The sequence below is a fragment of the Algibacter agarivorans genome (assembly GCF_039543245.1).
In the GTDB taxonomy this organism is placed as follows: Bacteria; Bacteroidota; Bacteroidia; order Flavobacteriales; family Flavobacteriaceae; genus Algibacter_G; species Algibacter_G agarivorans.
The window spans coordinates 1-57,671 of the sequence record NZ_BAABJJ010000038.1; the positions used below are offsets into that span (position 1 = coordinate 1).

At 32.9% G+C, this 57,671-nt stretch carries 40 protein-coding genes and 2 tRNA genes (1 of these 42 running past the window's edge); 39 read left to right on the plus strand and 3 right to left on the minus strand.

The window, feature by feature from the left end; genetic code table 11:
- Window positions 1-335 precede the first annotated feature (335 nt).
- The 7 genes from ABD935_RS13390 to ABD935_RS13420 all read left to right on the plus strand — a co-directional run bounded on the left by ABD935_RS13390 (window position 336) and on the right by ABD935_RS13420 (window position 7,329).
- Window positions 336-1,778, plus strand: a complete 1,443-nt coding sequence (locus tag ABD935_RS13390; protein WP_345192744.1) for a site-specific integrase — start codon at window positions 336-338, stop codon at window positions 1,776-1,778.
- 32 nt (window positions 1,779-1,810) lie between these two features.
- On the plus strand, window positions 1,811-3,532 hold the full coding sequence (locus ABD935_RS13395; RefSeq protein WP_345192746.1) for a type I restriction-modification system subunit M: 1,722 nt from the start codon (window positions 1,811-1,813) through the stop codon (window positions 3,530-3,532).
- A complete protein-coding gene (locus ABD935_RS13400) occupies window positions 3,526-3,879 on the plus strand; it encodes a hypothetical protein (protein ID WP_345192748.1) in 354 nt (117 codons plus the stop codon). Before ABD935_RS13395 ends, ABD935_RS13400 begins: the two co-directional genes overlap by 7 nt.
- A gap of 194 nt (window positions 3,880-4,073) precedes the next feature.
- The gene (locus tag ABD935_RS13405; RefSeq protein WP_345192750.1) at window positions 4,074-5,348 is read left to right on the plus strand and encodes a restriction endonuclease subunit S; all 1,275 of its coding nucleotides are present in this window, start codon (window positions 4,074-4,076) and stop codon (window positions 5,346-5,348) included.
- Window positions 5,349-5,736: 388 nt separating this feature from the next.
- The gene (locus ABD935_RS13410) at window positions 5,737-6,414 is read left to right on the plus strand and encodes a hypothetical protein (protein ID WP_345192752.1); all 678 of its coding nucleotides are present in this window, start codon (window positions 5,737-5,739) and stop codon (window positions 6,412-6,414) included.
- Complete coding sequence (locus tag ABD935_RS13415) at window positions 6,383-6,523, plus strand: hypothetical protein (protein ID WP_345192754.1); 141 nt, start codon at window positions 6,383-6,385, stop codon at window positions 6,521-6,523. Before ABD935_RS13410 ends, ABD935_RS13415 begins: the two co-directional genes overlap by 32 nt.
- 191 nt (window positions 6,524-6,714) lie before the next feature.
- Window positions 6,715-7,329 (plus strand): recombinase family protein, encoded by a 615-nt coding sequence (locus ABD935_RS13420; RefSeq protein ID WP_345192756.1) that lies wholly within the window; start codon window positions 6,715-6,717, stop codon window positions 7,327-7,329.
- A gap of 201 nt (window positions 7,330-7,530) precedes the next feature.
- Here the strand turns inward: ABD935_RS13420 and ABD935_RS13425 are convergent, their stop codons facing one another.
- The gene (locus ABD935_RS13425; RefSeq protein WP_345192758.1) at window positions 7,531-8,061 is read right to left on the minus strand and encodes a hypothetical protein; all 531 of its coding nucleotides are present in this window, start codon (window positions 8,059-8,061) and stop codon (window positions 7,531-7,533) included.
- A gap of 873 nt (window positions 8,062-8,934) precedes the next feature.
- Window positions 8,935-9,007, minus strand: a tRNA-Phe gene (locus ABD935_RS13430).
- 183 nt (window positions 9,008-9,190) lie between these two features.
- On the opposite strand from ABD935_RS13430, the gene ABD935_RS13435 reads away from it, so the two are divergent.
- The 32 genes from ABD935_RS13435 (at window position 9,191) to ABD935_RS13585 (ending at window position 57,445) form a co-directional block, all read left to right on the plus strand.
- Window positions 9,191-9,922, plus strand: a complete 732-nt coding sequence (locus ABD935_RS13435; RefSeq protein ID WP_345192760.1) for a type III pantothenate kinase — start codon at window positions 9,191-9,193, stop codon at window positions 9,920-9,922.
- Window positions 9,919-11,223, plus strand: coding sequence for a BamG family beta-barrel-assembly machinery protein (gene bamG, locus ABD935_RS13440; protein WP_345192762.1), 1,305 nt, complete (start codon window positions 9,919-9,921; stop codon window positions 11,221-11,223). The genes ABD935_RS13435 and bamG overlap by 4 nt, the downstream gene beginning before the upstream one ends.
- An 18-nt stretch (window positions 11,224-11,241) precedes the next feature.
- A complete protein-coding gene (locus ABD935_RS13445; protein WP_345192765.1) occupies window positions 11,242-12,624 on the plus strand; it encodes a tetratricopeptide repeat protein in 1,383 nt (460 codons plus the stop codon).
- Window positions 12,624-13,178 carry an LPS export ABC transporter periplasmic protein LptC gene (lptC, locus tag ABD935_RS13450; RefSeq protein WP_345192768.1) on the plus strand — a complete coding sequence of 185 codons (555 nt, stop codon included), beginning with the start codon at window positions 12,624-12,626 and terminating at the stop codon, window positions 13,176-13,178. The genes ABD935_RS13445 and lptC overlap by 1 nt, the downstream gene beginning before the upstream one ends.
- A gap of 125 nt (window positions 13,179-13,303) precedes the next feature.
- A complete protein-coding gene (locus ABD935_RS13455; protein ID WP_345192770.1) occupies window positions 13,304-13,498 on the plus strand; it encodes a hypothetical protein in 195 nt (64 codons plus the stop codon).
- Window positions 13,499-14,788, plus strand: coding sequence for a hemolysin family protein (locus tag ABD935_RS13460; protein ID WP_345192772.1), 1,290 nt, complete (start codon window positions 13,499-13,501; stop codon window positions 14,786-14,788).
- Window positions 14,789-15,078: 290 nt separating this feature from the next.
- Window positions 15,079-17,208 carry a peptidylprolyl isomerase gene (locus ABD935_RS13465; RefSeq protein WP_345192774.1) on the plus strand — a complete coding sequence of 710 codons (2,130 nt, stop codon included), beginning with the start codon at window positions 15,079-15,081 and terminating at the stop codon, window positions 17,206-17,208.
- Window positions 17,209-17,353: 145 nt separating this feature from the next.
- Window positions 17,354-18,334, plus strand: a complete 981-nt coding sequence (trxB, locus tag ABD935_RS13470; protein ID WP_345192864.1) for a thioredoxin-disulfide reductase — start codon at window positions 17,354-17,356, stop codon at window positions 18,332-18,334.
- Window positions 18,335-18,508: 174 nt separating this feature from the next.
- Entirely contained in the window at window positions 18,509-18,745 is a 237-nt protein-coding gene (locus ABD935_RS13475) for a GIY-YIG nuclease family protein (protein WP_345192776.1), read from the plus strand.
- Between the two features lie 3 nt (window positions 18,746-18,748).
- Window positions 18,749-18,823 (plus strand) — tRNA-Pro (locus tag ABD935_RS13480).
- Between the two features lie 933 nt (window positions 18,824-19,756).
- Window positions 19,757-19,843 (plus strand): T9SS type A sorting domain-containing protein, encoded by an 87-nt coding sequence (locus ABD935_RS16655; RefSeq protein WP_425550222.1) that lies wholly within the window; start codon window positions 19,757-19,759, stop codon window positions 19,841-19,843.
- 76 nt (window positions 19,844-19,919) lie between these two features.
- Complete coding sequence (locus ABD935_RS13485; protein WP_345192778.1) at window positions 19,920-20,876, plus strand: sugar phosphate isomerase/epimerase family protein; 957 nt, start codon at window positions 19,920-19,922, stop codon at window positions 20,874-20,876.
- A gap of 100 nt (window positions 20,877-20,976) precedes the next feature.
- Complete coding sequence (locus ABD935_RS13490; protein WP_345192781.1) at window positions 20,977-23,286, plus strand: chondroitinase-B domain-containing protein; 2,310 nt, start codon at window positions 20,977-20,979, stop codon at window positions 23,284-23,286.
- A 13-nt stretch (window positions 23,287-23,299) separates the two neighbouring features.
- On the plus strand, window positions 23,300-25,531 hold the full coding sequence (locus ABD935_RS13495; RefSeq protein ID WP_345192783.1) for a heparinase II/III family protein: 2,232 nt from the start codon (window positions 23,300-23,302) through the stop codon (window positions 25,529-25,531).
- A 270-nt stretch (window positions 25,532-25,801) separates the two neighbouring features.
- Window positions 25,802-28,078, plus strand: coding sequence for an alginate lyase family protein (locus tag ABD935_RS13500; RefSeq protein WP_345192785.1), 2,277 nt, complete (start codon window positions 25,802-25,804; stop codon window positions 28,076-28,078).
- Between the two features lie 166 nt (window positions 28,079-28,244).
- Window positions 28,245-28,619 carry a cupin domain-containing protein gene (locus ABD935_RS13505; RefSeq protein WP_345192788.1) on the plus strand — a complete coding sequence of 125 codons (375 nt, stop codon included), beginning with the start codon at window positions 28,245-28,247 and terminating at the stop codon, window positions 28,617-28,619.
- A 406-nt stretch (window positions 28,620-29,025) separates the two neighbouring features.
- Window positions 29,026-32,109, plus strand: coding sequence for a SusC/RagA family TonB-linked outer membrane protein (locus ABD935_RS13510; RefSeq protein WP_345192791.1), 3,084 nt, complete (start codon window positions 29,026-29,028; stop codon window positions 32,107-32,109).
- A gap of 18 nt (window positions 32,110-32,127) precedes the next feature.
- Window positions 32,128-33,603: a RagB/SusD family nutrient uptake outer membrane protein gene (locus ABD935_RS13515; protein WP_345192793.1), complete on the plus strand. Its 1,476-nt coding sequence runs from the start codon at window positions 32,128-32,130 to the stop codon at window positions 33,601-33,603.
- A 22-nt stretch (window positions 33,604-33,625) separates the two neighbouring features.
- Window positions 33,626-34,573, plus strand: a complete 948-nt coding sequence (locus ABD935_RS13520; protein ID WP_345192795.1) for a PKD domain-containing protein — start codon at window positions 33,626-33,628, stop codon at window positions 34,571-34,573.
- A gap of 41 nt (window positions 34,574-34,614) precedes the next feature.
- On the plus strand, window positions 34,615-36,105 hold the full coding sequence (locus ABD935_RS13525; protein ID WP_345192798.1) for a hypothetical protein: 1,491 nt from the start codon (window positions 34,615-34,617) through the stop codon (window positions 36,103-36,105).
- Window positions 36,106-36,126: 21 nt separating this feature from the next.
- A complete protein-coding gene (locus ABD935_RS13530) occupies window positions 36,127-37,044 on the plus strand; it encodes a polysaccharide lyase family 7 protein (protein ID WP_345192800.1) in 918 nt (305 codons plus the stop codon).
- A 24-nt stretch (window positions 37,045-37,068) separates the two neighbouring features.
- Window positions 37,069-37,992 (plus strand): polysaccharide lyase family 7 protein, encoded by a 924-nt coding sequence (locus ABD935_RS13535; RefSeq protein ID WP_345192802.1) that lies wholly within the window; start codon window positions 37,069-37,071, stop codon window positions 37,990-37,992.
- Window positions 37,993-38,167: 175 nt separating this feature from the next.
- The gene (locus tag ABD935_RS13540; RefSeq protein ID WP_345192803.1) at window positions 38,168-38,872 is read left to right on the plus strand and encodes a FadR/GntR family transcriptional regulator; all 705 of its coding nucleotides are present in this window, start codon (window positions 38,168-38,170) and stop codon (window positions 38,870-38,872) included.
- A gap of 198 nt (window positions 38,873-39,070) precedes the next feature.
- Window positions 39,071-40,354 carry an MFS transporter gene (locus ABD935_RS13545; protein ID WP_345192805.1) on the plus strand — a complete coding sequence of 428 codons (1,284 nt, stop codon included), beginning with the start codon at window positions 39,071-39,073 and terminating at the stop codon, window positions 40,352-40,354.
- A gap of 43 nt (window positions 40,355-40,397) precedes the next feature.
- Window positions 40,398-41,162: an SDR family NAD(P)-dependent oxidoreductase gene (locus ABD935_RS13550; protein ID WP_345192807.1), complete on the plus strand. Its 765-nt coding sequence runs from the start codon at window positions 40,398-40,400 to the stop codon at window positions 41,160-41,162.
- Between the two features lie 347 nt (window positions 41,163-41,509).
- On the plus strand, window positions 41,510-43,189 hold the full coding sequence (locus ABD935_RS13555; RefSeq protein WP_345192810.1) for a glycoside hydrolase family protein: 1,680 nt from the start codon (window positions 41,510-41,512) through the stop codon (window positions 43,187-43,189).
- Window positions 43,190-43,248: 59 nt separating this feature from the next.
- The gene (locus tag ABD935_RS13560; RefSeq protein WP_345192813.1) at window positions 43,249-47,298 is read left to right on the plus strand and encodes a two-component regulator propeller domain-containing protein; all 4,050 of its coding nucleotides are present in this window, start codon (window positions 43,249-43,251) and stop codon (window positions 47,296-47,298) included.
- 395 nt (window positions 47,299-47,693) lie between these two features.
- On the plus strand, window positions 47,694-50,723 hold the full coding sequence (locus ABD935_RS13565) for a SusC/RagA family TonB-linked outer membrane protein (RefSeq protein WP_345192815.1): 3,030 nt from the start codon (window positions 47,694-47,696) through the stop codon (window positions 50,721-50,723).
- 36 nt (window positions 50,724-50,759) lie between these two features.
- Window positions 50,760-52,292, plus strand: coding sequence for a RagB/SusD family nutrient uptake outer membrane protein (locus tag ABD935_RS13570; protein WP_345192817.1), 1,533 nt, complete (start codon window positions 50,760-50,762; stop codon window positions 52,290-52,292).
- 338 nt (window positions 52,293-52,630) lie between these two features.
- A complete protein-coding gene (locus tag ABD935_RS13575) occupies window positions 52,631-53,815 on the plus strand; it encodes a glycoside hydrolase family 88 protein (protein ID WP_345192820.1) in 1,185 nt (394 codons plus the stop codon).
- A gap of 3 nt (window positions 53,816-53,818) precedes the next feature.
- Complete coding sequence (locus tag ABD935_RS13580) at window positions 53,819-56,245, plus strand: glycoside hydrolase family 2 protein (protein WP_345192822.1); 2,427 nt, start codon at window positions 53,819-53,821, stop codon at window positions 56,243-56,245.
- 33 nt (window positions 56,246-56,278) lie between these two features.
- A complete protein-coding gene (locus tag ABD935_RS13585) occupies window positions 56,279-57,445 on the plus strand; it encodes an alginate lyase family protein (protein WP_345192824.1) in 1,167 nt (388 codons plus the stop codon).
- A 158-nt stretch (window positions 57,446-57,603) separates the two neighbouring features.
- Here ABD935_RS13585 and ABD935_RS13590 read toward each other — a convergent pair whose 3' ends face one another.
- On the minus strand, window positions 57,604-57,671 hold the end of the coding sequence (locus ABD935_RS13590) for a GIN domain-containing protein (RefSeq protein WP_345192826.1). Its footprint extends 796 nt past the window's final position; 68 of the gene's 864 nt are visible here — the last part of the coding sequence; its start codon lies off the right edge, out of view; its stop codon occupies window positions 57,604-57,606.

A 57,671-nucleotide genomic window follows, 5' to 3' on the forward strand; every position in this document is an offset into this window, starting at 1 on the left:
GATTTCTTCCTGTTTAGGCTTACTACTATTTTTGCATAACCCTAAAATCCCACAACTTTTTGACTTGACCCGTTTAATGATTACAGGTTGTCCCTAATATTATCTCCTTAAAAAGCGAAAACCCCATAAACATTGCTGTTTAAGGGGTTTTTTCTGTGGTACCTCCAGAACTATAATATTACCACTTCATTTTATTTCAAATCTATTCAATGCCTTTCATAATCTACAGTAATTAAAGGTATTTACAAATTAGTACTTTTCATTTAATTTCATAAAATATCATTTGATAACATAAAAAAACGCTGTAAATTACGCTGTTGAATCTATTATGTTACATGAGAAATCCAAAAATAAGGTATTATTTAGAAGCTAAATATAGTGATATCAATCAGAGAACTCGTCAGGAGCTTATCATGGCTGAAATTAATTATGGTTATAGCGTAATAGATAAAAATGGAAATAAGCGAAATAAACCCTTCAGGATTACGCTAGAAGCTACTATTCAACCAAAGAATTTTGGTTTGTCAAAAGAAAACTACAAATTTGATGAGGAAGTATTTAAACGATTTTCAAAATCTAATGCAACTATAAAAACCAAAATGCATTTGATGGAAACTGCAATTAATAAATTAACAAATAATTATTTAGTTAGTGGTGAGGTTCCAACACCAGAAGATTTTAAAAAAGCTTTAAAAATCGAATTAGGGCAAATAAAAGTCGTAAATGAAGTACAGCAAACCATTTTGGATTTTGTGTATAGTAAAATTAAGTCTGATGAAGAAAATTTACAAATATCGCAAAAGAAGGGAATTAGTGAAGGTACAATAAAATGTTATAGAACTTTATCACACCATATTGAAAATTATCAAATTGCTACAGGTGATATATTAACTTTTGGGAATTTTGATGATTCAAAATATTGGATTTTTTGGAGAGTATTAAATGATATTTTTAAAGATAAAATCGAACTTAAAAACCCTAATCAGCCCAGAAAGCAACGCAAAAATAAAAATGGTTATACATCGAATGCACTTCAAAGATATCAAAAAAACCTTTTAGCGGTGTTGAGGCTAGCAAAAAAGAAATATTCAATAGCACTAGATTTAGATGATGAAACTTTAACATTGGAAGATTCTGAAAGCATGAAGGATTTTTATGTTGATGAAGTAGAGTTACAAAAGATTATAAATACGGATGTATCGTTTGATGTTAAAATGCAAAGAGCAAAAGAGTATTCAATAGTAAGCAGTTTGACCGGTTTGAGGTTTGGAAGTATGGAAGATATAATAAATAAAGATGTACAAATTTATAGTGATGATGGTTATGATTTTAAATATGTGCATAGTAAACATTTCAAAACAAATACGGAAGTTTGTATTCCATTATTAAAGCCAGTGATTGATATAATTAATAGTCATGGTGGGAAATTTCCAAGATTCACGAACAACCCAACAATTAATGAAGATTTAAAATCTTTGTTTAATTATGTGAAAATTAATGATTTGGTTACCCTAACCAGAGTAACGTTTAATGATGGAACAATAATTGAAAAAGTACCAAAATCAGAAGCCATTAGTACACATGATTTCAAGAGTAGTTTTTATTCTAATTTATATAAAAGGAAGTTGAAAGCTTCAATAATTGACAACATTACGCATCCTGATAGAGCACCAAAAAATCCAATGGCGAGAATTTATAATAAAACAGATATGCTGGATAAAGCAAAAATGTTTATTGATGAAATAAACAAAATCAATTCAGAGATATATAAGATGTAAACTTATATTTGTTGCAATTACAAAATGATACTATGACTTTAATAGATATACTTAAAGATTCCAATTATAAATTAACACAGTTTACAGCAGAGCAAATAACTGCTTTAGAAGACTCAATTTTCATAAAAGAAGTTCGAGGAAAGGAAACGCCTTATATTACTTGTTTGGTACGTAAAAAGGATATTAAACTAACACCAGAGGAAGCGGTTAGACAATTATATGTTCAGGTTTTAGCTGATGATTATGGTTATTCAACCGATAGAATGGAACTGGAATACTCGGTAAGTTTTGGGCGTGAAAAAAAACGTGCCGATATTGTAATATTCGACAAACAAAAGACCACATCTATTTACATGATGGTCGAATTAAAGAAGCCAAAATTAAAAGATGGTAAAGAACAGCTAAAATCTTATTGCAACGCTACAGGCGCACCTATTGGCGTGTGGAGTAATGGTGATAGTATAAGTTATTACAATCGTAAAGACCCTAATTATTTTGAAGATATACCAGATATTCCAAAAGCTACTGAGAAGCTTTCAGATATATTAACTGAGCGTTGGACAATTGATGATTTAGTTAAAAAAGATAAACTGGTAACAGAGCGTAAGTCGTTAAAAGATTTAATTCTGGAAATGGAAGATGAGGTTTTGGCAAACGCTGGTGTTGACGTGTTTGAAGAACTGTTTAAATTAATTTTCACTAAGCTTTTCGATGAAATGGAAAGTGGACGAAATAAATCCAGACATTTAGAATTCAGAAATTATGGCGATACCGAAACAGAGTTAAAAGCCAAAATTCAAGCGGTATTTGATAGAGCAAGAGGAAAGTGGGAAGGCGTGTTTACAGACGATTCAAAATTGATGTTAACGCCATCGCATTTATCGGTTTGTGTGTCATCGTTACAAAATGTAAAGTTGTTCAATTCTAATTTAGACGTTGTAGATGAAGCGTTTGAGTACCTCATCAATAAAAGCAGTAAAGGTGAGAAGGGGCAGTATTTTACACCACGTTATGCAATTGATATGTGTGTTAAAATGTTGAACCCGCAACAGCATGAAACGGTAATTGATACGGCTGCGGGAAGTTGTGGATTTCCAGTACACAGTATTTTTCATGTGTGGGAACAGATACTAAAAGAAAAAGGATTGCCAAAGAGCCATTTGTTTACTACAGAAGAAAAACCAGTTGAATGTATAGATTATGTGCAAAACAAAGTATTTGCAATAGATTTTGATGAAAAGGCGGTGCGTGTTGCCAGAACATTAAACTTAATTGCGGGTGATGGACAAACAAATGTATTGCACCTCAACACGCTAGATTGGGAGCGATGGGATGAGAAAACGGAAGATGAAGAATGGCAAGACACGTATTTTGAAGGATGGAAAAAACTTAAAAAATTAAGAAAGGATAAAAAGAGTAACAGAGATTTTGAGTTTGATGTGTTAATGGCAAACCCACCATTTGCGGGTGATATTAAAGAAAGTAGAATATTATCAAAATACGAATTAGGAAAAAAACCAAACGGTAAATATCAAACTAAAGTAGGACGGGATATATTATTTATAGAACGTAATTTAGATTTTTTAAAGTCTGGTGGACGTATGGCGGTGGTATTGCCTCAGGGGCGTTTTAATAACAGTTCAGATAAAGCAATTCGAGATTATATTGCTGAAAGATGCAGAATTTTAGGGGTTGTAGGTTTAGATGGGAATGTATTTAAACCACACACAGGAACAAAAACCAGTGTGTGCTAGTGCAAAAATGGGATGATAAGCTTTGCCCGAAAAAAGAAGATTACCCGATTTTCTTTGCTACAATGCAAGAGTCTAGTAAAGATAATAGTGGTGAAAAAATATTTGTAAAGAAAAATGATTTTCCTAAAGGGTCAAAAGCAACGGCATCTATTGAAGAAGTGGCAGAACCTATTGACCATTATGACGAAACAGCAAAAGATATAGATGAATATTTATTGGATAGCCACGGGCATTTAATAGTAAAACATGATTTATTCAATCACGATGGTTTAACTAAAGATGGTATTGCAGAAGCTTTTAATGAGTTTGCTAAAAAAGAAAAACTATCATTTGCGGGAAAGCTTTAAGCCCTTTTGATGAGGTAAAGTATAATACTTTATTAAAAGGGCTAGAAATAAGTATTTTGAATTTATCTGAAGTAATGACAGATAATGAAAATAGAAGAATTGATAGTGAGTATTTTAGAAAGCAGTTTCTGCAATTTTTTAAAAATGTACCTAATCTTAGACCATTAAGTTATTTCGTTAAAGAGGGGTATAGGGTGGTTTATGAAAACACGAAAATTATCGCCAAAAAAGAAGCTGAGAAAGAAGGGTTCCCTTATTTTTTACAGGCGACTGATTTAGATACGCCATTTATTAATACATCAAGTTTATTTCACGTAAATAATGGCGATTGGTTGAGGTATCCAAAAGGTAGAATAAAAAAGGGTGAAATTTTAATCGAAGTTAAAGGAAAGATTGATAAAGTTTCCATTGTTCCAGATGATTTTCCTCAAAAAACGTTAGTTTCTGGAAGTCTATTTAAACTTTCCGTTAATAATGAAATAAGTAAAAATGTTTTACTGTGTTATTTAATTTGTAGTTACGGTGTTGCTTTTAAGGATAGATTCAAAACTAATTTATTGATTTCTTATGTTAGCAAGCCAGATTTGTATAGAATTCCTGTTCCAAGCTTTTCTGATAGTTTTCAGCAAAAAGTAGATAAAATATTTAATGTAATATTTGAATCAAAAAAAATATCTTCTAAAATATATCAACAAGCAGAAAAAATATTACTTAAAGAAGTGGGTTTGGATACTTTTGAACCAAGTAAAGAAGCTGTTAATATTAAAAGTTTTAAAAATAGTTTTGGAGTTACAGGTAGGTTAGATGCAGAATATTATCAATTAAAATATGAAGATGTAATAACTAAGGTTATAGAGCAAAACCACGATAAACTAATTAATCTGGTATCAATCAAAAAATCTATGGAGCCCGGTTCTGCTAACTATTCTGATGCAGGTTTGCCATTTATGAGGGTTGCGGATTATGATAAATCTGGCTTAACAGAGCCTAATAAGAAAGTTTCATTCGATTTTGTGAGTGAGTATGCAGACAAAATAAAGAAACTCAAACCAAAAAAAGGAACAATTTTATTTTCAAAAGACGGTAGTGTAGGTACTGCCTATCATTTAAGAAAAGATTTTAATGGTATTACCTCTAGCGCAATTCTGCATTTAAGTATTAAAGACAAAACAAAAGTATTACCAGAATATTTAACATTAGCATTAAATTCTAAAGTGGTTAAGATGCAAGCGGAACGTGATGCTGGTGGTTCTATTATTTTGCATTGGCGAGTTGGTGAAATAGAAAATGTAGTTGTGCCAATCATAGATTATGATAAACAAATACAAATTGCAAAACTAGTTGAAGAAAGCTTTAAGCTAAAAAAACAAAGTGAGCATCTATTAGAGGTAGCCAAAACAGCCGTTGAGATTGCAATCGAACAAAACGAGAAAAAAGCCATGGAATATATAAACTCTAATACTAATTAGTACTTCACTTAGTTTATTTGCACGACACGTTTTTGTTCTGCGATTCCAAACATGATAAAAAGCACCGGGTTCTCTGGTGCTTTTGATTTATAGTTGATTTTATATTCAAAATACTCGTTTTGCGTATCTCACCTTGCTAATACGGGGTTGTTGTTGCCTATTAAGCCATCCCACATCCGTTTAAACTTTTAGTGTTTTTTGGATATTTAAAGTAAGTGTGACGCTTTTGTCATTATTGATATTGTGGTGTAAAAATAAAATTTCAAGTTTTTTTATGCCAAAATCGACACTTTGCAATTATTTCAGATACTTATATATAGTAACGCTTGATTAAACCTCTTGTATAGACTAATAGCGTTTTATAATAACTAGAGATAATACAATAAATATGAAATATGAAAACATTGATGCATTTGCTAAAAGAGTTGGTAAAAGCCGAAGAACAATCCATCGGTTCTATAATAAAAATCCTGAACTTAAAGAAGAAAGGAAGTGGAAAGGTCGAAAAGTAATATTTCCGATTAGCCATACCAAGTTTTGGAATACAGAGGTTATGTTTGATGAAAATAAAACTTTGAATGTTTCAAATCGCAAGATGAGAAGCTTACTTGATTACTTACACGAAAACAAAAACCCATTAGCCAATAAATTTTGGGGATTAGATTGGTCGTATTTTGTTTCGGTAGATTATAAGCATGAGCGCAGTAAAAATTATAGTATTACCATGATGAACAAACTATATGATACGATAGACAATAAGTTTGGTGATACAACTACAATAAGATTGTATTTCACCACAGAGCCATTTGCTAATCGCAATAATGGTCAGCATAACCATTTAGTGATTTATATTGAAAACGAACTTTTTAAACCATTGGTGCTAAACCAAATAAAGAATTTTTTTAAATATGACAGGGTAGATAGTTCAGATTACACAAAATATGAAGGTGGTTTGTTTTACATGGCAAAAGAAGGAACACAGGGAACAGATTGGGATATACTAGGAAATAATTTACGTGAAGAAGGAATTAAATATGAAAATAAAGGTTACCAAAAAGCAGTTTGAGCTATTACTCCGAAATTTTGATTTAATTGGAAACAGAGGTCTGGAATTACAGATGAGTGGAAAATTGGCTAAAATGCTATATCCAAATAAATCTGATGGTAACGATTAAATTTTATCGTAATGGTATCAAAAATATTCTTTGATTAGAATGCGTACTGTTTTTAGATTATAGTCAAACCGTAGTACGGAACAATAAATGTTAACTACGGTTTTATTATGTTTTTTGTGTACTAATAATAACCACCCTAAAATTAGTATATATAAAATGTAATATGTATCTTTGTATCAAATAATAAATATATGAGAGCTAGGTATAATAGAATTTCAACCTCAAACCAGAGATTAGAGAGGCAGCTGGTAAAGCAGTCTGATGGCGAGGTTGTTTTTAATGATGTTATAAGTGGAAGTATTCCTTTTTCTGAACGTCCGCAGGGTATGAAGCTTATAGAGGCTATTGGTGGTGGTGAAATTAATTATATATCTGTTTCTTCTATTGATAGGTTAGGGCGTAATACATTGGATATATTACAAACAATCGAATTATTTAATAATAAGGGAGTAACGCTAAAGGTGGATAATTTAGGAATTGAGAGTATTACAAATGGAAAGCCAAACCAAGTTTTTAATCTTATTGTTAGTGTAATGGGTAATGTTGCTACAATGGAGCGTGAAGCACTATTGGAGCGTCAGAAAGAGGGTATTGCCATAGCAAAAGCTAACGGAACATATAAAGGCAGGGTGAAAGGTTCTAAAGAAAGTGATGCAGAGGTGCTAACAAAATATAAAGATGTTGTAAAGTTTCTTAAAATGTCTAAATCTTTGCGTGACATCAGTTCTAGGTGCAACATATCACTGGCGACTGTGCAAAAAGTAAAGCGAATATTAAAAAAACAAAATAATCTCACAGTATCATGATAACATATCGAGGAAAAATACGCATCGATGGTGTCGGGACGGCAATTGATGTTTCAACGTCAGCAAGCAGTCCATCAGCTGCTAAAAAAATTATTGAAAACATGTATCAAGTGAAGCACTGGGTAAACCAGATGAGTAGGTTTTAGGTTGTCAAAATGTTTATAACTTGCTGAACGTTATTTTCTAATTTGGATAAGTGTTTTAATGAAAAAGTGTTAATTCTTCAATTGAGCCAGAATATGTTCCTTCTATAGTATCGACAAACTCAAGGCTGTGAACATCATATAAATTTAATGAGTAATAAATTTCAATTTGACCACCTGAATAATTTAAGATTTCGATTCTCGAGTTATCGGTATCATTAACTGGTATATAATAATCACTAGTACCTATTTCAGAATCATGTAAATTATTATATAAATCAAACCATTCAAGAACTAAATTTGAGGATTCATTGTAAGCATATACCCCAGTTTCTATAGTCAATTCTTCTTCAGTACTAATATCAAAAGTTAACCAAGCACCATCTCCTGCAAAAAATCCAATATCACCTTCTAAAGAAACATCTAATCCACTTGTTAGCAATGAAACTCTTATAGAATTCCCCCAATCATCACCATTTTCAAAATATGCTTTATCAAAACTTAAATTAAAATTATTAGAGTTATTTTCGGAATCTGATGAACATGAAACAAAAAATGTAGCTAGAAGTATTAAGAATAGTTTTCTCATATTTAAATTTGGGTTTTAAAGTGAATTTTTTTATGAACATTGATTGCAAGAACAAATATAACTTTTTTATATAAGTTATGAGGACTCATGCAGTCATTAAATAGATTGTGTTTAAGTATGTCTTTTCAATGTTAAAATCCAGCTACTTCCAAAAAATCAATCACAAACTGATTCAGGTTCGTAATCAATACTAGATGCAACAAATACACCCAAACCAATGTTTAAGAAACATTTGCCCAGAATTTCAGGCTACCAAAGACAAAGTTGTTAAGTTGAGTTGAAAAATTAATGATTTTGCTACATTTTTGCTATAAAATGTAAAAATCCCAGTAAAACCGGGCTTTGTAGTAGCGGGAACTGTACTTAGATTTTAGGCGATTTTATAAAACATCAAAAAAATATTCATAATAACTTGTATTTTTTTTCATTCTGTAGTATAATTGCTCAAACTGGTATGAATTAGAGTAAGTTGGAAGGTTTTACTCATATATGTTTATATTAGATTAGCGGGACTGTTACGCTTCATCTTCTGCATTCTTTGCCGATACAGTAAATAATATAATCTCCAAAAAAATACTTATTACGTTATGGAAGCTTTACTTACAAGCAAACAGGTGATGAGATTACTAAATATAAAGAGTCAAACAACGCTAATTAAATATGAACGAGAAGGTTTAATTAAAATTGAAAGACGATTTGGAAACCAAAAAAGGTATAATGCTAAGTACATACAGAGGTTTTTAGGTAATTGAATGAATGGAAGGAGGCGATGAGCTTCCTTTTTTTTACACAAACAAAACGCTGTAAAAAACACAGGAGCAACAAAAAACCCTTAGTAATCATCTGATTATTAAGGGTTTATAAAACTTTAAGTGGTACCTCCAGGAATCGAACCAGGGACACAAGGATTTTCAGTCCTTTGCTCTACCAACTGAGCTAAGGTACCTCGCCAAAGCGGTTGCAAATATATATTCATTTTTGTTATTCGCCAAATGAAAGTTGTAAAAAATCATTTTATTCGCTTAATTTTTTTTAAAGTGTCATTAACTGATTTGTAATTAATAATATAGCTTCAATTGCGACTGTTTATTGTTGCTCATTTTGTAAATTTACAGCTTTTTGAAGGGAGATGAATTTAATTATAGATGTTGGTAATTCTTTTGTAAAGCTTGCTGTTTTTAAAGGAAAGAAGCTTAAGTACAAAGAAAAGGTTAAGCTTGACGACGCTTTGGTTAATATAAAGGCTTTAAAGAAGAAGTATAATGCTATTGAAAAAACTATTATATCTTCGGTTGGAAAACTAAAGAAAACAGACGTTAAGGCTATCGCTAAATTTTTTGACGTATTGGTTTTAGATTCTAAAACGAAGTTGCCATTCAAAAACCTATATAAAACACCTGAAACTTTAGGAGTGGATAGAATAGCTTTGGTTTGCAGTGCTGTTAATCAGTTTCCTCATAAAAACACCCTTATTATAGATGCTGGTACTTGCATAACCTATGATTTTGTAACGTCCGATAATGAATACCTAGGTGGAGCCATTTCACCAGGTTTACGTATGCGCTATAAATCTTTAAATAATTTAACAGCAAATTTACCGTTATTAGAATCAGAAATACCAAATGACATTATTGGAAATTCTACAGATGAATCCATACATTCTGGTGTGGTTAACGGTATTTTAAAAGAAATAGACGGCGTTATAGATACTTATAAACTTAAATATTCAGATTTAACAGTAATTTTAACAGGAGGTGATGCTAAATTCTTGTCTAAACAATTAAAAAGTAGCATATTTGCCAATTCAAATTTTCTTTTAGAGGGATTGAACTATATTTTACAATTTAACACAAACGAATGATAAAAAAACTTGTATTAGTTTTTATTGCAGTATTTGCAATTCACAGTTATGGTCAAGAAGGAACGGCTTCGCCTTATTCTTTTTATGGTATTGGAAGCCTTAAATTTAAAGGTACTGTAGAGAATAGAAGTATGGGAGGCTTAAGTATTTATACGGATAGTATTCATGTTAATTTACGCAACCCTGCGTCGTATGCTGGTAATAATTTAGCGCTTTGGGGTGATGAAAGTAGACCTGTTAAATTTACGGTTGGAGGAAGTTATACGAGTACAGATATAAAAAGTAATTCTAGTGCTGCGAATGCCTCATCTTCAACTTTTGATTATTTAGCGTTATCAATTCCCATGGGTAAATTTGGTTTTGGTTTTGGATTATTGCCTTACACATCGGTTGGTTATAAGTTAGAATCTTTAAATGGTAGTGGCGATATTGAAAATAGATTTAAAGGCGAAGGCGGACTTAATAAAGTGTTTCTTGGTTTTGGTTATCAAATAGCAGAAGGGTTGTCAATAGGAGCAGATATACAATATAACTTCGGAAATATTCAAAATAGTACGGTTGAATATCAATATGATGGTGGTGTGCCTATTCAATACCAATCTCGTGAAAACAATAGATCGGATTTAAGTGGGGTAAATTTAAATATAGGACTATCCTATAAAAAAATGTTAAATGAGAATTTAGAACTTGTTTCTGGTATAACATTTACTCCAGAAAGTAGTTTAACATCAAATAATGAAAGGTCTTTTTCAACTATAACAACAAATTCAAGTTCTGGTCAAGAATTTGAATTGAATACGGTTGATGTCGATTTAGAAGCTATAGGCTTGTTGGAAACCGATTTAGTGTTACCTTCTAAATTTTCAATCGGTGCAGGTATTGGTGAACCAAGAAAATGGTTCGTGGGTATTGAATCTGAATATCAAAAAACCAGTAATTTCTCAAATGCATTGTACAGTAGTGGCGCCACAACCTATGAAGATGCTAGTGCTTTATCAATAGGAGGCTTTTTTATTCCTCAGTATAATTCTTTTTCAAGCTTCTTTAAACGAGCTGTTTATAGAGCAGGTATACGCTTTGAAAATACAGGCTTAGTAATAAAAAATGAATCAATAAACGAGTTTGGCATATCTTTTGGGTTAGGGTTACCAGTAGGGAATTATTTCTCTAATGCAAATTTAGGTTTCGAGATAGGAAAACGCGGAACTACCAATAGCAATTTAATACAAGAGGATTTTGTTAAATTCCAATTAAGTTTATCTTTGAACGACAGATGGTTCAATAAAAGAAAATATGACTAACAGCATAAAATTATTATCATGAAAACAAAAATTACATTAGTACTATCATTATTATTTATTGGATTAAATTTCGGTTATGCACAACAAGATGAAGAGTGCCTGACTAAGCTTTCTATATTCCATGAATATACAAAAGCAAAAAACTTTGATGCCGCTTACGAACCTTGGATGGCAGTAAGAAATAAATGTCCAAAATTTAATAATGCTATATATGTAGATGGCGAGAAAATCTTAGAGCATAAAATCGATAATGCTACGGGTCCTGATAAAGTAACATTTATTAACGATCTTTTAAAGCTTTGGGAACAAAGAGCAGAGCATTTTGCGAGTAAAACACCTAAGGGTGAATATGCAGCTCAAGCATGCCAATTAATGTATGATAATAGAAAAGAGTTAGCTAAGACTGATGATGAATTATACGCGTGTTTTGATGCTGCTTATAAATTAGATAAAGATACATTTACAAACCCTAAGAGTTTATATACCTATTTTTCTTTAATGGTTGATTTGTATGATGCCGGAAAAAAACCAGCTAAAGATTTATTTAATAAATACGATGATATAGTTGAGAAAGTAGAAGATGAAGTTAAAAACTATTCTATAAAGCTTAATAAAGTTATTGAAAAAGAAGATTCAGGAACTGCTTTAACAAAAAAAGAAGGGCAATATAAAAGATTTTATGAAAGCTATTTAAAGGCTTATGATCAAATTTCTGGAAGTATTGACCAAAAATTAGGAGACAGAGCAAATTGTGAAAACTTAATTCCTTTATACCAAAAAGATTTTGAAGAGAATAAAAATAATGCCCTTTGGTTACAAAGAGCAGCTGGTAAAATGTCTGAAAAAGAGTGTACAGACGATCCTTTATTCTTTAAGTTAGTTAACGCATACCATGAGTTAAGTCCGTCTGCTAATTCAGCTTATTACTTAGGTATCTTAAAAGATAAAGAAGGTAAATCTAATGAGGCTATAGGGTTTTACAAACAAGCTATTTCATTAGAAACAGACGACTTTAAAAAGTCTAAACTTAATAACAGAATAGGTTTAAAATTAAAAGCAAGAGGGAGTTATGGGCAAGCTAGAGGTTTCTTTAGAGAGGCTTTAAAGTTAAACCCTTCAAACGGACGTCCATATTTATCAATTGCGGCTATGTATGCTGCTAGTGCAAATAATTGTGGAGACAGTAACTTTAATAAAAGAGCCGTGTATTGGTTAGCTGCTGATGAAGCTAAAAAAGCAGCTAGAGTAGATCCTACCCAAAAGAGCAACTCCGCAAAATCCGTTGCTAATTATATGGCAAAAGCACCTTCAAAAGCAGATATTTTTACCTGTGGTTGTTCTGGTCAGGTCATTAAAATTTCTTGTTGGATTGGAGCATCCGTTACAGTGCCAAGCATTTAATGAGAAAACAAATTACATATAATATACTAAACATAGTCACAGTAATTACTGTGACTATGTTTTTTTCATGTAAAGACAGTTTTAAGCAAGTTCAGAAAATTGGTATTTCAGAGAACGAACCTATTGGTGAGGACTACAATGTCAATTTGAAATATACAGATTCAGGAAGAGTTACTGCAAATTTAATAAGTACTAAATCTTTAGATTATTCTAACAGAGATTTTCCGTTTAATGAGTTTGTAGATGGTGTTACGCTGCATGTTTATGACAAAGACAATAATAAAAGTACTGTGACTGCGGACTACGCTATTGTTTATAGTAACACAGATTTGATTGAAATGCAAAACAATGTGGTTATTACAACACATGATGATAAGGTTTTAAAAACAGACCAATTGTTTTATGATAAAAGCAAAGAATGGTTATTCACCAACGAACCTGTTTCTTTTAAAACTGAAACTGATATTATTAACGGTAATGGTTTTGATTCAAATTCTAAATTCACAAATGCCGAAGTATTAGAAGTAACTGGTATTATTACTCTTGAAGATTAATTAAACGTCATTGCAAGGCGTTTTTACAACCTAGCAACTTGCCGAATTTATTCCCTTAAAACAGTAACTTAAATATAATCACCTCTTTCTCAATTTTAAGTATCTTTACACTTTAATTATTTAATATGAAATATTCTAAAATTTTTCTATACGCTTATATCGTTTTTGCTGTTTATTTTGCATATACAGCTATCACTAGATATGTAAATACAGGTGTTATTGATTATCCTTCAATATTACTTTCGGCTACTGCTATTTTTGTGTTTTTCTTCAGAAAAAACTTTATAAAAAAGTTTGATAATAAAAACAATTCAAAATAAATGACCATTTATGTTATCATCATAATTGTATCATTAATTCTTTCGGCCTTTTTCTCAGGTATGGAGATTGCTTACGTATCTTCAAATAAAATTCATATAGAAATTGAGAAAAAGCAAGATGGTGTTGTTGCTAAGGCCTTGGGTAAACTTACAGCAAAACCATCGAAATTTATAACCACTATGCTTATTGGCAACAATATAACTCTGGTTATTTATGGGTTTTTTATGGGCGATTTGCTAGTAAACTGGTTTCAATCATTGCTGCCAACGTCCTATGGTTTTCTTGATTATGCACTTACCGATTTAAGTTTGCTATCTCAAACCATTATATCAACTTTTGTTATTTTAATTACAGCAGAATTTTTACCAAAAGTGTTTTTTCAAATATATTCAAACACTTTGATTAAAGCATTGGCTATTCCAGCATATATGTTTTATTTGTTATTTACTTTGATTTCCGATTTTGTAATTTGGATTTCAGATTTTGTACTCAAAGTTTTTTTCAAAACAGATGGCGACCAAATTCAATTAGCGTTTACAAAAGTGGAACTTGGTAATTATATAAGTGAACAAATGGAGTCCGTTGAAGCGCATGATGATGTGGATACCGAGATACAGATTTTTCAAAATGCACTAGAATTTTCCGAAGTAAAGGCTCGAGAAGTTATGGTGCCACGTACCGAAATTATAGCGGTGGAAATTACCAATTCTGTAAAATCATTAAACACCCTTTTTACAGAAACCGGACGTACCAAAATACTAGTTTATAAGGACACTATTGATGATATTGTAGGTTATGTGCATTCTTTTGAATTGTTCAAAAAAAAGAAAGATATTAAATCTATGATAACGCCTGTGGAGTTTGTTCCAGAAACGGTGCTAATAAAAGATGTGCTTAATGTGCTCATTAAAAAACGAAAGAGTATTGCTGTGGTTTTAGATGAATATGGTGGGACATCAGGCATTATGACTGTTGAAGATATTGTTGAAGAGCTGTTTGGTGAAATTGAAGATGAACATGATTCAGTAGATTTAATAGAAGAAGCCTTAACAGATGATACCTATAAGTTTTCAGCACGATTAGAAGTAGATTATATTAACGAAACCTATAAAATTAATCTTCCTGAAAGCGAAAACTTCGAAACTCTTGGGGGACTGATTGTTAACCATACCGAAGAGATTCCTGCCCAAAATGATATTGTTAAAATTGATACTTTTCAATTTACAATTTTAGAAGTATCTAATACAAAAATTGATATGGTAGAACTTAAAGTGTTAGAAGCAGATTAATAGCAAGTCGCAGTTCTCAATAGTAATAATTAGTTGATTTATCGATAGTTTTTAGTAAAAGTTTAGGTTCCGTAATTTAAGTGATTATTGAAAAGAGTTCATCTTAAAATCTACAAACTGCTTAACAACATAGAACTCTGCAACAAACAAGATAACAAATAGCAAATAACCCTTTTATTATTGAATTGAAAATGGTATTTTCGCGCACGATATTTTTGTCGATTTATTGTAATTGACACCAACTTAACAAGCAAATCCCAATTACGGGTTATTAAAAATTTAATTTACAAATGGCAGTTTTAAATAAGATAAGACAACGTTCACTATTCTTAATATTAATTATAGCATTAGCGCTATTTTCTTTTGTATTAGCAGATTTGTTTAAAAATAGTGATGCACTTACTTCTAAATCACAGAATATAGTAGCAACTATAAACGGTAAGGATATTTCTCGCGAAGACTTTCTTCAAAAAGTAGAAGTGGCACAAAGGCAAATGGGGCCTAGTGCAACTAATACTCAAGTTATGAATAGAGTATGGGATCAAGAAGTGAGGCAAGCTGTTATGGAAACACAATATGAGGAATTAGGGATTTCTGTTGAAAAAGATCAAATGAGAGATTTGCTAAAAACATCTTTGGCTACGAGTCCTGAATTTTTAAACGAAGCTGGATTGTTTGATGAAAATAAACTAAACGAATATATAGCGAATTTAAAAGAAACATCACCTCAAGGTTTTGAAGGTTGGGTGAATTACGAAAAACAGATAGCTGCAAATGCATTAAGCCAGAACTATTTTAATATGGTTAAAGCAGGTTTAACAGGTACATTGGCAGAAGGCGAATTAGAGCATAACTTAGAAGGTAATAAAGTAGATATTAAATATGTGCAAGTATCTTATGCTTCAATTCCTGACAGTATTGTAGAAGTGTCTAAATCTGATATTTCTAATTATATAAAAGCAAATAAAAAACAATTTAAAGTTGATGCGTCTAGAGATATTCGTTTTGTAGAGTTTAAAGAAGTAGCTTCTGTTGAAGATGAAAACGCTATTAAAACAGAGCTAGAAACTTATGTTAATGGAAGAGTTGTTGATGAAACGGGAAGAAAAGATACTATTGTAGCATTTTCTAAAGTTAAGAATAACGAAGATTATATTAACTTAACTGCTGCTTCAGATGTAAAGTTCGATAAACGTTTTATCTTTAAATCTAACTTGCCAACAGAATTTGCCGATGCTATTTATAATTTGAATGAAGGCGAAGTTTATGGTCCTTATAAAGATAATGGTGCTTTTAAAGTAACCAAAGTAATTGCTGTTAAGCAAATTCCTGATTCAGCTAAAGTAAGACACATCTTAATTCCTTTTATAGGTGCTCAAAGTGCTGCTCCAGAAGTTACACAAACGGAAGCAGAAGCTAAAAAAACAGCTGATAGTTTGTTAACAATATTAAAGTCTAATCGTTCTAAATTTTCAGAATTTGTAACCAATTTTTCTTCAGACCAAGGAAGTGTAGCTAAAGAAGGACGTTATGATTGGCATCCATACAATACCATGGTGCCTGAGTTTAATGATTTTGAATTTGAAGGTAAAACAGGAGATTTAGGCGTTGTTAAAACAGCATTTGGATTTCATATTATAGAAGTTGAAGGCCAAAAGAATAAGAAGAAAGCGATTCAAATTGGAACCATATCAAGAAAAATTGAGCCTTCTGAAGCGACAAGTGATAAAGTATTTAGAGATGCTTCAAACTTTGAAATAAATGCTGGTAAAAGTGATTTTGAAATCATTGCCAAAGAAAATAATTATGTAGTACGACCAGTAAATGGTATTAAGGTTTTAGATGAAACCATTCCAGGAGTTGGGAATCAAAGACCAATCGTTCGTTGGGCTTTTGAAGAAGATGCTGAGGTAGGCGATATTAAGCGTTTCAATATTCCCGGAGGTTATGTTATAGGGCAATTAGTTGCAAAACATAAAGAGGGATTAATGTCTGTTGAAGATGCCACTGCTAAGGTGTTGCCAATTATTAGAAAAGAAAAGAAAGCAAAACTTATTAGAGATAGGGTGTCTGCAACGACTTTGGAAGATGTAGCAGCTGCAGAGAAAACTACAGTAAGAACAGCTAATGGCATTACTATGAAAAACCCAACTATTTCAGGAGCAGGAAGAGAGCCTTTGGTTGTTGGTGCTGCCTTTGGATTAAAAGAAGGAGAAACTTCAAAATTAATTGATGGAGCTAACGGCGTTTACATGATTCAAGTCGTTAAAGAAATACCAGCAGTTGAATTAGAAAACTACCAAGCAGCCGCTAATAGGGTAGAACAACAAAAATCAAGTGTAGTTAACTCAAAACTATATAACGCTTTAAAAGAAGCCGCAGATATAGAGGATAATAGAGCTAAAACTCAAGTTCAATAAAAGCAAAATTATATTTTAAAATGAGCCTCGTTTATCGAGGCTTTTTTATATAGTTTAAGCTTATTTTTTTATAAAAACTGTTGATAACTTAACTGTAAGTTTTCTATCAAAAAACCTATTTTTGTTTTGACAAAAAGATAATATGATGTCTGATACAATAGAAAAAGTAAAGTGTTTGATAATTGGCTCTGGACCTGCCGGTTATACGGCGGCTATATATGCTGCAAGAGCTAATATGAAACCTGTTTTATACCAAGGAACACAACCAGGTGGACAATTAACAACAACGAATGAGGTCGAAAATTTCCCTGGATATCCTGACGGAGTTACCGGACCAGAAATGATGATGCAGTTACAGGCTCAGGCTGAACGTTTTGAAACTGACGTGCGTGATGGCTGGATAACTAAAGTTGATTTTTCTGGAGATGTTCATAAAGTATGGGTTAATGATGTAAAAGAAATTCATGCCGATACAATCATCATTTCAACCGGAGCTTCGGCAAAATACTTGGGATTAGATTCTGAACAGAAGTATTTAAAACTAGGCGGAGGGGTGTCTGCCTGTGCAGTTTGTGATGGTTTCTTTTATAGAAATCAAGAAGTGGTACTAGTTGGAGCAGGAGATTCTGCGTGTGAAGAAGCACATTACTTATCTAAACTTTGTAAAAAAGTAACTATGATAGTAAGACGCGATGTGTTTAGAGCTTCTAAAATTATGGCAGCTAGAGTTAAGAATACGGAAAACATAGAAATTTTATTCAATACAGAAACCGATGAGGTTTTGGGTGATGGACAAGTTGTAACAGGAGTAAGAGTATTTAATAATCAAACTCAAGAGAAACATGAGATTCCTGCAACTGGATTTTTTGTTGCTATTGGCCACAAACCAAATACTGATATTTTTAAAGGTTTCTTAGATCTAGATGAAACAGGGTACATAATCAATGTTCCAGGAACCTCAAAAACAAATATTGATGGTGTTTTTGTTTCTGGTGATGCGGCAGACCATGTTTACAGACAAGCAGTAACTGCTGCTGGTACAGGTTGTATGGCAGCACTTGATGCAGAACGTTATTTGGCGGCGAAGGACTCATCTTTTGAAGTGTCTACTTCCACTTATAATTAACTTATTTGATTTTATATAAATTTTAAGCCGAAGCATTTGCTTCGGCTTTTTTGTTTTGTAATTATTTGAAAATATGTTTTCTTTGGTGTATGTTTTTAAACGGGATGTGGCGCAGTCCGGTTAGCGTATTACGCCATGGCGTAATGGTCGCCAATTATCAATAAAGTTTTTTTTTTGGAATTCAAAGTCTATATAATATTTAGTAAAAAATTAAACCGATATTATGCTGGTCATACAAACAATTTAGAAAAGCGTTTGAATACACATAATAGTGGAGGTAAAAAATACACAAGTAAGGGTGTGCCTTGGTTTTTGGTAAAAACATATAATTGCAGTTCGCGTTCAGAAGCAATGCAAATGGAAAGAAAAATTAAAAAACGAGGTATTAAAAGATATCTTGATGAGAATTAAAAACGGGATGTGGCGCAGTCCGGTTAGCGTACACGGCTGGGGGCCGTGTGGTCGCAGGTTCAAATCCTGTCATCCCGACTAAGCGAAAAAGTAATTCCGTGCAACTAAATCACTTTTTTGTTTATGGAATCGTCCAAAACAAAGTTTTGGAAAGAGATTGGAAAAAAAGGGTAGAAGCGCTAGCTTCATTTTTCCATTTGCAAAGAGGGTTTATTAGGATTATTTAAATCCTGTCATCCCGACTAAATAGGAGTTAATAGATAAAAAACAGAATTGGAAATACTCAAGAACCAGTTTCTTTTTAAGTAAAAACTGAAGACTTAAAAAAGGTTTAAAATTTACTGTTCAATAATTTATATTGACCTAATTAAAATAATCAAACAAAATTTCAATAAAAACAAAAGGTTTCAATTATCGGATAGTTTCACATAACAATTTTGAATATTGATATTTGTATTTCAGAAATTGCTATTAGCGTGAGTGTTTCCCTATCTATTCGTGCTTGTGTTTTTTAACATAAATTCATGATATAGTTATCTTGCTTGTCTAAGAAAAGCACTTTTTCAATAGCATTTGTTTTACGGTTCAATATCAAGTTTTTACTTAAATTATTTTTGATCATTATTATCTCCATTAAATAGTAACACCCTAAGATTTTTATGTTAAAAATTTTGAAGAATGCAAATTTATGTATACATTTGGAAAACCAAATTGGTAAACCAATTTGAAAAACCAACATAGATCTACTGCAAACCCCGTTCCTTTGTTGTAAATAAATAATAATCAACTGGTGGAAAATCAAATTGAAAACAAAATGGCTTTTAAAAAAAAATCTAACGCATTATGAATACTATTGGTGTTCTGTTTGTGTTTTAATTACGGATGGAGTCATAATCCAAGTATGCAAATTATTGTAGAGTTTCTTTAAGTAGATGGCGGTATGCAAGCGCAAACAGCAGATGCTACCATAAGTTGGGCGGGTGGTTTGCAGTCTGGTGCTCCGCAATAAATTTGATATCAAGGTTATGTAGAGGTGTTTATTTTTTAAAAGTAAATACCGATAATAGGAGTACAATTAAAAAAATAATAGTTGAGTAGTTAGTTTAGTTTAAAAAAGCCTCTTATTAAATTAAAAGGCTTTTTTTATTTAACTTAACGAGTTTAAATTAAACATATGGTATCAAAAAATCGGCGAGAGTTTATAAAAAAGTCAACTTTAGCATTAGGAGCAATACCTTTTGTTGGTTTTCCAAAAAACACACTTAATTGGGATATCGGTTCGTTAAATGATGAGTTGTCTATAAACATATTCTCTAAACACCTTCAGTTTTTAGATTATAAAACTACTGGTAAAATGGCTGCGGAAATCGGGTTTTCTGGAGTCGATTTAACGGTTAGACCAAAAGGGCATGTGTTACCGGAATATGTTAAAAAAGATTTGCCAAAGGCGATAGCCGATATTAAATTGGGAGGCTCTCAATGCGAAATGATAACCACTAGTATTGAAAACGTAAACAATCAGTTTGATGTCGATATTATAAAAACAGCTGCACAATATGGTGTTAAATATTACCGAACCAATTGGTTTGAGTATTTCGAGGATAAATCTTTAGAAGAAACAATTGAGGTATATAAAAATCAAATAAAGGACTTAAGCCATTTAAATGCAAAGCATAATATAATTGGCTGTTATCAAAATCATGCTGGTGTAAAAGTAGGTGCTTCGTTTTGGGAAATTAAGGCCATTTTGGAATCAGCAAACAAACAATACTTTGGAACCCAATACGATATTCGTCACGCCATGGCAGAAGGTGGGCATTCATGGGTAAATGGATTAAATCTTTTACAAAATCATATTAAAGTTATCGTGTTAAAAGATTTTAAATGGGGAAAGGTTCATGGACAATGGAAGCCGGTTAATGTTCCTATAGGCGAGGGTATGGTAGATTTTGATAAATATTTTAAACTGTTGAAAAAATATAAATTGAAACCTCCAGTATCCCTTCACTTAGAATACGATTTAGGAGGAGCGGAAAAAGGTTTAAGCGAAATTTCTGTAGATAAAAAGGTGGTATTTGATGCTATGAAAAGAGATTTAAATGCCGTACAGAAATTGTGGAAAGAAGCCTGATAAACCGGGTTATTATTTATAAAATAAAAAAAATAGAAATCAATCTTATCAAGAAAAAATCCAAATGAATTACACTGTTAATTACTTACGATCATTTAAAATGAATAATTCCATATTTGTGTATTTATGTGTTTTACTCTTCAGTTTTGGCTGTAAAGAAGTGTCAACAAAAAGCACGATACAAGTGGCTAATATAGCAGAGCTTAATGATGCCGTAAAAAATGCAAAACCTGGAGAAAACATTGTATTGGCAAATGGAGTCTGGAAAGATGTTCAAATTAAATTCACGGGAAAAGGAACTGACAATAATCCAATAACCATTAAAGCAGAAACGTCTGGTGAAGTATTTATTGAGGGTGTTTCTAACTTAGAGATTAGTGGTGAATATTTGGAAGTCGAAGGGTTGTTTTTTAGAAACGGGCAATCTCCTACCAGTAACGTAATAGCATTTAGAACTAGCGAGAAAGATGTTGCAAATAATTGTAGCGTTTCTAATTGTGTGATTCTAGACTTTAATAACCTAGAACGTGATAAGGATAATCTTTGGGTGCAGTTTTACGGAAAACACAATACACTAGATCACTGTTATCTTGCTGGTAAAACAAATGGAGGACCAACTGTTAGAGTAGACTTAAAAGGAAACCAAAGTATTAGAAATTACCACCAAATTGTAAACAATCATTTTGGCCCAAGACCTCGAAAAGGTGGAGCAAGAGGAGAAACTATTCAGTTAGGAAGTAGTTTTACATCTATGTCTCCAAGTAACACAACTATTGCAAATAATTTATTTGAGGCATGTAATGGTGAGGTTGAAATAATTTCAAGTAAAACAAATTTTAATATCATTAAAAATAACGTATTCTATAAAAGTGAAGGGTCTGTTGTAACAAGACATGGTAACTACTGTTTAATTGATGGAAACTACTTTATTGGAGATGGAGAGAATGAAAATTATGGTGGAATTAGAATTGTAAATACTGGCCACTGGGTTACAAATAATCTTTTTTACAATTTAAAAGGACAAAACTTTAGAAGCCCATTAGCAATAATGAATGGCATTCCTAAATCACCTTTAAACAGATATAATCAAGTTACAGATGTAGTAGTAGCTTATAATACTTATGTAGGCTCTAATTCGCCATGGCAATTTGGTGTAGGCACAAATATTGCGCAATCAGATGTGTTACCAAAATCAGAAATTCGTTCAGCAAGACCATTAAGAACTGAGGTTGTAAATAACGTAATTTACAATTCTGTTGGTGATGCGAATCCAATAATTGAACATGACAAAGCAGATGGCGTTACTTTTGCAAGCAACATTATTCATAATGATGGTGTTGAATTTGCAAAACGAGATGGTTTAACTCCTGCAGAACTTACATTAACTAATATTGGGTCAGATATTTCTGCACCAATTACCGGGTTTGATGATGTGGAAATTTATAATGGTTTTGATTTTGAAACAATTACAGAAGATTTATTAGGAAAACCAAGAAGTAAATCAAATCAAATAGGAGCCATTTTAAACTCAGGAAACATCAATTTAGATGTATTAGACAAAACTAAATACGGAGCAAATTGGTACTCTAATGTTGTTGAAGCTAAAGAACCAACAACTCATACTGTAAAAAATAGCGATGAATTAGTTGCAAAGTTGAAAGTAGCTGATAATGGTGATGTAGTTGAATTGAATGATGGTTCTTATGCAATTACAGAATCATTAATCATAAATAAAACAATTACAATTCAATCTAAGGGAAAAGCTGAAATTTTATATGATGGAGCTGCAAATACTCCTGCTTTAGCACTACATCCTTATGGGAAATTAACATTAAAAAACCTCAAACTAAAAGGAACAAATACTCAATATGCATTTGCAAGCTTAAAAGAGAATATGTCCAATCATTTTGGTTTAGAAGTGTTAGATTCTGAAATAAGTAATTTTAACTTTGCATTAAAAGTTTACAAACAGTCGTTCGCAGAAGAGATTCTATTTAAAAACACATCAATTTCAAACTGTAAGAACGGCCTAGAATTATCTGAAGAAACCAATGATAAAGGTGATTATAATACAGAATATTTAACTATAAATAACTGTAATTTCAATAACGTAGAACAAAATGTTATTGATTATTACAGAGGTGGTTATGATGAATCTACTATTGGTGGAAATCTATTATTATCAAACAGCACATTTACAAATTGTGGTGCCAAAGAGAAGAACCGCATGTTATTGAATCATAGAGGTATTGTAAATGTAAACATTACAAAAAACACATTTAAAAATAATCCTGTTGAATATGTTGCGATACTTTGGGGGGCAAAAAACAATGTGGAGTCAGAAAATATTTTAAGTAATTCGGGTAAAATAAAAACTGAGGAAAACTTGAAAATGAAATTGATGTACTAAAAAACAAGTCATTATGTTAGGACTTAAAGAATCTCTTTTTTGTTTAGTGTTTGTAATATGCCAAAATGGTTTTTCACAGCATATTCCATCTAATAAAGTAGTTGCTTCAAATAATCTTTCAAGCTATTTAAAAAAGGATATATCGACAGAATTAGGCTGGGACAATAAAATTTCAAAAGCTGAATTAGCCCACTTTCTTAGGCAAAAATTCTCGGAACGTTATTTCTATAATTGGCAAGATGTTAGCAAACGCTTTTCAGTTTATAAAAGTTTATATGCATATCAAGAAAAATCACATGATGAGCGTGCCTTGGATCATATGGCTAAATTTGCTGATGCTACAGAATGGGTTTTGCCTTTTAATTATCAAAACGGCAAATCAGTAAATGCATATGCGCTTCGTCATTTAGCACGCCAGCATAAAATGGTAGATATTGCTTATATGTACCATTATCAAAATAAAAATCCTAAATATTTATCCTATTTTAAAAATCAATTACGATCTCTTAATGATGCGCTTCATTCCGGTAAATATGAGAAAATTGAAAACGGAAATGGTGTTTATGAAGCCTTTAGGTCTGGGTATCGCGTTTTAAATTGGTTGCATATTCACAATATGTTTCTTGGTGAAGCGAGTTATACAGATGAGGACCAGCTAACTACTATAGCGACCTTATTGCAACATGGTGCACATTTATACGAACATAATGCTGAATTCCATTCTGGAAATCATCAAACTCGTGGGCTTTCTGCTCTGGCAATGCTTTCTATTCTTTTAAGAGATTTTGAAGGAACCGATAAATGGTACAAGCGCTCCATGCGTTTGTTAGAACAACATTTGGCAAAAGAGATTAACAATGATGGATTTCAGTTTGAACGTACCATCCATTATCACATGAGCGATATTGGTAATTATTATTATGTTTATCAATTGGCAAAATTGAGCGATTTAAAAGTGAGTAGCTTTTGGAAAGACAAGCTAAAATCACTGTTTGTTACGTTAACAAAGTTGACTTATCCAGATAAGTCAGCACCAGTACTTTCTGATGATACTGATAATCCTTGGGGAGAAAAAAATGATATTTCTGGAGCTTTAACTTTAGGTTATTTATTGTTCGAATCACCTAAAATGGGCTATTTTGCTAATAGTACAGTGGACGCTAAAATGTTTTGGTACATTACTAATGCTCAATTAGACAGGTTGAAAAATATAGAGTCTAAACCGCCAACACTAAAATCGGTTGAATTCCCAACAACGGGATATTATATTATGAGAGAAGGCTGGCAAAAAGACGATAACATGATGATTATATCTAGTGGGTTAGATGATAAAAAACCAGACCACCAACATGGTGATATGTTGGGTGTTCAAGCCATGGCTAATGGCAAGATTGTGCTTCCAAATTATCAAGTACGTTATTCTCTTAAAGATTTAGAATTGTTTAAAAATTCGATGACTAAAAATGTGGCATTGGTTGATGATGAGCTACAGGGTAAACAATACACATCTAACAAGGGCGGTAGCGGTTTTGGTAAGTTTAGAGAATTGCCAAATCCTAAAACCATAACTTGGAAAACTGATGAGAATTTAGATGTTTTTGTTGGAAGCCACAACGGATTTAAAAATATTGATGTGGATTATTCCAGGCAAGTTGTTTATTTAAAAGACGATTTTTGGATTGTAAAAGATAATTTTAAATCAAACAGACCGCATACATATAAACAAATTTGGCAAGGGCATTATAGCACAGAGGAAGCCCCTAATTTAATCCGGTCTACTTTTGAGGATGCTTCAGGATTAGATATTTTTCAATTAATAGCAATTGATACCGTTTCCAATTCAGGCCAACGTGGAAAAGGGTGGTCGGTAGTTTCTAAAAAAGCCCAAACTAATTTCAGTTTTATAACGGTATTATACCCTTATAAAGGCTATTCAAATAGAATTGATGAAGGCAGACTAAATCCAGATTTGAAGGGGTGGGAAATAAATACTTCAAAATGGGGTGCAAAAGGTAAGGAGCCAATAACCTTGTCAAAAGGAAATGAATCTATATTCTTTTTGGTGAATGAATTAGAATTCGAGGGCTTAAAAATTAAATTTTCATCTTTAGCAGATGTGTTTGTTAAAATGAATGAGAAAGAAGTAATTATCCAATCTTTAAGTGATAAAGAAATGCAAGTTACCGTCGGCATTAAAAAAGAAAAAACACTTAAACCGGGAGAATCTATAAAAAGTAAGCGATAAATTGAGCTTTTAAAAGCTTAGCTTAAGGTAAAGTCTCCAAATTGTCTATTAATGTTTTGTTAAACTAATCTAAATGCTTACCTTTGGTAAACCAATTTGGTTAACCAATTTTTCTGAATCAACTTTTGAAGCAAAATAATTTTATGTTTTTACTTGTTGTTTCCCATAGTGGGTCAAGATATAAGCGGTTTTAGAGAATTAAATCTGAAAACCTTCATTAAAAGAAAAGTTACAGATTAATTAGATTTAGAAATAATTTTTAAAATTACTATGAATTCAAAAATTAAAATTTCGCTTTTGGCTGTTTTATTTGTAGCCCTTTCTTGTAAAGAAAAAACAGAAGAAATATTAAGTGGTCAATCAAGTAGTCAAGGACATCCTAGTTTAATTTTAACAAAAAAAGGTGTTAAAGATATTAGAGCAAACCTAGGAAGTATTCCAATTTTTGATAAAACCTTAGCTGCAACTCAAAAAGAGGTTGATGCTGAAATTGAAAATGGTTTTGATGTGCCAGTTCCCAAAGATTATTCAGGAGGATATTCACATGAAACACATAAAAAGAATTATGTATTGATGCAAAAAGCCGGTGCTTTATATCAAATTCTTGATGACGATAAATATGCCAAATTTGTAAAAGACATGCTGTTTGAATATGCAAAGCAATATCCAACATGGCCTATCCATCCAAAACCACGATCTTACGCTAGGGGCAAATTATTTTGGCAATGCTTAAACGATTCTAATTGGTTGGTGTATACAAGTCAAGCTTATGATTGTATTTATGATTTTTTATCAGAAGCAGAACGTAATACTTTAGAAACTGATTTGTTTAGACCCTTTGCAGATTACATATCAAAAGAAAATCCGCAGTTTTTTAACCGAGTTCATAACCATGCAACTTGGGGTAATTCTGCTGTTGGAATGATTGCATTAGCTATGGATAATGAGGAACTTTTGGATAGAGCTTTGAATGGTGTTAGAGATGAAGGTTTTAATCCAGATGAAAAGGATAATGATGGTGGTTATATTAGAAAAGAGGGTCAAAAAATAGGTTTTTATGCCAATGTAGATGAGCCTTTTTCTCCAGATGGATATTTTACAGAAGGCCCTTATTATCAGCGTTATGCTTCGTACCCATTTTTAATTTTTGCACAGGCGCTTCAAAATATAAAACCCGAACATAAGGTGTTTGAGTATAAAGATGGCGTGCTAATAAAAAGTGTTAATGCCTTATTAAACTTATCGGATGCTGATGGCGAATTCTTTTTGTTGAACGATGCCCAGAAAGGTATGTCGTATTTTAATTCATCCTTGATCTCTACTGTTGATATAGGGTATCATTTTGGAGGTAATAATCCAGAATTATTAAGTATAGCTAAAAAGCAAGATGAAGTAACTCTTGATGATGCAGGTTTAGCAGTAGCTCTTGGAATAAAAGAAGGTAAGGACAAACCGTTTGTTAAAAAATCGATTGAATTATCCGATGGAGCTCATGGTGATGAAGGTGCTGTAGGAATTATACGTAGTCACGATATGGAGTTGGTATTTAAATACACCGCACATGGATTGAGTCATGGGCATTACGATAAATTATCGTTCGCTTTATTTGAAGATGGTAATGAGGTTGTGCAAGATTACGGCATGGGGCGTTTCGTAAATATTGAACAAAAAGGAGGTGGAAATTATTTAAAAGAAAACAAAACTTGGGCTAAACAAACCATAGCTCACAATACAATTACACAAAATGAAAAGTCTCAGTTTAAAGGGGAATATGATATGGCTAGTAAGCATCATTCAAATAAATATGTATTTAATGTAGCAGATGAAAATGTACAAGTTGCTAGTGCTAAAGAAGAAAATGCTTATCCAGGAACTAAACTTCATAGAACTATGGTAGCTATAAAGGATGAAGATTATGATAATCCTTATATATTAGATATTATGCGCGTGTCGTCTGAAAATTCAAATCAATATGATTTACCATTTTACTTTTTAGGACACATTATGCAATCCAATTTTGAGTATTACAAATTGAGTGTGCCAGAAGTTTTAGGGAAATCTGACGGGTATCAGCATTTATATAAAGAAGCCAGTGCATCTGTTAAGGGAGAAAACATTAAACTAAACTGGTTACGAAACAATAAGTTTTATACATATTCTGCAGTAACTCTTAATAATGATGAAGTTATTATAGGTAGAATAGGCGCAAATGACCCAGAATTTAATTTGCGTAATGAGCAAACATTGATTTTAAGAAAAAAGAATGTTAAGAATGCATTGTATGTTTCAACAATAGAATCACATGGAACATATAGTCCAGTTTCTGAATTGGCCGTGAATGCGTATAGTAATATAGAACATGTAAGTGTGGTACTTGATTCAAAAGAATATACAGCGGTGCAGGTATTGACCAAAAACAAAAAACAACAACTATTCATCATTTCAAACGAAAACAATGATGAAGAAGCCGAACATAAATTAACAATAAACAACAAAGAGTATACCTGGAAAGGTGTTTATAATTTGAACTGGTTTAAACTTTTTTGATTGAAGCGAAAAATAGAGATTTTTTGCTCAATTGAAGACTTTTTTGAACTGCATAGCATCGTTACGGAGTTATAAAAAGACAAAAAGTGAGTGAAAAATATCATTTTACAGCCAATTAAATAAAGTTTAAATGAGTTCGTTAACAGAAAATAAATAAATTTTAATTATGGAAAGATTTAGCGAAAAGTACATCATTACAAAAGATATAGAATGGGAAGCGCTTGGAGGAGGAGTGTCAAGAAAATTCTTAGGTTACGACAATCAAATCATGATGGTAAGTGTGAAATTTGATAAAGGCGCATTAGGTGCGCCACATCAACATTTTCACACGCAAGCTACCTATTGTGTTTCAGGTAAATTTGAATTTGAAATTGATGGAGTAAAGCAAATTGTAGAAGCAGGAGATGGCGTGTATATTGAGCCTAATTTATTGCATAGTGCAGTTTGTTTAGAAGAAGGACAACTAATTGATACGTTTAGTCCTGTAAGAGAAGATTTCTTAACTGGTGATGGACCATCTTATTTTGGAGATAAAAAGTGATAAGAAAAAAATCTGTTAGCCCAATCCGTGAAGATTTCATGGAATATAGTGTTAAAGTCCAAAATTATTTGTTTTTAACAAAAAATTAATATACATTTGGTTTTCCAGACTGGTAAACCAATTTGGAAAACCAACAAAACTAACTAAATGTATAACTTTAAAAAAAATATCAAAACCATTATGAGGGCTTAAAAAAAAAGGACAGGTGCACGCCTATCCTTTTTAAAGTAGTTTACTTCTTTTAGGAGGGAAGTAAAAAAATAACACATGTTATCACTTTCATGAAAAACATGCATTCTGCAAAATTACAAAAATTAGATAGAATAATTGTGTTTTATAAAAGGGGTATCCTAATTAGTATTTACAAATACTATAAACTATCATTTTAAACATTAAAAAACTAATTATGAATTTAAAAACTAAGCTAACGCTAATTGCAGTATTGTTTTTCAATATTGTATTAATTGCCCAGGATGGAGTGGTCATAAAAGGAACTGTTGTCTCTGCAACAGATAATATTCCCATTCCTGGTGTAAATGTTATTGTGGTGAATACCTCAAGAGGTGCCACTACCGATTTTGATGGCGCCTATCAAATTCAAGCTAATAAAGGAGAGGTGTTACAATTTTCTTATGTTGGATTTGTTACTCAAGTTAGAGTTATAGGAGATCAAACAACTATAAATGTTTCACTTGTTGAAGATTTAGCAACTCTTGATGAGGTTGTAGTAATTGGTTATGGAACTCAGAAAAAATCTCATCTTACTGGAGCTATTTCTAAAGTTGTAAACGAAAGTTTAGACCAAATAGCTGTAGCAAGGGTTGATGATGCATTAGTAGGGCAGGTTTCTGGTGTAAACATTCAAGCGAGTTCTGCAGAAGCTGGTGCTGCTCCTACTATTACAGTTAGGGGGTTTGGATCGATTACTGCTGATTCTGGACCAGCTGTTGTAGTAGATGGAGTAATTGTAGATTCTAGTTTTCTTGGAAACTTAGATATGAACGATGTAGAGTCTTTTGAAGTTTTAAAAGATGCAGCATCTGCAGCTATTTATGGTAGCGAAGGGTCTAATGGTGTCATTCTAATTACAACAAAAACTGGAAAAGCTGGAAAAACAAAATTTTCATACAATACTTTTACAGGATATAAAGATGCCTTTGGAAGTGATTACTATAAGAAAAGTGTTGCTGGTTGGGCGGCTAAAGAGTTAGCGGCTACTGGTCAACTTTCAGAATTTACCCAATACGCACAAAAAATAGTAGAAGTAACGGGTATTGATAGAGACTGGCAAGATGTTTTTTTTAATGGAGGGTTTATTACAAGTCACTCTTTATCAGCAAGTGGTGGAACTGAGGATACAAAATTCACTACGTCATTAAGATACCTACATGATGAAGGTGTTGTAATAACTGATGATTATAAATTGTATTCTGCAAAATTGAAACTAGACAGTAAATTAAGCAAGAAGTTAAAATTTGGATTGAGCGCAACACCTTCTTACTCAAAAAGAAGAGCTTTACCTACGTCCGTTCACAACCCAATAAGACAATCACCTTGGTTGCCTATATATCATTCAGAAGAAACACTACAATTTATCAATAGAGATGCTTATCCAGATGTGGGAGTAGGAGATTATTTTTATGAGAATCATTTGGTTGAATTAGATTTAGATGGTAACGGTAGTGATAGCAGACCGCGTACCTCTGGTGATGCTAATCCTTATGCCCAATATGTTGAAAGAGAACATTATGAGTTCAATACTAAATTATTAGGTTCTGCCTATTTGAGTTATAAAATTATAGATGGTCTTACGGCTAAAACATCTTTAGGGGTAACTATAGAGCAGCGTAAAAGAACAAGATGGGATGGGACACAACACCATGCATCTGGTAATAGTAGAGCTGAATATTTATTGAATAATAGATTTAGTACTAGGCTGATTTCTGATAATACCTTGTCATATAATAAACAAATTGGTAATCATGATATTAGTGCTTTAGCAGGTGTCACTATTCAAAAAAGAAAACGTGAAACCAGCCAAATTGTAGGTACTGGGTATACTAATGATTTACTTAAAAATTTACAAGGTGCAACTACTGTTGTTTCAGAAGGTGAATTCAATATCGAGCAAAACAAAATCGGATATTTTGGTAGAATTAATTATGCTTACGCTGATAAATATTTATTATCTGCTTCTTTTAGACGTGATGGTAGTTCTGTTTTTGGCGTAGATTCTAAATGGGGTGATTTCCCTGCTGTATCTTTAGGATGGAACGTGTCTAATGAAGATTTTCTTGCAGAATCTGGTGTTCTTAGTAAACTTAAACTGAGAGTTAGTTACGGTCTTACTGGTGCTGAAAACTTTAATGTGGGAGACGAATTGGTTAACGCATGGCCTTATTTGGCACAATTGGATAATACCAATGCTATTACTAATGGGGGTATCGCATCGGGTGTTTCTCCTAAAAATATTGCAAACTTATTGTTACAATGGGAAGCTTCTGAGGAATTTAACCCTGGTTTAGATTTTGGATTTTTAAACAACAGAATTTCAGGTTCTTTAGATTATTATAAAAGAACAAGTGATCAGTTATTGTTAAACAACCCAGTGTCTTATGTTACTGGATTTAATAATGGTATCGTGAATTTAGGGAAAGTAGAAAACAGCGGATGGGAATTTGAATTAAGAACCAAAAATATTACTAACGAAAATTTTTCTTGGAAAACGACTGTAATTGCATCTACTAACAAAAATGAATTGCTTGATTATGGTGAGTCTGATGGCGCATTAACTGAAGATGGATTTGGTAGAAATTCACAATGGATAAATTCTGTAGGTAACCCTATTTCTTCTTTTTATGGTTATGTTGTAGATAAGGAGTTAGCCAATGAATATTGGGATTCTCCTTGGATTCCAATTAACGGACGGTCAGAAGATGTTATTGTTAAAGATTTGAATGGCGATGGGTTAATTACAGATGATGACAAAACTATTTTAGGAGACCCATACCCAGAAATTATTTGGAGTTTGTCAAATGAATTCAAATTTGGAAATTTTGATTTTTCTTTTATGATTCAGGGAAGTCAGGGTGCTGAAGTAAAAAATATTGGAGATCAATATTTCGGAACATATTGGCAAGGAGGGACTTCTGATGAACAAGCAGTAGTCGATGCTGGAATTATTCCTGATGCTTCTTTTCTTCAACAGAGAGTTCATACAAATGATGTTGTTCAGAGTGCTGGTTATTTTTCATTGAGAAATGTAAATATTGGCTATAGTTTATCTAAAGATACGGCATCAAAATTAGGAATGACATCATGCAGGCTTTATGCTACGGGTCAAAATTTAATATACATTACTTCTGATGATTATAACGGTTTTAATCCGGAATATATCGATAGTAATAATACGCCTCAATCTTATGGAGCCCAAAGAGCAGGTACACCATTGTTCCGTACTATGTCTGTTGGTTTAAACGTTAATTTTTAATCAAAGAAAATATTAATTATGAAATATATAAAATTATTAATTTTTGCTGTAACAGGAACTATGTTTGTTTCCTGTGATACGGATGAGTTTTTAAACCCATTACCGGACTCTGCTATTGTTGCTGATAGTTTTTTTCAATCAGATGATGATGTACTATCTGGGATTATTGGGATTTATGATGCCTTACAAGGTGTAAATGAAAATACAGAATCAAGTTCAATAAGGTTCAATAGAGGCGTGCAATTAGAGTATCTTTTGACCGAGCATCGCTCTGATAACACTAGAAGTAAGACGCTTGAAGGATCAAGAGCCGATTTTCATAGATATAGAGTTGAGCCTGATAATGTTCAGTCCGAAGATTATTACCAATCTATGTATGAAATCATTTTTAGAGCAAATAATGTCCTTAAATACGTTGATAACGCCGATGCTGGAAACATAATTAGCTATGCAGCCGAAGCTAAATTTTTAAGAGCTTACGCGTATTTTAACTTAGTAAGATTGTACGGAGCTGTACCATTAGTTACTTCTGTAGTAGGTGCTCAAGAAAAAGAATTGCTTTTTACAAGAGTTGCAGAAGCTACGGTGTATGAGCAAATTGTATTAGATCTGCAAGAAGGAGTTACTTATCTTGATAATACTCATAAGTCAAGAGCTTCTAAAGCTGCAGCTCAAGGACTTTTAGCAAAAGTGTACTTAACGCAACCAACACGCAACTATATTGGTGCAAAACAATTGTGTGAGGATATTATTAACAGTGCTGTTTTTGCTTTAGAACCTAATTTTAGAGATGTATTTTATGATGAATTGAATAGCGAAATTATTTTTGCGGTTCAGTACTTATCTGGAAATCCAGATGAAAGTCAAGGTTTTTCATCTGAATTTACTTCTTATAGTCGTCAAGGTAGACAGGATGGACTTAACATAGTTAATCCGAATCTTGCTGAAGATTTTATTGCTTATGGTGGAAATAGAACAGAAGCCTCTTATGCTGCTTTTGGTGATGATGCTGCGCTTCCTGTACCAGAGGATGCCGAGGTAATAAAGTTTTTACCCGATGGGTCTGATATATCTGATACTAATCTTCCAACCTATGGAGAACAACCTGGAAATGCAGGAAATGACTGGGTTATTTTACGTTATTCAGATGTGCTATTAATGCATGCTGAGGCTATTATGCAAGATGGAGATACTACTGATAGTAATGCCATTGATTCTTATATGGAAGTTAAAGTTAGAGCAGGGTTTGATGCTATTGCAGATCGTCCTTCGGTTTTAACTAAAGATGCTTTATTACTTGAAAGAAGAGTAGAATTGGCTTTTGAAAATCATCGTTTCTTTGATTTGCTAAGATTAGGGGTTGCACATGATGTATTAGGTACACATGCTAGTATAAAGGGGTATACGAGTTATAATATTAGAAGGTTATTATTACCAATTCCATCAAGAGAAATTAATTTAAGTGATGGTCTTTTAACTCAAAACCCTCAATAACAATATATAAACTTAAAAAATTATGAAAAATCAATTAAATATTTTCAATAATACCATAAAGGTGCTGTTATGCATATCGGTAATAATGCTCTCGGTAAGCTGTGAAGAAGCTTTTGAGTTTGATTTGCCAGAGGCGGGCTCACAAGTAGATAATAATTTACCAACAGCCGATTTTGCTTATATTCCAAATGCTGAAGATTTCAAAATTATAGAATTCAATAATTTGTCAACGGAATCTATCAAATATCTTTGGGACTTTGGAGGAGGAGATACTTCAACAGATAAAGACCCTATCTATACTTTTTCAGCTGGTGAAGGCACTTATCCTGTAACATTAACTGCTCTTGATGCAAATGAAGCGTCAACTACTGTAACATTAGATGTTGAAGTAGTAGATAAATTTGTCCCTATTCCAGTAACAATTTTGAATGGAGATTTTAATGACGGACAAAATGATTGGAAATTCTCCTCTTTTACAGGAGGAACAACGAGTCCTTATAATTCAAGTTCTGATGGGTCTTTTACAAATTATGATGAGTCGGATAATGGAGCTAAAACAGCAGGTGCAAAATGGACTAAATCTACTTCTGCGGGAGCTTACTTAAGCTCTAATACGAGATATGCATACCAAGCCATTATAGTGTCTCCTACATTAGTTGACCGTACAGTTAAATATATCTTAGAATATGAATATGCTATAAAGACACCAGCAGAACAAGCAGGTGTTGCTCCAGGAGGTAATAGAATCATTTCAGAAGTTTTAGATGGTCACTTTGCTGATGGTGCTGATGCAGTAGCTAGTACTCCTATTTCACAATTTGTTGCAAATGAAGTTAAAGGAAAAACATCACATACAAAAGTTGAGCAAGAATTTACTACAAATGCTAGTGGCGAAGTTGCTATATTGATTTATGCGGTAACAGATGTCGATGTTTATATTGATAATGTTAAAGTTTACGCAGTAGACTAATTTTGGTAGAGAGTAAAAAAACATTTAAAAAACTTACAATTATGAATTTATTAAAAAAAGGAATATTTGCCTTGTTGATAACGGGCCTTATAATGTCATGTGAAGAAGATGATATTGTGGCGCCAACCGAAAGCACTATGGGCACGGGGCTTACGGAGATTACATTTTCAAGCTTTAAAGCAATTCCGGGTCCAGATGAAAATGGAATGGAAGATGGCACCTATATAACTGTAAATCCACTGGCTATTGGAGTTAGTTCTTATGATGTTGATTTTGGAGATGGCAGTCCAGTTGTTACAATTACAGTGCCAGAACGATCTGTTTCCTATGATTATCCTAATGAGGTTGAAGAAGTTACATACACGATAACAGTAACTGCAAAATCTAATAAGGGGTTATCAAGTGTTACTATGTCTGAATCTATAACCGTTAAACATGAAGTTTCATCTGTAACTTCAGCACCTGATTCGCCAACTGTAGGTCTTGAGGAGGTATTATCTATTTACAGTAGTGGTATTGAATATAATGGTGGTACTATTTCTTACAGATATAAAGCTGGTGGAGTTGATTTTGATGAAGGAGCAGCACAATATGCAGAGGTAACAACAGCTTCAGGAAATAAGGTCATTCAGTATTCCCGACTTAGTGAAGATGTTGGTGCATCTATTGAATTAGATGAAATTGTTGTTGCAGATGCTTTTGATACAGGTATTGCAGCTACACATATTCATTTTGATGTGCATTCAGAATTTGCTGTTGGTATTGATAAGTTAAAAATAATTTTGGTTAATGGAAGTACAGAGTATGTTTTTAATCAAGATTTAACAGATGGAGAGTGGATAAGCTTAGATTTGGATTTGGCTACTGATTTTTCAGCACCAGTTATTCAATTTGATGAAATAAAATTTGAACTAGGTACAGGAGGTGAGGCAAATGATGCTGCGACGCTTAATGTAGATAATGTTTATTTACACAAACCTATAAGTTCCGTTATTCAAAATGGTGATTTTAATAACAAAACAGATCATTGGAGGTTTACTGCTTTTACAGATGGAACCACAACTCCATTTGGATCAAGTTCTGATGGCTCTTGGACAAATTATGATGGAACAGATAATGGGAAAAAAACAGCAGGAGCAAAATGGACCGCAAGTCAATCTGGAGGATATCTCCAAAGTTCTGGTTCTAGATACGCATACCAAGCTCTTAAATTAATGCCTAATACTGATTATATCTTAGAATATGAATATGCTATAAAAGATGATACTGCAGACGATCCTATTGGAGGGAGAAGAATTGTAGGGCTTGTTCTAGATGGTCATTACATTGATGGTGCGGATGCTGTTGATGATATCGATTCTAATTTAGGGAATCATGTTGGAACTATAGCTGAGGGGAAATTTAATGCTACAAGAGGCACATTAGTTCAGATACCGTTCACTTCCAATGATAGTGGTGAAGTTGCTGTAATGTTTTATGCAGTTACTCCAAAAGATGGATGGATTGATAATGTTAAGGTATATTTAGATTAGAACCATAATAATTCAGTTTAAATGAAAAAATTCCGAAAAGAAATATTAATAACAATTTTAATAGTGTTTCTATCTGTTAACGCTATTTCTCAAAATAAGAAAAGTAGCGTTACAGAATCGGATTTAAAAACTGAACAAAAGCATAAAAAGAAAAAAAAGAAGAAGGTAAAACTTCCAAAAATTGATTTAAGTCACTGGAAAGTGACCTTGCCAGTAGCAAATGAAGAAGGGAAGCCCATTGAAATAAACCCACCAGAGATTTTAGATTTCGCATCAAATGAGATAGCTAAACCTTACATGTATATAGATTCTACAAAAGGAGCTATTGTGTTTCACGCTATGCCAACTGATTCCAAAACCAAAAATACTAAGTATACACGGTCAGAATTAAGAGAACAAATGGTGCCAGGTGATAATAATACCAATTGGACGTTTGCTGATGGAGCTTATATGAAGGGTAAATTGGCCATGGATGCAACCACCAGAGATTCTGATGGGAAATATCACAGAACCATTATCATGCAAATTCATGGGCGTTTAACTAACGAACAACGTGATTTAATAGGTGAAGATGATAATAATGCACCACCAATGTTGAAAATTTATTGGGATAAAGGGAAGATAAGAGTTAAAACCAAGGTGCTCAAAAATCTGAATGCAACTGATGAAGAATTATTACACGAAGATGCTTGGGATAATGACGACGGATTTAATTTTGAAGAAGAAGTAGGATTTAGAAAATTCACACTTGAAGTAAAGGTGTCAGAAGGTAAAATGGTAATTGTTTTAAATGGTAATGAATTTAAAGTTTATGAAAGCATTCATATACGTAGATGGGGTGTTTTCGAAAACTACTTTAAAGCAGGCAACTATTTTCAATCAAGAGATGAAGGTTCATTTTCAAAAGTTAGGTTTTACGAACTAGAAGTAAGTCATTAATTCAAATTTTAGATTATAAATATAATGTCAACACCAAACCATATTAAAATGCTTTTTTTAGGAACTTTTTTAGTTCTTATTGCTGGCCTTAACTTTAGCTGTATGAATGGAGGTTCTGATGATGTGCCTGTTGCTGTTGGTAATGAAGATGTGGATGATGATGTTACTGAAGAGGAAGAGATAACTTCCAAATTACCCGAAATTAATCTAAACAATTGGAAAGTTACATTACCTATCGGGAAACCAGACGAAGTAAAGCCACCAGAGATTTTGGATTATGCAACTAACGAAACTTTGAAGCCTTTCTTTTATAATGATTCTATAAATGGAGCGCTAGTATTTTACACATATCCAGGAGCTTCAACAGCTAACTCATCGTATTCTAGAACAGAGTTAAGGGAACTAATAAATCCGAATGATGGCGGTAAAACAAATTGGACTTTCGCTCAAGGTGGACATATGAAGGGAACGCTATCAATGGATGAAATTTCAAAAGACAATAATGGTAATTACCATAGAACAATTATTATGCAAATCCATGGTAGATTAACAGACGGTCAACGTGATTTAATCGGTCAAAAAGATAATAATGCGCCACCTATGTTAAAAATATATTGGACTGGTGGTAAGGTTAGAGTAAAAACCAAAGTTTTAAAAGACTTGAATGCTTCAGGTACCGATATTTTAAAAACGGACTCTTGGGGCGATGATGCAGGACATACTTTTTCAGAATATGTCGGTTTTGAGAAGTTTACTTTAGAAGTAAAAGTAGAAAGCGGAAGGATGGAAGTGATTTTAAATGGTAATGAGTCAGTAGTTTACAATGATATCCACATTCAAAAGTGGAGTGTTTTTGAAAATTATTTTAAGGCAGGGAATTATCTGGTATCATTAGATGCTAATGCTTTTTCAAGAGTTAAATATTATGATTTAGAAATATCACATTAATAATCAGTGATTAAAATGTTATTTGAGTTGGTTTTTTTATTTAGTTTGAAGTTAAGGTTTACTGGCTAAATTTAGCCAGTAAAGTTTAACAAATAAGAAGAAAAAATAGGTTTATGTATTTTTTTGTTACATTTAGCATAAATATTTGGTAAACCAGTTTTTTAAAATAAGACACATGAAATTAGAAACAATAATAATTAGAGATAATCAAAACATACAAAATGCTATAATCGATAAAATTAGAGTATTAATCAATTATAAGAATTTAGAACCTGGAGATAAATTGCCCTCAGAACGAATGTTGTCTGAAAAGTTTGGTGTAAGTAGAAGTAATATACGAGAAGCTATTCAGAAATTAGAATTTTATGGCATATTAAAATCGATTCCTCAAAGTGGAACTTTTATTGCAAATATTGGAGCCGTGGCTATTAACGGGATGGTTGATGATATTTTAAGGCTTGAAGATCCAGATTTTAAATCGTTAGTAGAAACAAGAATTTTATTAGAACTTAAAACGGTAAGGTTAGCAGCATTAAGACGTTCAGAAGATGATTTAGAAAAAATAAAAGAAGCTTTAGATGCCTATGAATCTGTTGCGCTATCTGGTGAAGATGCTGTACAAGAAGATTTGTTGTTTCATCTTGCTATTGCAAAAGCAAGTGGTAATGCGACTATAAATATGTTTATGTTGTCAATTACGCCACAAATTCTTATTGATTTTGAAAAATATCATGTCTGTGATACAGATCAAGCTGTTGAAGGCGTTAAGGAGCATACAGAAATTTATGAAGCTATAAAAAACCAAGACCCTAAATTAGCAAAGCAAAAAATGAAAGATCATTTTAGAGTATTATATCAGTATTGCTATAATGTGAAATAAAAATAAATGAGTTTGAAAAATAAGAAATGCACGCTTTTATTTTTCAAAAGAATAATAAAATATTAGGAGGGAAGAAATTCTACCAATAGTATTTCTTAAAATAAATTTTAAAAAAGAGTAAACAAAATCAATATCTGTATACTCAATTCATGATTACAAAGTAGTCGTGCATAGATAATAATGAAAAAACATTAAGACATGAAAATTAAAGGATTACGTTGGTGGATTATTACATTAATTTTTATAGCAACCGTTATAAATTATATTGATAGAACGGCTTTTGCATTGTTATGGCCCGAAATGGGAGAGGACTTAGGCATGGATAAGTCTGATTATGCCATTATGCTAAACGTATTTATGGCTTGTTACGCCTTAGGGAAATTTGCGTCTGGTAAATTATATGATAAAATAGGTACACGATTAGGTTTTACCGTTTCTATTATTATATGGTCTGTGGCATCAGCCTTTCATGCATTTGCTAGAGGAATAATAACGCTTTCTATTTTTAGAGGTTTGTTAGGAATAGGTGAAGCTGGTAACTGGCCAGGAGCAGTAAAAAGTAATGGCGAATGGTTTCCGATTAAAGAGCGGGCAACAGCGCAAGGTATATTTAATGCTGGCGCGTCTATAGGAAATGTTATAGCGCCCTTTGTAATTGTTTTCTTGTATACGCAATTTGGATGGAAAACAACATATATAATTTTAGGGGCAGTTGGAATGCTGTGGGTAATTCCATGGTTGTTCTTAAACAAATCTACACCTGAAAAACACCCATGGGTAACCGAAGAAGAAAGAAGCCTAATAATAGCAGATAGAATAGAAAAGGATGAGCTTATTCATAATAAAAAAGTTAAAAGTTTAAGTGTGGCTAAAATATTAAGTTATAAAGAATCCTGGGGCGTATTGTCTTGTCGTTTCTTTATAGAGCCAATTTGGTGGTTTTTTGCAGGATGGCTGCCAATTTATTTAAATGATAAATTTGGTTTGAGTATTGAGGAAATTGCAGCTACAATGTGGATATCCTATTTAATGGCCGCAGTTGGCAGTATTCTAGGGGGTATGTTTGCAGGAGAGTTAATGAAAAAGCGTTCTGTAGACTTCTCTAGAAAAGCAACTATTTCCGTAGGAGGTCTTTTAATATTGATAGCCTTTGTGTGTATAATTACGTTTGTTGGAGAGAACAACTTTATGACTTTTATTTACTTAGCTGGACTTGCATTATTTGGATTTCAATTTGCAATTGGTAATATACAAACCATATCGAGCGACCTATTTAGAGGGCCATCTGTAGGTACTTTAGCTGGATTAGCAGGAACCGTAGCAGCAGTATCACCAATGATAATGAATTGGTTTGTTGGGCAAATTACAACAAGTTCATACACGCCTGCATTTATTGCCATATGTGTAGCAGTGGTATTAGGGGTTTTATCAATATTTATGTTTATAAAAAATATAGGACCAGTAAGAGAAACAACAGAGTAATATTAATAATCAATAATTAAGTAATAAAAATAAATTTATAAATATGAGCAATTTAAATAGTAAGGTAGCAGTAATTACAGGAGCTACAGGAGGTATTGGTTTCGAGGTAGCAAAAAGATTAGGTAAAGACGGATACACTGTGGTATTAAACGGTATTGAAGACGAAGCAGGAGCTAAAAGAGTTGAAGAGCTTGCTGTAGAAGGAATCACTTCTGAATATTACGGATTCGACGTTACTAAAGAAGAAGAAGTAACTGCAAACATCAATAAAATTGGTGAAAAGTACGGTAAAATTGATCTTCTAGTAAATAATGCTGGAGGTTTAGGCGGAAGATCTAGGTTTGAAGGAATGACTACTGAATTTTACAGATTTGTAATGGCATTAAACCTTGATTCAACATTTTTTGCATCAAGAGCGGCTATTCCATTTCTTAAAAAGGGTAAAAATGCTTCAATTATCAACTACACATCAATTGCAGGTTGGAATGCGGGTGGCCCTGGAGCTGGTATTTATGGAACATCTAAAGCGGGAGTTCATGCCATAACAAGAGCATTGGCAAAGGATCTTGCTGAATACGGAATTAGAGTAAACGCTGTATCTCCTGGTACTATTGATACGCCATTTCATAAAGAAATTAAATCTACTAAGCCAGAAGTATTCGCTTCATGGAAGAACAATATTTTATTAGGAAGATTAGGTCAGCCACAAGAAGTAGCTTCTGTTGTTTCATTCTTAGCAAGTGATGATGCTGCTTTTTTAACTGCTGAAACTATACAAGTTGGTGGTGGACAAGGTTTAGGGATTTAAATATTTTTTATAATTTTTATAAACTGCCGTTTTGTATATATTACAAAACGGCTTTTGTGTTTTATAAAAAGTAAATAGGATTTATACCAGTAATATCAATTGGCAAATGGTGTTATTAATTAGTGTTTCCGTCCAAACACTAATTATCGGCAGTTTAATAATATCGGTCTCAATTTCAGTGAGATTATTACTATTTATTGAAAGTTAATTTGATTTTTGTCATGTACTAAACATATTCAGTGCAATAATTAGAACAATTACACCCCTGATTCAGGACTCTAGAATACCAAGTAAAAACTATATTTACAAAATACATTTTGTAATCCCTTAAAAATAATTAGTATCTAATGCTATACTTTTACCACCCACGTATTATACCAGTATTGTTCTTGTTTTTTGTAAGTGTAACTTCTGTTTTAGGACAACAATTACCAGAAATACTTCAAAATAAATCTGTAAACGATTCCAATTATCTTCCAGATTTCAGTTTTGCAGGCTATCATAATGGAGAAAAAAACAGCCCCATGAACTTTGGGAAAGTTATAAATGCATTTGATTATGGTGTGATAGCAAATGACGGATTAGACGATTCTAAAGCATTGAAAAAAGCGATTGAAGAAACGTCAAAGATTCAAGGAAAAGTCACATTACAACTACCATCTGGACGACTTATTTTAAGTGATATTCTGTATTTAGAACGCAGTCATTTTGTATTACGAGGTGCAGGAACAGGCCCTAATGGAACAGAGATTTATTGTCCTAGACCTTTAATGTATGCCGAGAACCCAGAGGTATTGCAGGAGCTTCGTGAGTATTTGTTAGAATTTGACAAGCGACAAGGAGAGAAGGAAAACAATATTGATTTGCCGTTTTCGCAGTATGCTTGGGCTGGAGGATTTATCTGGACAAAAGTGCCTGGTGTTCGTGTAAAATCATACCTTCAGAAATATGAAAAACCGTATGATGTGGTTGCTAAAGTTTTAAATGGAAAGCGAGGTGCATTAAGTTTTAAGGTTTCCGAAGTAAAAAATGTAAAGGTTGGAGATGTAGTGGAATTACAAATTTTCAATAAAGATGGTGAAAAAGGAAAAATAATCGACGATTTATACAAAAATCAAGAGGTTCAAGTGGGGTCTCATCATTGGAGTTTCCCAGACTTACCATTAGTAAAGCAGCAAGTAAGGATTTCTGAAATTTCAGGAAACATGGTAACGATTAATAGTCCACTCACGATAGATATAAAATCAAGTTACAAAGCGCAATTAGTTATTTGGCAGCATTTGGAAGAATTAGGTATTGAACATTTAAAAATCACTTTCCCGAAGTCGCCACGAGTAGCACATCATGTAGAGCCTGGTTTTAATGGCATTTATTTAACACGCGTTTTTAACAGTTGGGTGAATAATGTGGTTATTGAAAATGCTGATAGTGGTATTTTAAGTGAAGAAATAGCGAATGTTACTATTAAAAATGTGACCACCAAAGGCGAGAATTTTGCGCATTATACCGTAATGATGCAGGGTACTTATAATGTGTTGGCTCAAGGTATAAAAGTTTATAATAAAGCGGTACATCCTTTAAGCTTTAATACGTTTGCTACAAAGAGTGTGTATTTAGATTGCGAGGTTTTTGTTGATCCTATTTTAGACCAACATTCTGGTGCGAATCATCAAAATTTGTTTGATAATATTAAAGTTCATTTAACACCAAATCCAGATAGAAGTTACCCGTTATTTACTGGAGGCGGTGCCGGTTACTGGAAACCATCACATGGTGCATATAGTACGTTTTGGAACATTCATGTTGATGTTTTAGAAGGTTTAGGTAAAACGGAACCTGTGCTTTTAAATGGTATGAAAGATGGACCTTATGCAAGAATTATTGGTGTTAACGGAAATCATAATTTGGATGTAAACTATGAGCCTATGGCACATATCGAATCCGTTAATAAACCTACAGAAGCTGTACCTTCATTGTATAGATACCAATTGAAAAACCGATTGAAAAACCGATTGAAAAACCAATGATTCCTTAATTCTATGTTTAATCTTTATTACCTTGCTGTGGTTAAATTCTAATAATTTCAATGTTTAGACGTCTTACTTTGTTATTTGTTTTTTGCTTTGTATTTCTGGGTTTTTCACAAACAAAGACTTATCAATTTGCACATTTATCTACTGCTGAAGGTTTATCTCAAAGTTCGGCTATTGCCATTCATCAAGATAACTTGGGGCAAATTTGGATAGGTACCCGAGATGGGTTAAATAAATATGACGGTAACAAGTTCACAGTTTATAGAACCGAAGTTGATAATCCAGCATCAATAAGCAATAATGATATTCTTGCCATTCAACAAGATAAAGATGGTTTTATTTGGGTTGGCACATACAATGGACTCAATAAATATAATCCAAAAACCAATATTTTCAAACGCTATTTTCATAATCAAGAAAAGACATCTTTGAGCAATAATACCGTATTGACCATTAAGCAACTGTCCAATGGTACCATATGGATTGGAACGTCTAACGGGCTATCGGTTTATGATAAATCTACAGATTCATTTAAGAATTTCTTAAAAAACGATTATGTTTTATCCATTCTTGAAACTCAAAATGCATCAATTTTTATAGGAACAACAACAGGAGTAAGAACACTAAGAGATAGAGAGAATGATAATTTTCAATTTAAAACCAGTATAGGAAGTGAGGCCTTGCATGTTCAGGATTTAGTCGAAAACCCAAAGGGAGACTTATTGTTGGCAACTAAAGATATGAGTGTTTTGGAATATAACCCGAAAACAGAAAAGATATCCCCTTATTTTTCTGCAGAAGCTTTAAATGGTAATAATAAAAATGTAAGACAATTGCTTTTTGATGATAACAATCAATTATGGCTTGGTACTTATAACGGGCTTCAGATTGCAAATAAAAGTAGAGATATAACATTGTTAACTAACAATATTGCTGATTCTAAAAGTTTAAGCAAGAACTCCATAAAATCCTTATTTAAGGATGAAAAAGGTTCTGTCTGGATAGGTACTTATTACGGAGGGGTGAATATTTGGGACCAATCCAATGTGAATTTTGTAAGTATCACACAAAACCCTGATAAAACAGGATTAAGTTATAATGTAGTGAGTTCCATTGAAAATTATAAAGATGCTATTTTCTTCGGAACCGAAGGTGGGGGGATTACAGTTCTTGATAAAAGGGATAATGCCTATCAATACATTAATAAGGGAAATACGCCTCAACTTTCTGATAACAATATTAAATCGTTGATGTTGTCCAAAAATGATAAACTATGGATTGGAACATTTAATAGTGGTATAACGGTTTATAATCCTAAGTCACTGAGTTTTGATACATCTATGTTATCTGAAAACCTTAAGGATTATTTAAACAATGTTGGGGTATATGCCATAAAACAGGACCAGGAGCAAAATATGTGGTTGGGTACTTTTGGCAAAGGATTAGTAAAATATAATGTTAATACCAAAGCTGTTCAAATTTTTGGTTTTAATGAAGACGGGTACAATTCTTTATCAAGCAATTTAGTCCGTGCTTTGGAAATTGATGCGGAACAAAACGTTTGGGTTGGCGCGGAAAAAGGACTTAACAAAATAGATATAAACGGAAAGGTTACCAATTATTTTTATGATTTTGCCCTTCAGTATGGTGATGATGTTCTGACTGTTTTTGAAGATTCCAATAAACAAATTTGGGTTGGTACAAAAGCAAAAGGCCTTTTTGTATTTCAGGACTCAGATTTTAAGTCTATAAAATTGTCAGTTGATAATAAAATGATTTCAGCGGTTCGCAGTATACTTGAAGATGCCTCTAAAAACCTTTGGATAAGTACAAATCAAGGCTTAGTGAAATTCAATATTAAAACAAAAAACACCACGTTTTTCAATCAAAAGGAAGGTCTTATAAGTAATGAGTTCAATGATAATGCAAGTTTGAAAACGGGGACGGCAGAATTTTATTTTGGGAGCCCGGCTGGTGTTACTTATTTTGATTCTGAAAAGTTAACAACTAACAGATATGCTCCACAAGTTATTATAACAGATTTTAAAATCAAGAATAAATCTGTGGTTTTAAGTGATGAGGATGCCGTTTTAGAAAAAACCATTCCGTTTACGGAGTCATTAAAGTTATCTTATGACCAAGGTAATTTTAGCGTGTCTTTTGCAATGCCAAATTTTATTAATTCTAATAACAACCATTATCAATACCGTCTAAAAGGGCTTGAAAAGGAATGGGTTTTAACTACAGGTAGTACCGCTTCATATACCATTCAAAATCCAGGAGATTATATTTTTGAAGTCAAAGGAGCTAATAGTGATAATGTATGGAATACTAATGCAACACAATTAAAAATTCAATTAAACCCGGCACCATGGCGGAGTTGGTGGGCATTTTTATTGTATGGATTGGTGATTTTGACAGCGCTGTATTTTTTAATGACCATTTTGAAATCGAAAACAAAACTTCGACACGAATTAGAATTAGAACATATTGAAACCGAAAGAACCAAAGAAGTAAACAAAGCAAAACTAGAATTCTTCACTAATATTTCCCATGAGTTCAGAACACCTTTGGCCTTGATTTTGGGACCATTGCATCAAATACTTGAAGGGTATAAAGGTAGTAGCGGTATGTATAAAAAACTATTGGTGGTAGAAAGTAGCGCCAATCATTTACTAAAACTTATCAATCGTCTGATGGATTTTAGGAAGCTGGAAAATAATCTTTTTAAGTTGGAAGCAGCTGAAGGAAATATTGTTAAGTTTTTAAAAGAGATTTATCTATCCTTTAGTGAATTTGCTAAAGATGGCGATTATGATTATGGTTTTCATACCACAGATGAAGAGATTTTGGTCTATTACGACCGATACAAATTAGAGCGTGTGTTTTATAATTTGATTTCAAATGCGTTTAGGTACACTCCAAAAAATGGAAAAATAGCTATTAGGGTTACGCAGGAAAATGGAAAAATAATAATTCGAGTAGAAGATTCTGGAGTAGGTGTTGCCGAAGAATATCAAGATAAGATTTTTGAGCGTTTCTTTGAAGTTGCAGTAAATAATAAGCCAGATAACAATTATAACAAAGGGACTGGCATCGGACTTTCCATAGCAAAAAATATTGTCAATTTACACAAAGGAGAAATCAGTGTGAGTAAAAATGATAATGCCCAAGGTTCTGTTTTTTCGGTAATACTTCCTTTGGGGCATGAACATTTAACGGAAGACGAAATTATAAAAGATTTCAAGTTTAGCGATGATGTATCTCAATACGTAACACAATTAGAGGAACCCTTTGTTATTCTTGAAGATGATATAGCAGCGGAAATACCTGCCGAAGAAAAGTTAACGATTCTTTTAGTAGAAGATAATAAACCACTTAGGAAATTTATGCGTGGTCTGTTAAAAGATGATTATAATATTCTTGAAGCAGAAAACGGCAAAGTAGCCTTTAAAATTGCTAAAAAAGAAGCGCCAGATTTAATTGTTAGCGATGTGGTTATGCCGGTAATGGCAGGAACAGAATTATGCTCTGTATTAAAACAAGATTTGCAAACCAGCCACATTCCTATTGTGTTGTTAACATCGCGTTCATCATTAGTATATAAATTGGAAGGCTTGGAAAGTGGGGCAGATGATTACATTAGTAAACCCTTTAATGTAAAAGAATTTAAATTTCGTATTAAGAATTTGTTAGATGCGAGTTTTAGATTAAAGGAAAAATTTTCATCAAATGACCCATTGCAGCCAAATGAAGTTATTATTTCTTCGTATGATGAGAAACTTTATAAAAATGCACTTCAAATTGTTGAAGACAATATAGGTAATGAAGAATTTGATATTCCGTATTTCTGTTCAGAATTAGGAGTAAGCAGAACCATGTTGTTTACCAAAACAAAAGCCTGGTCAAATTTTACACCAAATGGTTTCATTCAGCATTTTAGAATGCGGCGTGCCGCCCAATTATTAGAACAGGGAAAAATAAACATCTCAGAGGTAAGCAATAAAGTTGGTTTTAAGAACCCAAAGTATTTCAGCAAGTGTTTTCAAAAGAAATTTGGTGAAACCCCAACACAGTATGCTAATAAATTTTTTGATTATTAGTAACTCCATTATATATCTTCTTAATAATTAAGGGTAAAAAAATCCCTACTCTAAATAGAACCGTGTTTTGGTTTAATATTTTTTTGTATATTTGGAAAACCAATTTGGAAAACCAATTTGGAAAACCAATTAATTGAATGAATGTAAATAAGGTTGAAAATCGAATTTTGTACAATAGTATACCTATTTTGAATTTTTGAACTCCACTTTTAATTTACTTTTACCATTAACCTATAAACCCAGGTATATATGAAGATTATAGAATAAATTATTATGAAAAACAACAAATTGAATAAAAGATATGTTGAAGGATTATTAGTCTTTATCATTATTGTATTCGGTTTATTAATTATTTTTTTAAGCTAACAGATTAACTAAATTTAACAAACAAACAAATGAGAAAAAACAAACAATTAAAGAAGACATTCCTTTTACTATTAGGATTTTGTTTTGCGTTTACTTTGAATGCCCAACAAAAAACGATAAAGGGAACTGTAACCGCAGAAGCCGATGGTATGGCGCTGCCAGGTGTTAATGTTATTGTCAAAGGAACTAGTAAAGGGGCCTCAACAGATTTTGATGGAAACTATACTATAGAGGTAAGCGGAAACGATGTTACTTTATTATTTAGCTATATAGGGTATGCAACCAAAGCAGTTGCAGTAGGCGATTCAAATACAATAAATGTAGCTTTAAAAGAAGATTTGGCTTCACTAGACGAAGTTGTCGTTGTTGGTTATGGATCTCGTAGAAAAAGTGATGTAACAGGTGCGGTATCTTCAGTAAAATCTGAAGAATTAAATGCATTCCCTGTTTTAGATGCAGCACAAGCATTACAGGGACGAGCAGCTGGGGTAGTTGTGCAATCTAATAATGGTGGTGAGCCTGGAGCACCTATCAATATAAAAATTAGAGGTAATACGTCTATTAATGCAAGTAGTGCGCCGCTTATTGTTGTAGATGGTTTTGTAGGTGCAACTATGCCACAGCCAAATGACATTCAATCTATGGAGGTGTTAAAAGATGCTTCTGCAACCGCTATATATGGTTCTAGAGGTTCGAATGGAGTTGTTTTAGTAACTACTAAAAAAGGTAGAAGCGGTAAATTAACTGTTGAAATTAATTCTAATTATTCTATTCAAAATACTTCAAGTGAATTAGATTTATTAAACGCAGATCAATTTGCATCTTATCAAACAGCATTAAATCCTGGTTATACTCCAGGAAATGCAAACACAGATTGGCAGAACTTACTTTACGACTCAGGAAGTACTGCGAATCATCAATTCTCTTTTTCAGGAGGAAGTGATAACATAAACTTTTATGCTTCTGCTAATTATTTTAAACAAGACGGGGTTATTATAAATTCTGAATTTGAAAGAATATCTTTCTTGTCAAATATTGATGCACAAGTAACTGATAAATTAAAATTAGGCCTTAATCTTTTTGGTAGTAGAGGTGCTAAAGATGGAGTTCCTACTCAATCAACTGGCGAAACTGCAAATGGTGGTGGAGATGATGTTGTTGGATTAACCTTTAGATTTGCACCAGATTTAGGAATACAAGATGCAAACGGGTTAAATACAATTAACTCTGTAGGAGATAATGTGGATAATCCGTATGCCATTGCTACTGAAGCTGTAAATGAAACTAAAACAGATAATTATAGAGCAAACTTATATGCAAATTATGATATCATAGAAGGTCTTACTTTTAAAACTACTTTTGGATATAGTACAAGAAATGAAACTTTTGGTCTTTTTAGACCATCAACATTAATTGTTACAGCTGGAGGAAGTACAGGCGGTAGAGCTATAATAGAAAATTTTAAGAGAACAATCCTATTGAGTGAAAATTACTTAACTTATAAAAGAGAAATAGGGAAAGGAGATTTAACAGTATTAGCAGGTTATTCTTATCAAAAAAATAATACTCAAAGATTCGCAGCAGGTGCTCAAGGATTTACCTCTGATTCGTTTTCTTATCATAATTTAGGTGGTGGTTCAGTACAGTTAATACCAACATCATCTTTATCAATATCAGAAATTCAATCTCAATTCGGAAGATTGAATTACGATTATGATGATAAGTATTTATTAACAGCTACTGTAAGACGAGATGGAGCATCTAACTTTGCTGCTAACGAGAAATATGCTATTTTCCCATCAGGTGCTATAGGTTGGAAAATTTCAAATGAAGACTTTTTAAAAAATCATGAAACTATTTCAAATTTAAAGCTAAGAGCTAGTTATGGTTTAACTGGTAACCAAGGTATATCACCTTATGAGTCATTAGCAAAATTTGATAACATTTATGCAGTTACTAATGGACAGACCGTAAGTGCAGTTACTCCTGATCAAGCAGCCAATCCAGATTTAAAATGGGAAACTTCTTATCAAACAAACATCGGTTTAGATTTAGGTTTATTCAATAGTAAAATTTCACTTTCTTTAGACTATTATAACATTGATACTAAAGACCTTTTAATAAATGACCAGAGCCAGCCAGAATATTTTGGTTTTCTAACGCCTGCTAGTTTAAAAAATGTTGGTGAGGTTAATAACAAAGGATTTGAAATTAATTTAAATACGAGAAACATAAGTAACGATAATTTTACATGGACTACAGATTTTAATTGGTCTACGAACAAAAATGAATTTGTTACTTTGTTAGATGGTCAAGACTTATTTCAAGATGCTTCTCCAGGTTATTTTAACATAGATCGTACGCACGTTCTAAGAGAAGGTGAAGCTGTTGGTGTTTTTTGGGGCTATGATTATCAAGGTGTCTACCAAGGCGGTGCTTTACCAGCAGGTACAGCTATTTTACCTGGAGCTGAAGCCGGAGATCAATTATTTGCAGATGTAGATGAAAGTGGTGAAATTACTCCTGCAGATCAAAAAATAATAGGAAACCCTAACCCAGATTGGACAATGGGTATTACAAATAACTTTACTTATAAAGACTTTGATTTAAACATCTTTTTTCAAGGTGTTCAAGGTGGTGATATCATGAACCTTACGGCTGTTCAGTTGTTTAATGGAGATTCGAATGCTACAACAGATGTATTAAACTCTTGGACTCCAAGTAATACAAACACAAATATACCACGTGCCAAACTTAGAGGAAAAGAGATTTCTTCTCGCTTTGTTGAAGATGGAAGTTATATTAGATTAAAAAATATAGCCATAGGCTATAATTTACCTTCAAATGTTGTTGAGAAGTTAGGAATGGATAGCGTTAGATTATCTTTTAGTGGACAGAATTTGTTGACTTTTACAAACTACTCTGGATTAGATCCTGAAGTGAGTTATTTTGGATCAGGTGAAGCGGGAAGCGAAGAAAGTAACACAACAAATGGGTTTGATTTTGGGAATTATCCAAATGTGGAGTCTTTTACTTTCAGCGTTAATTTGAAATTTTAATCGTAAATTTAATAAGTTTAATTAAAAAAATATAAAATGAAAACATACAAATATTTACTCTTATTGATAGGAATATCAATATTAGGGTGTTCAGATTTAGAAGAAGCGCCAGTAGGTTTATTAGCGCCAGAAGGCTTTTTTAACAGTGTTGCTGATTTACAAACAGCTGTTAATGGTACTTACGGACACATGACTGATGAAGACTTTTGGGGGAGAAAAATGTCATTACCGCTTATGTTACGTAGTGATATGGTAGCTATTGGTGACCCAACAACATCGACAAGAAGAATTGAGCATGACGAATTTAATGTTCCAACTGATAATGGAATGATTTCGGGCTATTGGAATAGAGTGTATCAAATTATAGCAGCTGCTAATCAGGCTATTGCCGGAGCAGAACTAATAGGTGTAGCTGATGAGTTGAAAAACCCAGTAGTTGCACAAGCTTATTTTGCACGAGCTTTTGCATACTTTCATTTAGTAAGACAATTTGGAGATATTCCTTATTTAGATGCACCTGTAACTGATGCGGCAGCAGCTGGTGCTATCAGTAAAACATCAGCAGCTGATGTGTACACAAACATTATTGCAGATTTAGGGTTTGCTAAAATATGGTTGCCAAATACACAAGATGCGAGATCTATACCTGCTAAATCAGCAGCTCACTCTTATTTAGCTTTAGTGTATTTAACTATGGGAGATTATCCAAAAGCGTATGCAGAAGCTAAAGGTGTTATTGATAATGAAGGAATATACAGCTTAGGTTTAGAACCAGATTTTCAAGATTTATTTGATGCAACTACAATAGATGGTTCTAAAGAACCAATATTTGCATTAGATTTTAATGGATTTAGAGATGGTGATTTAGGTCAAGATTATGCACCGGCATTAACGGGGCTTAGAAATGACGAACAATATGGTCTTGGAGGAGGCTGGTCAGTTGGTGTTCCATCTCTTGAAGTATATAATACTTGGGATGACGGAGATTATAGAAAATCGGTTAGTTTAGATGATACAGGCGTTTTTAATGGTGTCGTACAACCTTATACTGTTTTTAAGGAGAGTGGTGCCAGCGGTAGAGGTGTAAATCGCCCACATATTGCAAAATATACCCGTCATACAGGAGTCACTGCTAACGGAAATGGTAGAGCGTCACAGAACAACTATTCTATGATTCGTTATGCAGAAGTATTGTTAATAGCTGCTGAAGCATTAAACGAAGTGACACCAGGAACTACAGAGGCAGAGGGTTATGTAAACAGAGTTAGAAAAAGAGCAAGAGATGGTGCTTTAGGTTCAACTCCCTCAGCTTTTCCTGCAGACGTTTCTGGATTATCAAAAGACGATTTTAGAACAATGGTTTTAGAAGATCGTAAATGGGAGCTTGCCTTTGAGTTTAAAAGATGGTATGACATTGCTAGAAGAAGAATGGGACCAGAAGTGTTTTCTGCTTCAGGTTTAGAAGGAGCAAAACCTGGCTTTGATGAGAATCAAGATTATTTATATCCATTACCTTCAGATGAGTTAGCTAGAAATCCTAATTTATTACCAAATAACCCTAATTACTAGTTAGGAGATTTATGATTAGTGTTAGTTTAGTTGATTTTTGTTCTCGGGTTTGCATTTTTAACATTTGCAAACCTAAGGATGAAAAAAATATAATACCTCATTTAGAGGTGTTATAAAAACTTTATTACTAAAAATATTGAATAGATTTAATATAATCTATTTGAATTCTATTAATTGGGTTTGTAACTTTTTTTCTAAGTTGTAAACCCAATTTTAGTTTTAAAGAAAAAAATATAAAACCATTGCGTTAGTTTCTTTAAATAAAGGGATGTACAATTTTACCCCCTTTTTTGTATTTCTATTTGCAACAATTAAAATACATTTGAAACGCATAACATATGACATTAAATTTTATGATGAAAAAACATTGCTTTAAGTTATTTTTTATATTATTAAGTGTTCTTGTTTCTTGTAAAACGGAAACTAAAGAACAATACAATCCACAAAAAGAATTAGAAAATAGGTACGATAAACTTTTACACTACAAAGTAGATTCTTTAGCATTCCCAAGAAGTTTTTCGCATGAAAAACAAGAAATTAAAAAAGTGCCATCAAAAGATTGGACTAGTGGTTTTTTTGCAGGTAATCTATGGCAAATTTATGAGTTAACAGGAAATGTAGACTTTAAGACAAAAGCTAAACATTGGACTGCTTTCATAGAAAAAGAAAAGTATAACGACAGAACCCACGACATGGGTTTTAAAGTGTTTTGCAGCTTCGGAAATGGATTAAAACATGCAGATAATCAAACCTATAAAGATATCATCGTTGAAAGTGCTACCACATTAAGCACCCGTTTTAATAAAAAGATAGGGAGCATACGCTCGTGGGATTTTAATAGAGATGTATGGCAATTTCCAGTAATCATTGATAATATGATGAATTTGGAACTACTCTTCGAGGCTACTAAAATTTCAGGAGATAGTACCTTTCATAAACTAGCAGTAACCCACGCAAATACCACACTTAAAAATCATTTTAGACCAGATAATAGTTGTTATCATGTTGTTGATTATGATACTATTTCGCTTCAGCCAAGAATGAAAGTAACGCATCAAGGTTTTGGTGATGAAACATCTTGGGCACGAGGTCAAGGCTGGGCTATTTATGGGTATACCATGACCTATCGTTACACAAAAGACCCTAAGTATTTAGAACGCGCTATAGCAACGGCAGGTTTCTTTTTAAATCATAAAAATTTACCAGAAGATGGTATTCCTTATTGGGATTTTGATGCCCCTAATATACCCAATGCATCACGAGATGTGTCAGCGGGGGCAATAGTTGCATCTGCCTTGGTGGAACTTTATGGATATACCAAAAATGAGGATTATTTGAATTACAGCAAGAAAGTAGCAAACACCATGACATCATCAAAATATATTTTGCCCAGTGATGTAGATATTCCCTTTATTTTAGACCATAGTTTTGGAGATTGGTCGAAAAGATCAGAAATGGATGAGCCTATAGTCTATGGAGATTATTATTATTTAGAAACCTTATTGAGATTAAAAGATGTATAACAGATGATATATAAAAGTCCAACATTTAAAATTATTAGCCTTCTTTTGGTTTGTTTCGTTATCATGTCTTGCGGGGTTTCTTCCAAAGAAAAAAATCAAGAACGGAGCAAAGTCAATATTAATGACAATTGGCTGTATTTGGAAAATGACACTAAAAGTATAGATGATGCTTTGAAGCAAAATGATTGGGAAAACATAAATTTACCACATAGTTGGAATGCATTAGATGCTACAGATTTAGAAGCAGGTTACAGACGAAGTGGAAGTTGGTATAAAAAAGAAATGGATGTGTCTTCAATCATTTCAGGTTTTACTTATCAATTGTATTTTGAAGGTGTCAATATTACCAGTGAAGTGTATGTGAATGGAAAAAAAGTTGGAGGTCATGTTGGAGGGTATATTGGTTTTACAATTGATATTACCGAAGCTATTTCAATAGGAAGTAATATCATTTTAGTGCGAGCTGATAACGGTTATGATCCAGAGATTATACCGTCCCAAAAAAGTGACTTCTTTATTTTTGGTGGTATTACTAGAGATGTTTGGTTGGAAACTTTACCTGATCAGTATGTCTCAAATTTGAAAATCACAACACCAAAAGTTTCAGCGTCAAATGCCGAATTACAGGCAACTGTTTCAGTTAATAATGCTGATAACAATTCAAATTTAAAAGTAAAAGCATCTTTGTTGGACGCCAATGGTAAATCTATAAAATCATCACTTTTTGATATCACTGATAATACTTCAGAAATCAATTTTAAAACGATAGAAAACCCAAAACTTTGGGGCACCGATAATCCTAATTTATACACGCTTTTAGTAGAATTGGTTGAAAATGAAATGGTAAAAGACAAAATATCCGACCGCGTTGGTTTCAGATGGTTTGAGTTTAAAGATCATGGTGCATTTTATCTTAACGGAAAGCGATTGCTTTTAAGAGGTACACATAGGCACGAAGAACATGCTGGGGTAGGAGCTGCAATGAGCAATGCCCAACATCGTACAGATATAGAACTCATTAAGGATATGGGTGCGAATTTTGTGCGTCTGGCACATTATCCACAAGATCCAGAAGTGTACAAAGCCTGTGACGAATTGGGTTTGCTAGTTTGGGATGAATTGCCTTGGTGTCGTGGTGGTTTAGGAAATGATGTTTGGAAAGCCAATACAAAAACCATGTTGAAAGAAATTATAGAACAAAATTTTAATCATCCGAGTATCATTTTATGGTCTATGGGGAACGAGATTTATTGGTTGCCGGATTTTGAAGATGGCGATAATAGAGAAAACATAAATGTGTATTTAAAAGAGTTACATGATTATTCGCATGAGTTGGATCCATCGCGAAAAACAGCTATTAGAAAATATTATGAAGGCGCAGATATTGTAGATGTATTTTCACCATCCATTTGGTCTGGTTGGTATTCAGGGAGCTATAAAAGCTACCAAAAAGCTATCGACCAATACAAAGCAGAATACCCTCATTTTTTACATGCAGAGTACGGCGGGTCTAGTCATTTAGGACGTCATACTGAAACACCAATAACTGGCGAGGGAAAAATACAGGCAGACGGTTGGGAAGAAGCCATTGTGCAAACGGATGTTGCTAATATTGCCCAAATTGGTGATTGGAGCGAGAATTATATTGTCGATTTATTCGATTGGCATCTGCGTATTTCAGAAAACGATACTACGTTTGTTGGAAATATCCAATGGGCTTTTAAGGATTTTGGTACGCCGTTACGACCAGAAAATGCCATTCCGTACATGAATCAAAAAGGATTGGTGGATAGAGCAGGTAACCCAAAAGATGCGTTTTATGTGTTTAAAAGTTATTGGAGCGATGAGCCATTTACATATATAGAATCACATACTTGGACAGAGCGTCAGGGGCCAAAAGGCGTTGCCAGAGATATTAGTGTTTATAGTAACTGTCCACAAGTGGAGTTGTTTTTAAACGGAAAAAGCCTAGGAGCTAAACAACGGGACATTCAAGCGTTTCCTGCTGCGGGTTTAAACTGGAATATTAATTTCAAAGAAGGCGAAAATACTTTGGTTTCAGTTGGAAAAACTAAGGAAGGTAAAGACGTTAAAGATGAATTGAAGTTGAATTACAGGTTTACTAAAAACAATAAGGCCAAAGGGTTAAAATTAGACTATAAAATCTTCGAGAATGGAAATTACTTAGTAACGGCTATTGCTTATGATAGTAAAGGTTTGCGTTGTTTAGATTATGAAAACCGGGTGTATTTCCAATGCCTTTCAGGTGGAGAAACCTTTAAAAGCCTTGGTACTCCAACAGGTAGTGAATCTATTGAAATGGCTAATGGCAAAGCATCTATAGAAGTGAAACGGCATTCAAAAGATAAGCAGCTTAAAATGATGGTTTTGAACCAAAATTTTAAAGGAACGTATTTAACTATAGATTAGTTTGTGAATTTTTTATCTTAAAACCAGTTCTTAATGCAGTATTATAGATATAGCATAGTTACACTTTTTATAATTATTAGCGGATGTTCAAAGTCTTCTTATGATTTTGATTTAGTTGTTACATTAGAGAAGAATCATATACTTAAATCCGCAGAAAGGTATTCTAACCTAAATCCAGTAACGGTTACCGCTAGTTTTTCTGAGCGCAGTGCAGGAGGCAAGCATGATTTTTATTCTGAAGGCGATTATTGGTGGCCAAACCCAAAACATCCTGATAGTGCCTATATTAGAAAAGATGGCTTAAGTAATCCTGATAATTTTGTGGCACATCGTAAAGCAATGATTAGGCTAGGCCAGATTTCTGGTGCATTAGCTTCCGCTTATTTAGTAACCAAGGATGGACAGTATATCAAGGATTTGATACCTCATTTAAAAGCTTGGTTTGTTAATGAAACAACCAAAATGAACCCAAATTTGCTGTATGCACAAGCTATAAAAGGTCGCGTTACAGGTAGGGGTATTGGAATTATAGATACCATTCATTTGATTGAAGTTGCTAAAGCTATTCGAGTTGTAGAGCAGTCACAATTAATTTCTATTGAAGAACTCTTCAAAATAAAACAATGGTTTTCAGATTATTTAGCATGGTTAACAACGCATGATTATGGCAAAAAAGAACGCGATAACGGAAACAATCATAGTACCTGTTGGGCCATGCAAGTTGCTGCTTTTGCAGAACTTGTTGGTAATGAAGGGCAGTTGAGTTTTTGTAGAACTTTTTTCAAGGAAGTACTTTTACCTGGACAAATGGCAAAAGATGGCAGTTTCCCTAAAGAATTGTCTAGAACAAAACCTTATGGCTACTCTATTTTCAATTTAGATGCCATATTTGGATTGGCACAAATAATATCTACTGAAGATGATAATTTGTTTCAATATAAAACGGAAGATGGTAAAAGTTTAAAACAAGGCTTGGCATTTATGTTTCCATCTTTAAAAAATAAAGACCTTTGGACTTTTCAAAAAGATGTTATGTATTGGGACGATTGGCCTACAAAACAACCGTCTTTGTTATTTGGAGGTTTGCAGTTTGAAAGGGAAGACTATATTGATATTTGGAAAAAATTGCCTGCATTACCAAATAAACCAGAGATAATCAGAAATATGCCCATTAGGTATCCTTTGTTATGGGTGTATTGAACAATTTAATCGAAAAGAATTCCTTGAGGCTCTGCCTTGGGGTTTCAATTGAAATTGTCATTCCCGTGAAATCGAAAGATTCATGAATTCATTATTATAAAATAGTAGACGATGAATAAAACGGGAATCTAAAATAACAGAATTGGTATTATGTCCTTCTATGGGTTTTGACGCCCCGAGGTTCTATATTTTACTTTCTTTTGAAGTTTAGATGTATCGGTAAGTT

Coding starts and splice junctions, on each gene's coding strand:
- ABD935_RS13390 (WP_345192744.1), top strand. CDS start 336: ATGAGAAATCCAAAAATAAGGTATTATTTAGAAGCTAAATATAGTGAT.
- ABD935_RS13395 (WP_345192746.1), top strand. CDS start 1,811: ATGACTTTAATAGATATACTTAAAGATTCCAATTATAAATTAACACAG.
- ABD935_RS13410 (WP_345192752.1), top strand. CDS start 5,737: ATGAAATATGAAAACATTGATGCATTTGCTAAAAGAGTTGGTAAAAGC.
- ABD935_RS13415 (WP_345192754.1), top strand. CDS start 6,383: ATGAAAATAAAGGTTACCAAAAAGCAGTTTGAGCTATTACTCCGAAAT.
- ABD935_RS13420 (WP_345192756.1), top strand. CDS start 6,715: ATGAGAGCTAGGTATAATAGAATTTCAACCTCAAACCAGAGATTAGAG.
- ABD935_RS13425 (WP_345192758.1), bottom strand. CDS start 8,061: ATGAGAAAACTATTCTTAATACTTCTAGCTACATTTTTTGTTTCATGT.
- ABD935_RS13435 (WP_345192760.1), top strand. CDS start 9,191: ATGAATTTAATTATAGATGTTGGTAATTCTTTTGTAAAGCTTGCTGTT.
- bamG (WP_345192762.1), top strand. CDS start 9,919: ATGATAAAAAAACTTGTATTAGTTTTTATTGCAGTATTTGCAATTCAC.
- ABD935_RS13445 (WP_345192765.1), top strand. CDS start 11,242: ATGAAAACAAAAATTACATTAGTACTATCATTATTATTTATTGGATTA.
- lptC (WP_345192768.1), top strand. CDS start 12,624: ATGAGAAAACAAATTACATATAATATACTAAACATAGTCACAGTAATT.
- ABD935_RS13455 (WP_345192770.1), top strand. CDS start 13,304: ATGAAATATTCTAAAATTTTTCTATACGCTTATATCGTTTTTGCTGTT.
- ABD935_RS13460 (WP_345192772.1), top strand. CDS start 13,499: ATGACCATTTATGTTATCATCATAATTGTATCATTAATTCTTTCGGCC.
- ABD935_RS13465 (WP_345192774.1), top strand. CDS start 15,079: ATGGCAGTTTTAAATAAGATAAGACAACGTTCACTATTCTTAATATTA.
- trxB (WP_345192864.1), top strand. CDS start 17,354: ATGTCTGATACAATAGAAAAAGTAAAGTGTTTGATAATTGGCTCTGGA.
- ABD935_RS13485 (WP_345192778.1), top strand. CDS start 19,920: ATGGTATCAAAAAATCGGCGAGAGTTTATAAAAAAGTCAACTTTAGCA.
- ABD935_RS13490 (WP_345192781.1), top strand. CDS start 20,977: ATGAATAATTCCATATTTGTGTATTTATGTGTTTTACTCTTCAGTTTT.
- ABD935_RS13495 (WP_345192783.1), top strand. CDS start 23,300: ATGTTAGGACTTAAAGAATCTCTTTTTTGTTTAGTGTTTGTAATATGC.
- ABD935_RS13500 (WP_345192785.1), top strand. CDS start 25,802: ATGAATTCAAAAATTAAAATTTCGCTTTTGGCTGTTTTATTTGTAGCC.
- ABD935_RS13505 (WP_345192788.1), top strand. CDS start 28,245: ATGGAAAGATTTAGCGAAAAGTACATCATTACAAAAGATATAGAATGG.
- ABD935_RS13510 (WP_345192791.1), top strand. CDS start 29,026: ATGAATTTAAAAACTAAGCTAACGCTAATTGCAGTATTGTTTTTCAAT.
- ABD935_RS13515 (WP_345192793.1), top strand. CDS start 32,128: ATGAAATATATAAAATTATTAATTTTTGCTGTAACAGGAACTATGTTT.
- ABD935_RS13520 (WP_345192795.1), top strand. CDS start 33,626: ATGAAAAATCAATTAAATATTTTCAATAATACCATAAAGGTGCTGTTA.
- ABD935_RS13525 (WP_345192798.1), top strand. CDS start 34,615: ATGAATTTATTAAAAAAAGGAATATTTGCCTTGTTGATAACGGGCCTT.
- ABD935_RS13530 (WP_345192800.1), top strand. CDS start 36,127: ATGAAAAAATTCCGAAAAGAAATATTAATAACAATTTTAATAGTGTTT.
- ABD935_RS13535 (WP_345192802.1), top strand. CDS start 37,069: ATGTCAACACCAAACCATATTAAAATGCTTTTTTTAGGAACTTTTTTA.
- ABD935_RS13540 (WP_345192803.1), top strand. CDS start 38,168: ATGAAATTAGAAACAATAATAATTAGAGATAATCAAAACATACAAAAT.
- ABD935_RS13545 (WP_345192805.1), top strand. CDS start 39,071: ATGAAAATTAAAGGATTACGTTGGTGGATTATTACATTAATTTTTATA.
- ABD935_RS13550 (WP_345192807.1), top strand. CDS start 40,398: ATGAGCAATTTAAATAGTAAGGTAGCAGTAATTACAGGAGCTACAGGA.
- ABD935_RS13555 (WP_345192810.1), top strand. CDS start 41,510: ATGCTATACTTTTACCACCCACGTATTATACCAGTATTGTTCTTGTTT.
- ABD935_RS13560 (WP_345192813.1), top strand. CDS start 43,249: ATGTTTAGACGTCTTACTTTGTTATTTGTTTTTTGCTTTGTATTTCTG.
- ABD935_RS13565 (WP_345192815.1), top strand. CDS start 47,694: ATGAGAAAAAACAAACAATTAAAGAAGACATTCCTTTTACTATTAGGA.
- ABD935_RS13570 (WP_345192817.1), top strand. CDS start 50,760: ATGAAAACATACAAATATTTACTCTTATTGATAGGAATATCAATATTA.
- ABD935_RS13575 (WP_345192820.1), top strand. CDS start 52,631: ATGACATTAAATTTTATGATGAAAAAACATTGCTTTAAGTTATTTTTT.
- ABD935_RS13580 (WP_345192822.1), top strand. CDS start 53,819: ATGATATATAAAAGTCCAACATTTAAAATTATTAGCCTTCTTTTGGTT.
- ABD935_RS13585 (WP_345192824.1), top strand. CDS start 56,279: ATGCAGTATTATAGATATAGCATAGTTACACTTTTTATAATTATTAGC.